This window comes from Allobosea sp. ASV33, assembly GCF_016428755.1.
Lineage (GTDB): Bacteria > Pseudomonadota > Alphaproteobacteria > Rhizobiales > Beijerinckiaceae > Allobosea.
Genome location: NZ_JAELTI010000032.1, coordinates 1 through 49,635 on the forward strand (window position 1 = coordinate 1; position 49,635 = coordinate 49,635).

Below are 49,635 nucleotides of genomic sequence, written 5' to 3' on the forward strand. Positions count from 1 at the left end.
AACCGTCATGCAGCCAGACCTTCACATAGTCACGCGCAGACCGGACGCCGAGGATGGTTTGCGGCTCGACCCCGATGGTCTGCCCCGGCCGGCGCAGATAGATCAGTGGGACGAACGGTCTCGAGGCGCCGGCAAGGGAGCGCCCGTCCTTGAAGGAACCATAGCGCGCCAGCGCAATCAGCTCGGCGCACTGAAAGAGCGCCTTGATGTCGGCGGGCGGCCAGCGCCGGATCGTGGTGGTCGCATCGAATCCGATGCAGGCGCGCAATCGCCCCTCGTGAAAGACCGGCACGCTGAGGACGCTCTTGTCGTTTTGCCTGAGCATCTCGACCTGGAGCGCGCGGGCCGGGCGGGGCAGGTCGGCAACGCGGTTGATCATCACCGCCTGGCCCTTCACCAGAAACTGGTGGAGCCAGGCGATCATCGCCACGGGCGTGTTCTGCAGATCCTCGACGAACGAGCGGACGCCTTGCCGGCTCCACTCGTGCGTGTTGCGGAAACGGAGCAACTCGGCGTCGTACTCGAACATCCAGGCCCGATCCGCCGCCGCGAGCTCGCCGATTTCGGCGAGCGCAGCGCTGATCGCAATGTCGATCGGCTCTCGAAACAGCCACTTGGCCATGTGGTAGGGCCAGCTCGGCGCCGCCCCTTCGCCACATGCCTCCGATGGATTGACTTCATAGACGGCGTTGGCCGTGGGAGCCGGATACTCCATGCTGTGAAGGACCTCTCGCCGTCGACCACCGAGTCTACTCACGGCCTATCCTACAGAAAATCGACGCTCACCGGACGACCGAACCGACATAATCTTCTCCCTAGTGGAAGAAACTCGGCCATCGTTGAAGATGAGGGGGCGGAAATGGATATTCCGCCGGCTGGAGTGGGGTTTCCTTCCTGACCCTCTCGCGGCAACCCGAACGGCCCAAAAAGCAGCCGCTCAGAGCGTCCGCGACGGGTCAGAAGCCGACGTCAGTCATGGCGTCTCACGCAACGACATGCGAAGGGTTCGCCATGTCATACGCTCGATCCGCGCACGCCACCTTCGCCAACATGCTCGGCACGCTCGATCATTTGGTCGGCAAGGCTCAAGACGCTGGGATGGCGGACGACATCCTCGGCCACAAGCTGACCAAGGACATGTTTACGCTGGAGCTGCAATTCCGCGTCGCCCTCAATCAGGTTCTGCTAGCCCTTAATCAGGTCGCCGGAATGTCCCTGTCCCTCGAGGAGACAACCTACCGGTCTCTCAGTGAAGTCCGTGAGCGAATTGAGGCGGTGCGCTCACACCTCGATCAGTCTGATCCAACTGAATGGTCATGCGCTGACGATCGAGTGGACCTAACCTTGCCCAACGGGATTCGTTTCATGATGTCGTCGGAGGACGATATCCGAGACTGGATCATGCCAAACTTCTATTTCCATGTGACGATGGCCTATGCGCTCTTGCGACATGCCGGTCTAACCGTCGGCAAGATGGATTTCCTGCCTCACATGGCGCGCCACCGGCTTGCTGCAGAGCGATGAAGGTCGGCTTCGGGTCGATAGCGACAATCCTCCTCCTGCGACAGCAGCTCAGTTTCCCGCTGCCCAAGCCGCCCGCCGCTGTGCCAGGCGGCCACCAGCCTTTCTTCCGTCCACTGCTCGCGGTACGCGGGCCATAGTTCTTTGAAGCGTTCGTTGGCGTCGTCTAGGCTTTCGACATAGCCATGGAAGTCGGCGCGACAGATTACCGGGGCCGACGAAGAACGGCCATCCGCCTTGCGACGTCGCAAGCTCCCTGTGAATCCGGTCGATAATGTTCGCCGCCTGATCGAGCACGAGATAGTCGTTCTCTTCCTCACCTGGCCATGTCAGCCGCAGCCGGACAGCGCTTTCGTCTGTATCGATCGACATCAATCGGTATGGACCTTCGCTACCTTCATCAGCTTGCGAAGCTGCTCGAAAAGGGCCGGGCCTGTAAGCTGTTGCAACGCGTAGCCCTCAGCGACCAAAGCCCGCTGCAATTCACTCAGCGTCTCAAGTCGCCCGGAACGCGCCAGCTCGAACGCTCGCTCCAATGTTGTTTTCATCATTCGACTTCAAGCACATGAGTCGTCGCATCGCGTTAACAATTGACGGGTCGGTTCGATGAGAAAGAAGCACTCGTCTGGCCTGCTGCCGGTTTCGTGGGCGGTCAGTTAAGCTAACCCGACCTTCTTTTCGAACTCTACCGGGCTGATGTAGCCGATGGTCGAGTGCCTGCGAACGGCATTGTAGAAGCGCTCTATTTAATCGAACACGTCGGCACGAGCATCGTCACGTGTCCGGTAGACCCTGCCTCTGATCCGCTCGGTCTTCGGCGACGAGACCCGAAGGGCCGCGCGAAGCAGCGAATAAGCTCTCCATCGCGGCGTTGTCCCAGACATTGCCAGAGCGGCTCATCGAGCAGGTGACGCTGTTGTCGGCCATGAGCTTCTGGAACTGCTCGCTGGCATACTGGCTGCCCTGGTCCGAATGGTGCAGCAGGGCATCCGGCTTTCCCCGACGCCAGATCGCCATCATCAGCGCATCGGTCACGAGCCCGGCGGTCATCTCGGCCTTCATCGACCAGCCCACCACACGGCGGGAGAAGAGGTCGATGACGGCGGCAACGTACAGCCGACCTTCTGCGGTCCAGATATAGGTGAGCCGAAGGCCCGCGAAGCGAATTCGGCGATCCATCGCTGGTTCGGACGCTCGGCATGGAACTCCCGGCCGAGCATATTCGGCGCGATGGTCGACCGCCGGCCCTCATCCCTGGGCAGGCTTCGCCGGCGCGGCCTGGCACGCAAAGCCTGGGCACGCATCAGCCTCTCGATGCGATGCAGGCCGCAATCGATGCCTTCCGCCAGCACGTCCCGCCAGACACGTCTGGCACCATAGGTCCGATCCGAACCAAGGAAGCTTGCCCGGGCCCTGTTGCCGATTTCCTCGTTGTCGCGTGCTCGACGGCTCGGTGATCGGTTGAGCCAGGCATGGAAGCCCGAGCGCGACACATCCAGCGCTTCGCAAAGCCATGCCACCGGCCAGGTTCCCCGGTGCTTCGCAATGAACGTGAACCTCATGTCACGTCCTTCGCGAATTAGGCCGCGGCCTTTTTTAGAATATCGCGCTCCGCCTTGAGCTTGGCCACCTCGCGCCGCAGCTGCTCGATCTCAAGCTGCTCCGGCTTCATCTGGCCATGGCCGGGAAAGGCCTGCGCAGGGTCGGCCGAAAAGAGCTTCACCCATTTGCGAAGCTGGTTCTCATGGACATCCAGATCCCGAGACGCCTGCGCCACACTCACTCCGCGGTCCTTGATCAGGCGGACCGCCTCGATCTTGAACTCACGCCCAAATTGCCTTCGTCGCATACCCCACATCCGGTTTCATGAAACACCCAATCTCGATGTCCACGAAACCGGCAGCAGGCCAGGGCGCCCGATCCCTGACAGCTCGAGAATTTGGGGCGACTGCACAGCGCCCGCACACAAAATAACTTCGCGTCGTGCCTTGGCGAAGAAGCTCCGGCCGCCTCTGACATGCTCAACGCCGGTTGCCTGTTTAGGCACCTTCCATGGCATCGGCACGCGCCTGCTACGCGACTATGCCGATCAGCTTGGTCTCGATCCTGCTTTCACGATCCATGACCGGAAGGACACGGCAAAGCGAAACGCCGGAAACTCCGTCCTCAACTACTCCGCCTGCAGAAGAGCTCGCGAAAGTTGGTGACGTGATGACGTTCCAGAAAGATCGCGAGCTTGACGGCGGCCTCGGTACGCGAGCGCAGCTCGAGGCGCCGGACGGCCTCGGCCGAGTGCGTTTTGACCGTCGCTTCCGAGATGCCGCAGAACCAGGCGATCTGCTTGTTGAGATAGCCTCGCGCGGCCAGCGACAGCACCGCGAACTGGCTCTCGCTCAAAGTCAGGAGGCGCGTTCGGAACGAGGCCTCGTCCTCGAGGAAGCTGGTCGAGAGGAAACGGCCGTCGCTCGCCTGGATGTGGGATTCCACATCCAGCGGTGCGCGGGGGCGGCAGGGCAGCGGCATCTCGCCCATCCGTGCCTTGGCTCGCATCGTCGTCGCCCTCATGGCTTCGACAGTTCCTGCTCCAGCTCGGGCAGCACCGTAAACAGATCGCCGACGAGGCCGTAATCGGCGATCTGGAAGATCGGGGCTTCCTCGTCCTTGTTGATGGCGACGATGACCTTCGAGTCCTTCATGCCGGCGAGGTGCTGGATCGCGCCGGAGATCCCGACCGCGATGTAGAGCTCGGGGGCGACCACCTTGCCGGTCTGGCCGACCTGCCAGTCGTTCGGGGCATAGCCGGCATCGACCGCGGCGCGCGAGGCGCCCATGGCGGCGCCGAGCCGGTCGGCGACGGGCTCGATCACTTTGGTGAAGTTCTCGGAGGAGGCGAGCGCGCGGCCGCCCGAGATGATGATCTTGGCCGAGGCCAGCTCCGGACGGTCGGACTTGGCGACCTCCTCACCCTTGAACGAGGCGATGCCGGGGTTCTCGGCCGCCGCGACGCTCTCGACCGCGGCCGAACCGCCTTCGCCCGCCGCCTGGAAGGAGGCGGTGCGGATGGTGAGCAGCTTCTTGGCGTCGGTCGACTGCACGGTCTGGATGGCGTTGCCGGCATAGACCGGGCGCTCGAAGGTGTCGGGCGAGACGATGCCGCTGACATCCGAGACCTGCATCACGTCGAGGAGGGCTGCGACGCGCGGCAGCACGTTCTTGCCGGTGGTGGTCGAGGGCGCGACGATGGCGTCGTAACCGTCCGCGAGCTTGACGATCAGCGCCGCCAGCGGCTCGGCCAGCGCATGGCCGTAAGCGGCGTCATCGGCGAGCAGCACCTTCTCGACGCCGGCAAGCTTGGCAGCCGCATCGGCCGCGCCCTTGGCGCCCTCACCGGCGACGAGGATATGCACGGGCCCGCCGAGCTTGGCGGCTGCGCTCAGCGCCTTGGCGGTGGCGTCCTTGATCGAGGCGTTGTCGTGTTCGGCGATCAGCAGCGTGGTCATCAGATCACCCCGGCGGTCTTGAGCTTGGAGACGAGTTCGGCGGCGTTGGCCACCTTGACGCCGGCGGAGCGGCCGGCGGGCTCGACCGTCTTCAGAACCTTGAGGCGCGGGGCGACATCGACGCCCAGCGTCTCGGCCGAGGTCTCGTCGAGCGGCTTCTTCTTCGCCTTCATGATGTTGGGCAGCGAGGCATAGCGCGGCTCGTTCAGGCGCAGGTCGGTGGTGACGATCGCCGGCAGCTTCAGCTGGACCGTCTGCAGGCCGCCATCGACCTCGCGGGTGACGTCGACCGAGCCGTCGCCGACCACGACCTTCGAGGCGAAGGTGCCCTGGCCCCAGCCGAGGAGGGCGGCGAGCATCTGGCCGGTCTGGTTGCAATCGTCGTCGATCGCCTGCTTGCCGAGGATGACGAGGCCGGGGCCTTCCTGCTCGACGACCTTCTTCAGCAGCTTGGCGACGGCGAGCGGCTCGACGATGCCGTCGACCTTCACCAGGATGCCGCGATCGGCGCCCATGGCAAGACCGGTACGGATCGTCTCGGCGGCCTGGGCCGGGCCGATCGAAACCACGACCACCTCGGTCGCCTTGCCGGCTTCCTTCAGGCGCAGCGCCTCTTCGACCGCGATCTCGTCGAACGGGTTCATCGACATCTTCACATTGGCGAGCTCGACGCCCGAACCGTCCGCCTTCACGCGGATCTTCACGTTGTAATCAACCACCCGCTTAACGGGCACCAAGATCTTCATCGCTTCACCTCGGCTGCATGGCTCGACGCTGATCGGGCAACCCGGCTGATACTGCCCAGCGCCAATCGCGTTGTCAAACATTCGTTAGTTAGAATTATTGCACTTGGCCGTGCGCGGCATGTCGAGATCGGATATCTCGGGATCCCGGATGGAGCCTCGTTCGCGGTTCGGGTCTAGAGCATCCAGCCCGCGCGCTCGCCATCGACGATCGCATCGGTGACGAGCCGCGGCGTCCGGCAATCGCCGACGAGATGCAATTCGGCTGAGCTCGCCGCCAATGCGACGGCAAGCGCGCTCGAGGCTTCCTGACCCATGCCGAGGATGACGGTGTCGATGCCGGCCAGCGTCGTCGCTTTCCCGGTATAGCGGTCGCGAAGCGCAATCGTCGTCTCGCCGATCGCTTCAACCAGCAGGTTCGGCAGAACCTGCACGCCCTTCGGCCGCAGGCGGCGGTAGAAATCCGGGACATGGTCCGGATGGAGCGCCGCGCCCGCATGGAGAAAGGGCGTGACGATGGTCACTGCCTTGCCGAGATCGGCCAGATGCTCCGCCGCGTAGGCGGCAGAAAGGTGAGGGTCCTCGTCGATCACCACGACCGAGCGGCCGATGGCCTCCGGCCGTTCGAACACGTCCCAGACGGTGAGGACATGCTTGCCGCCGAGCCCGGCGATCGGCGCCTCGCCCTGGCGCAGGCTGGAGCGCCCGTCGCGGCGCGGGGTCGAGCCGGTCGCGAGGATGATCGCCTCGAACCCGGCGAGCAGGTCCGGAGTCGCCTGCGTGCCAAGGCGGATATCAAGCTGGTACTTGCGTAGCATGTGCTCCTGCCAGCGCGTGATCTCGGCGAAGGCGTAGCGGCTCTTCATCTGCGCCGTCATGCGGTTCTGGCCGCCGAGCTGGTAGTTAGCCTCGAACAGCACGACCTCATGCCCGCGCTCATGGGCGACGCGCGCTGCGGCCATGCCGGCCGGGCCGCCGCCGACCACGGCGACGCGCTTGCGGCGACCGGCCGGCTTCATAGTGCCGATGCCGAGCTGGCGCTCGCGACCAACCGCGACATTGTGGACGCAGCCGATGCCGCGGCCCTGGTCGAGCCCCATCAGGCAGGCCTGGTTGGAATAGGTGCAGTAACGGATGTCCTCGACCGCGCCGCCTTGCGCCTTGTTCGGCCATTCCGGATCGGAGATCAGGGCGCGCGCCATGCCGATCATATCGGCCTGGCCGGACGCCACGATCTCCTCGGCGACCGCCGGCGAGGGGATGCGCGAGACCACGCAGATCGGCAGCTTGGCGGCCGCGCGGATTTGTCCGGCGACATCCGCGAACTGAGCTTCCGGTGCGCCCATGTCGGAAATCCAGCCGGGATAGGCGGCCGAGGTCAGGCCGCTGATGTTGAGATAGTCGACCGCGCCGGTCGCGGCGAGGCGCGTGGCGATCTCGATCGACATCGCGGGGTCGATGCCGTTCGGCAGGTCGTCATAGGCGTTGAGCCTGACGCCAATGACGAAGCCGGTGCCGCGCTCCCGGCGGATGCGGGCGATGCTCTCGGTCAGGAAGCGGCAGCGGTTCTCCAGGCTGCCGCCATAGCGATCGACACGCAGATTGGTGTTGGGCGAGAGGAATTCGTGCAGCAGATAGCCTTGCGAGGCGAAGAGCTCGACGCCGTCGCCGCCGGCCTCCGCGACATTGCGGGCGGCGGCAGCGAAGGTCTCGATATATTCCTCGATATCGGCGATCTCCATCGCACGCGGGATCTCGCGGGTGCGCGGGCAGGGCAGGGCCGAGGGGGCGAAAAGCGGGATATTGTAGCTCTTCACTCCGGGCGAATGGAGCTGGCGACCGCTGGCATTGAGCTGCGAGACGAAGCGCGCGCCATGGGCGTGCACTCCATCGATCAGGCGCCTGTAGGCCGGTACCAGTTCGGGATCGTCGATCCGGTCGAGCGTGCCGAGCGGACTGGTCTCCAGTGCGCCGCCCCAGGTTGCCTGCCGCTTCCAGGACGGCGGGAACAGGAAATTCGACATCACGATCAGGCCGGCGCCGCCCTTGGCGCGCTCGACATGATAATCGATGACGCGCTCGACGGCGGAGCCATAACCGGGCGAGAACACCACCGCATGCGGCGCCATGACGATCCGGTTGCGGAGCGTTATCGGGCCGATCTTCAACGGGCTGAAGAGATGGGGAAACGGCCCGTTCATCGTGCCGTTCCTAGCCGGGGAACTGCCTGAAATCGGGCTGGCGCTTCTCGCGATGCGAGGCGAGGCCCTCGACAACTTCCGGCCCGCCGAAGCCGAGCATCTCCAGCGCCAGCGAGGCGTCGAAGCTCGGCCCCATCATGCGTAGCCAGTTGTTCAGCGCGTATTTGGTCCAGCGGATGGCGCTCGGCGCCCCATCGGCCAGCCGCGCGGCGACCGAGACCGCCTTGTCCTGCAATTCGGCATCCTCGACCGCGAGCGAGATCAGGCCGATCTCCTCGGCCTTCTCTCCGGTCAACGGATCGCAAAGCAGGAGATAGTATTTCGCCTTGGCCATGCCGCAGAGCAGCGGCCAGATGATCGCGGCATGGTCGCCGCCGGCGACGCCGAGGCGGGTATGGCCGTCGACGATCTTGGCCGTCTTCGCGGCGATCGAGACATCGGCGAGGATGCCGGCGACCAGGCCGGCGCCGACAACCGGGCCGTGCATGGCCGAGACCAGCGGTTTCGAGAAGTTGATGATGTTGTAGACGAGGTCCTTGGCCTCGCGCCACATCCGGGCGCGCTCCTCATGGGTCGCGATCATCGCCTCGACCACGTCGAGATCGCCGCCGGCCGAGAAGCCGCGACCGGCGCCGCAGAGGATGACGGAACGGACGCTGGGGTCGGCATCGATCTTCGACCAGACATAGGTCAGTTCGGTGTGGCCGATGGCATCGAGCGCGTTCAGCCGCTCCGGGCGGTTGAGAGTGAGGCGCAGCACGCCCTCGGCCGGGCGGTCGAAGAGAATGCGCTGATAGCCGGAATAGTCGCTCATGATCCGTCGTCCTGTTGGCCCGTGTGGGCTCAGATGCTGCGCTTGGAGGTGATGCCGCCATCGACCGTGACGATCGTGCCCGAGGTGTAGCCGGAGCGCGAGGAGGCAAGGAAGACGAAGAGGTCGGCGACCTCGCGTACGGAAGCGGGGCGGCCGAGCGGGTAGTGCTGGAGATACTCGGTATGGCGCTCGGCGTCGCCGAGGCGGGACTGCGCGCGCGCCTTCAGCACCTTATAGATCCGCTCCGTCGCGACCGGGCCGGGATTGATACCGAGCACGCGGATGCCGTCCTCCAGGCTGCGCCCGCCGATCGCGCGAGTGAAGGCCATCAGGCTCGCATTGCCGGTCGAGCCGGCGACATAGTCGAAGTCGAAATTCTCGCCGCCATTGCCGATATTGTTGAGGATGACGCCGGCGCCGCGCGCTTTCATCACCGGATAGATCGCGCGTGTCAGGTCGATATAGCCGAAAACCTTGAGCTCCCAGCCGGAGCGCCATTTCTCCGCGTCGACCGTCCAGAGATCGCCGCCCGGAATCGCGCCTGCATTGTTGACGAGGACATCGATGTCCGGCACCGCGGCCGCCACGGCTTCGGCCGCGCCGGGCGCCGTCAGGTCGAGGGGCTGGATGCGGATATCGACGCCGTGGCTGTCGGCGAGTTCCTTTTGCAGAGCGGCGAGGCGTTCGCCCGAGCGCGCCACCAGATGCAGGTCGGCGCCTTCCTCGGCGAAAGCATGGGCCAAGCCTTCGCCGATGCCTTGCGAGGCCCCCGTAATGACGACGCGCTTGCCTCTCAGAAACAGATCCATGGCACTCGTTCCATCCCCTCGATCCGATTGCGGCCAGGCGCAGGAGCGAGCGTCGCGGAAGCATCGATCCCATGGGCGGATTGGAACCGCGCTTCCGGGATGATCGGGACGCCGCCTCGCTCTTCTGGGCCGTCTTGGTTTTGGCCGGTCCTGCCTCCGGCTGGGCCATCGGTTCGGGTGGCCTGACGGGACTGTAGGGCAGGTACCCTGCAGCAACAAGACAAACTATCGTTTGGTTGAAAAATGACTCGCTTCGCCGCGCCGGCTGCGCTCAAACTGGGCAAGCCCTCAGCTTGATCCTTGAATCAAGGACGGGTAGTGACTCAAAGGTGGCCAGTCGCCGAAGCGGCGGACTATCGCCATGAACGGACGAATGTTTTGGCCTCCGCAAGCCAGGGACGGACCTGATTCAGGATGAAAGCGCGCAGCTCGAAGAACGCCGCCGGCTCCAGTGTTGCGGATAATGCGAAGCAAAGTCCCATGCGCGGTGAAATCCTCGATGCCGCCGCCGAGATCATCGTCCGCCAGGGCTACGAGGCCTGCACGATGCGCGCCGTCGCGGCGCTTGTCGATATGAAGGCGGGCAGCCTCTACTATCATTTCAAATCCAAGGACGAGATCGTCGAGGAAATCCTCAACCAGGGGATCGAGACCCTCTACGACTTCGTTCAGGAGACGATCCGCAAGCTGCCGCAGGAGGCCCCTTTCGCGGAGCGGGTCGAGGCGGCGGTGCGCGCGCATATTTCCAGCATGGTCGGCAAGGACCGGAAATACATGCACGTCTATGAGCATCTGCCGCCGATCATCAAACGCCGCAGCCGCAAGATGCGCGAGAAATATGCCCATCTCTGGCATGAGCTCTTTGCCGGCGGCGTTGCCGGGGGCGATGTCGATCCCGGCACCGATCTGGGCATCCTCGTACCTTACTTCCTCGGCGGGCTGAACCGCGTTCCGGAATGGATCCGCGCCAGCGGCGCCGGTAGCGATGCGGTCGCCTCGCTGGCCACCGCCACCGTGCTCAAGGGCATCGTCATCCGCCGCTGAGCGGGGAGTTCTCAAGCCGGAGGCGCGACCCGGCGGATCTCGTCGAGTGCCGCTTCGTTGTCGACCGAAGAGAGATCGCCAGCCGGTTGCCCGGAATAGAGGCTGCGGATCACGCGGCGCATCACCTTGGAGCTCTTGGTCTTCGGCAACATCGCGACGACATGGACATGCGACGGCCGAAACGGCCGGCCGAGCCTGATGTCGATATGGGCCGAGACTTCCTTCGGGATATCGGCCCCGGTCTTGTCGGAGGGCACGACGAAGACGACGAGCTTCTGGCCCTTGACGGGATCGTCGACGCCGATCGCCGCCGCTTCATTCACGCCGGGCAGCTCGAGCACGACCTCCTCGACCTCCGCCGGCCCGAGCCGCTTGCCGGCGACCTTGATGGTGTCGTCGGAGCGGCCGCGCAGCATGAAGCCGCCTTCGCGCAAACGGATGGCGAGGTCGCCATGCAGCCACAGGCCCGGCACCGCGCTCCAATACGTTTCGAGATAGCGCGCGTCATCCTGCCAGAACGACTTGGTCATTCCGACGAAGGGCTCGCGCACCGCGAGCTCCCCGACCGTCTCGCTGATGGGGTTGCCCTGCGGGTCGACGACATCGATCGAGACGCCGGGTGACGCCGTGTTGAAGGCGGTCGGCAGGATCGGCTTGACGATGACGCTCGACAAAAGCGCGCCCGAGACCTCGGTGCCGCCGGTATAGTTGATCACCGGCGCGAGATCGCGCCCGAAGTGGCGCTGATACCAGAGGAAATGCTCGGGGTCGATGCCCTCGCCGGCGGTGATCAGCAGGCGCACCGAGGAGAGGTCGCCCTTGGCCGCGAGCGCCTCATGCGCGGCAAGCCCACGGATCAGCGTCGGGGCAGAGCCATATTGCGTGACCTTGTGCCGCTCGACCAGTTGCGACATGCGCGACCAGTCGGGGAAATCTGGCGCGCCATCGTAGCAGACCAACGTCGCGCCCCGCATCAGCGTGGAGCAGATGATCAGCGCGCCGGCGATCCAGCCCATATCGGCCGGCCAGAAGAACACGTCGCCCGGCTTCACGTCGAAATGCACGGCGGAATCGTGGGCGATCTTGAGCGGCAGGCCGCCATGGACATGGACGGCGCCCTTCGGACGGCCGGTCGTGCCCGAGGTATAGATCACCATGAACGGGTCGTTGGCGCCCATCCGCTCGGCGGCGAAGCCCTTCGGCGCATCCTGCTCGACCGCGCTCCAGGCTTCCGACAGGGCGAATTGCGGGGAGTGCTCGATGGCGGCCTTCAGGATCACGCGCTCGACGGTCGGGAGCCGCTTGCAGGCCTCGATCACGACTGCGCTGGTGTCGACCAGCTTGCCGCGGCGATGGAAGCCGGCGGTCGCGATGATGGCGCGCGCCTCGCAGGCGCCCAGCCGCGAGACGATCGCGTCCGAGCCGAACCCGCTGAACAGCGGCACGACGATGGCGCCGAGATGGGCGATCGCCAGGAAGGAGATCGTGGCCTCGACACCGCTTTCCATCAGCAGGCCGACTCGATCGCCGCGCCCGATGCCACGCACCTTGAGGCCGGCCGCGAAGCGCTCGACCCGCTGCCGCAATTCGGCATAGGTCACTTGCTTGACGCTGCCATCCTCGCTTTCGGCGATGACGGCCGGGCGGCTCGCGCCGCCGTCGCGATCGCACCAGGCGAAGACCGAGTCGGTCCAGTTCAGTTCGCCGCCGATGAACCATTGCGGGAACTGCTTGCCGCGCGAGAGGTCGGCATAGCGCTCATAGGGCTTCGACCAGACGATCCGGCAATAGTCGTTGATCACCTTCCAGTAGGCGGCGGGATCCTCGACCGAGACGCGCTGCAGGGCATCGAAATCCGCGACGCCGAGCAGGCGCGCGATCTCCGTGACATTCGCCTCCGCGATCTGCCGCGAGGAAGGCTGCCAGGCTTCGCCGGATGCTGCGTTCATGATCTTGGCCTTCGATGCGAATGTGTTTGGGGTGGCTGTCGATCGCCGTGCCTTGCGGCAGCATGTGACCCTTCAGGCGGCTGGCGGGCTGGCGACCTTGATCCGAAACCTCAGCATCGTCTTCTCCCGCATTTCGCGCCTTCGTCTTGCCGGCGGAATGGTCGGCCGAGGGATGGAAGGCGGCGGCAACAATCGATGCATCAGCTTTAAGCCGACGCATCTAACGTTTGAAAGGTCCGAGCATCCTATGCCTTTGGGTGGCATAGGCAAAACCTATGACGAAGTGCGCAAGCTTGTGTGCAGAGCCGGTTCCGTGATCACTCGCTGGAACGAAACGGCCTTCCGGCCTCTCCCGATCGGCAGAACCCGATTCGTCAGCTCCGGCCAACAGCCGGCTAACCCGATCACCCCAAGCGGACCCATGCGCAGCCTCCTCTTCGTTCCTGCCGATTCCGAACGGAAGATCGCCAAAGCGATGGCGGCGACGGCTGACGGCCTGATCCTCGACCTGGAGGACGCTGTCGCGCCTGACAGCAAGGGCACGGCTCGGCGCCTCGCGGCCGAGACGCTGAGCCGCAGCGAGCGGCCCCATGTCGGTGTCCGCGTCAATGCGATCGATACCCCCTGGTACCTCGCCGATCTCCTGGCCATCGCGCCGGCCAAGCCTGCCTTCATCATGCTGCCGAAATGCGCGGGTGCGGCGGATGTCGCACGGCTGGCGCATCAGCTCGACCTCCTGGAGGCGCAAGCTGGCATCGCAGCCGGCAGCATCGGCATCCTGCCTCTGGTGACCGAAAGCGCTGCTGCGGTCCTGCGCTGCGATTTCGCCGGCGCCTCGCCGCGATTGATCGGCCTGTGCTTCGCGGCGGAGGACCTGTCGACCGATCTCGGCATCGCGCCGCGCTCGCCGGCTGGGCGTTATCGCGCGCCGATGCTGCTCGCGCGGGCGACCGTGCTCATGGCTGCCGCTGCGGCGGGCGTCCCAGCGGTCGATACGCCCTATCCCGTTCCGGCCGATCTCGACGGCTTGCGTCGCGAGAGCGCGGATGCGCTGGCGGACGGCTTTGCCGGCAAGCTCTGCATCCATCCCGGCCAGATCGACATCGTGAACGAGGTGTTCTCGCCCAGCGCCGCCGAGATCGATTGGGCGCACAAGATCGTGACGGCCTTCGAGGCGGCGCATGGCAGCGGCGTCATCTCGCTCGACGGCAAGATGGTGGACCGCCCGCATCTCGAGCGGGCGCATCGGCTGCTGCGCCGGGCCGCGCCGCTTCAAGCGGCAGAGTGAGGGGAGCGGAGGCGGGCATGGCTGACGCAATCGACATCGCGCATCTGCAGAGCTGGGTCGGGCGCAACCAGTCCAACGGCGAGACCGTGACCAGCCTGCAAGCGGCGCAGCTCGCCGCTCTCTTCGACCGGGAGGCGCCGCCGCGCCAGGGCGATATCGTGCCCGGCCTCTGGCATTGGGCCAATGCCTTTCCGCCGCAGCGGCAATCCCTGATCGGGCCGGACGGCCATCCGGTGCGTGGCGGTTTCCTGCCGCCCGTGCCACTGCCGCGGCGGATGTGGGCGGGCGGTGACGTCACGTTCCTGCGCCCGATCCGGGTCGATGCCCTGCTGCGCCGCAATTCGACCATTCGCAGCGTCACGCTGAAAGAGGGCGGCAGCGGTCCGCTGGTCTTCGTCCAGGTTCAGCATGAAATCTCCGATCGCGAGGGGCCGGCGATCTCGGAGCTCCAGAACATCGTCTATCGCGACGATCCGGCGCCCGGCCAGCCGGCGCCAAAGGGCAAGCCGGCTCCGGCGGATGCCGATCACAGCCGGCCCTGGCATCCCGACGAGGTCGCGCTGTTCCGCTATTCGGCAGCGAGTTTCAACGGCCACCGCATCCATTACGACCTACCTTATGCGCGGGAGGTCGAAGGCTATCCGGGGCTGGTGGTGCAGGGGCCTTTCACCGCGACCATGCTGTTCGCCACCGTTGCCGAACAGGTCGAGCAACCTATTGTAAGCTTCTCTTATCGCGGGATGAAGCCGCTTTTTGCCGGTGATGCCCTGACCGTCGCGCTGAAGGCGACGGGCGAAGGGCAATACTCCGTCTGGACTGCGGACAGCACCGGCGAGATCGGCATGCAGGCCGAGGCGAAGGTGGCTCCATGACAGGAGCAGCGACCACTTTCGATCCGGCGCGGCTGCTCGCCTATCCGATCCCGGAGGTGGAACAGTCCTTCACGGCGAAGGACACGATCCTTTACGCGCTGTCGATCGGGCTGGGGCAGGATCCGCTCGACGAACAGCAGCTTCGCTATCTCGATCATCATCGCGCGCTCGCTGCCGTGCCGTCCCAGGCCGTGGTGCTGGGCTATCCCGGCTTCTGGATCGGCAATCCCGCGACCGGTGTCGATCCGCGCTGCGCCCTGCATGGCGAGCAGGAGATCGCGCTGCATCGACCGCTGCCGGTCAGCGGATGGATAGTCGGCAAGACGCGGATCACGAGCCTGATCGACAAGGGGCCGGGCAAGGCCGCGCTGCTCTACACTGAGCGGCGGATCGTCGACGCCGAGAGTGGCGCGCTCATCGCGACGACATCGATGTCGCATTTTCTGCGCGGCTGCGGCGGGTTCGGCGGTCCCGACGGTCCCGTGCCGCCGGTCCACGCGGTCCCGACGGCGGCGCCGGACCTGACGATCGAACTGACCACGCGGCCGGAGCAGGCGCTGCTCTATCGCCTGAACGGCGACGACAACCCGCTGCATGCGGACCCAAAGCGGGCCGCCGAGGCCGGTTTCTCCCGTCCGATCCTGCACGGCCTCTGCACCTTCGGCGTGATCTGCCACGCCGTCCTGCGCGGGCTCCTCGATTACGACGCGGCGCGTCTCAAGCGGATGAAGCTGCGCTTCTCGGCGCCGGTCTATCCCGGGGAGACGATTGCCGTCGATCTCTGGCGCGACGGCAGCTTCCAGGCGCGGGTGCCCGAACGCGATGTGCTCGTCGCCACGAACGGACTGGCCGTGACCGGCTGAACGACAACAAGGCGGCGATCGGGCCTTGGCGCTGGTTGCTGCAGGGAGAAGACGACATGGCCTTGGACGAGGAGCGGCTCGAAAACGTGCGGATGCTGCGCGAGAGCGCTGCCGCCGTCGCCGACAGGAGCGATCTTTCACGGGTTCGGGCTCAGCGCTTCCGGCAGCCCGGCTTCGACCGCGCCGTCTGGCGGCAGATGGGGGAGCTCGGTTGGCTCGGCCTCCGGCTGCCGGAGGAGCGGGGCGGGGCAGGGCTCGGCATGGCCGAGCTGATCGCACTGACGGAGGAGCTGGGCGCCGCGCTCGCGCCGGAGCCGTTCATCTCCGCCTTGATGGCCACCGACATGCTGGACGGAGCACGTCTCGAAGCGGCCCTGACCGGCGAAGCGGTCATTCTCGCGGCCTGGCAGGAGAAGCCCCGTCAGCTCGACGGCGAGGTCGAAACCTCCTTCGTCGACGGACGCGTCAGCGGGCGGAAGCTTCAGGTGCCCATGGCGCTGGGCGCTGACGCCTTCGCGGTGACGACCCCGCAGGGCGTGGCGATCGTCGATGCCGGGGATCCCGGCCTGAGCATCGAGATCACGCCGGCGCAGGACGGTGGCCATTGGGGCACGCTGACCTTCAATGGGGCTCGTGGCGAACCGGGCCGGGCACCGCGCGAGAGCTGGCTGGATGAAGCGGTTCTCGCGACGGCGGCTACGCTGCTCGGCATCATCGATGCCACGCTGGAGCGCACCGTCGACTATCTCAACGTTCGCCAGCAGTTCGGCGTGAAGATCGGCACATTCCAGGCCTTGCAGCACCGTGCCGTCGACCTGAAGCAGCAGGCGCTCCTGACCCGCGCCAGCATCGAGGATGCTGCCGCGATCATGGACGAGGGGCAAGGCCCGGCCGCGAAGGCCGCTTCCTCCCGTGCCAAGGCCCGCGCCAGCGACGCGGCGCTGATCGTGACCCGGCAGGCGATCCAGCTTCATGGGGGCATCGGCTATACCGACGAGCACGATATCGGGCTCTTCCTGCGCAAGGCCATGGTGCTTGCGCCTTCGCTCGGCGATTCCGCCCTTCACCGCCGCCGCTTCGCGCAGTTCCAGACGCAAGCCGATGCCAAGGAAGGGTTGCCCGCATGAGCGCCTCCCGCTACACCCTCGACGACTACAATGCGCTCGGCGATGATGACTTTCGCGCGCTCGTCCGCGACTTCCTGAAGGAATGTCATCCGCCGGAGCTGCGCAATCCGGTTAAGCGCCTGCACTGGGATGAGGCGAAGCCCTGGTACATGGAATTGTCCCGCCATGGCTGGCTCGCGCCGAACTGGCCGAAGCAATATGGCGGGATGGGGCTCTCGGCCTCCAAGCAATTGATCTATGTCGAGGAGTTCGAGAATTTCGGCGCGGCCCGCACGCCCGATCACGGCATGATGCTGTTCGGCCCCTTGCTGATCCGCTACGGCAGCGAGGAGCAGAAGGCTCATTTCCTGCCGAAGATCCTCTCCGGCGAGCATATCTGGTGCCAGGGCTATAGCGAGCCCAATGCCGGCTCCGATCTCGCGAGCCTGCGCACGCAAGCCGTGCTCGACGGCGACGAATGGGTGATCAACGGCCAGAAGACCTGGACCACGCTCGGCGGCGATGCCGACTGGATCTTCATGCTGGTGCGCACCGACCCGGCCGCCAAGAAGCAGGAGGGCATCAGCTTCCTGCTCGTGCCGATGAAGAGCAAGGGCGTCTCGGTCAAGCCGATCGTCAATCTCGACCTGCAGGATGAGTTCAGCGAGGTCTTCTTCGACGATGTCCGCGTGCCCAAGGCGAACCTTGTCGGTGAGCTCAACAAGGGCTGGAGCATGGCCAAGGCGCTGCTCGGCTTCGAGCGCATCTTCCTGGGCTCGCCGCGCCAGTCGGCCCATGCCTTCGCGCGGCTGAAGGGGCTCGCGCAGCATTACGGCGTCTGGGACGATCCGATTGTGCGCGATCGCTACAATCAGCTCTGGCTCGATCTGGAGGATCACAAGGCCCTCTACGAGCGCTTTGCTGATATCCTGCGTCGTGGCGAGACGCTTGGCGCCGACGTCTCGCTGCTCAAGCTGAACCAGAGCGAGCTCTATCAGCGCATTTCCGAGTTCATGCTCCAGATCGCCGGCGAGGATGGCGGGAGGCTCGAACCGGTCGACGGCAATGCCGACCTGCATGCGCCGGGCATCTTCCTCACCGCACGGGCCGCCACGATCTATGGCGGCGCCTCCGAGGTCCAGCGCAACATCATCGCCAAGAACGTCCTGCGACTGCCCTGAAGCGGCCGCGGAGCAAGGGAGAACGAACATGCTTCTGGACGGAAAGGTTTCAATCGTCACGGGCGCCGGCGGCGGCATCGGTCGCGCAGTCGCTCTGGCGATGGCCCGCGAGGGCGCGGCGGTGGTCGTCAACGATGTCGGCGCCTCGCTCGGCGGCGATGGCCAGTCCGCCTCGCCGGCGCAGGAGACTGTCGCGCTCATCGAGCGGGAAGGCGGGCGCGCCGTCGCCAATGCCGACAGCGTGGCGGAATGGGAGGGCGCGCGCCGGATCGTGCAATGCGCGCAGGACAGTTTCGGGCGGCTCGACGCCGTCGTGAACAATGCCGGCATCGTGCGCGACGGCATCTTCCACAAGATGGAGCCGGAGCAGTGGCTTGCCGTCATCAATGTCAATCTGAACGGCGTGTTCTATGTCAGCCGCGCGGCGGCGGACGCTTTTCGGGCGCAGCAATCCGGCGCCTTCGTCCACATGACCAGCACCTCCGGCCTGATCGGCAATTTCGGCCAGGCGAACTATGCCGCAGCCAAGCTGGGCGTCGCGGCGCTGTCGAAATCGATTGCGCTCGACATGCAGCGCTTCGGCGTGCGCTCCAACTGCCTCGCCCCCTTCGCCTGGAGCAGGATGACCGACTCGATCCCGGTCGACAGTCCCGAGCAGAAAGCCCGCGTGGAGCGGCTGATGAAGATGACGCCGGACAAGAACGCGCCGCTCGCGGTCTTCCTCGCCTCGGATGCGGCGCGGGAGGTCAACGGGCAGGTCTTCGCCGTCAGGCATAACGAGATCTTCCTGATGGGCCAGAGCCGGCCTCTGCGCTCGGTCCAGCGCAGCGAGGGCTGGACGCCGGAGACGGTCGCCGAGCATGCGGAACCTGCCTTGCGCGCGTCCTTCGTGCCGCTCGATCGCAGCGCCGACATCTTCACCTGGGACCCGGTGTAAGCGACGGTTCAGATCGAACCCGCCCGCGCCAAAGAACGAGTCGAAGCCATGACGACAGATCATCATCACACGGACGCCCATGCCGATATCCGCGACGCGGTCGCCAGGCTCTGCGCGGATTATCCGGGCGAGTACTGGCGCAAGCTCGATCGCGAGATGGCCTATCCGACTGAGTTCGTCACGGCGCTGACGGAAAGCGGCTTTCTCTCGGCGCTGATCCCGGAGGAGTATGGCGGTGCCGGCCTGCCGCTCTCGGCGGCGGCGGTGATCATGGAGGAAATCCAGCGGCAGGGCTGCAACGGCGCCGCCTGCCATGCGCAGATGTATGTGATGGGGACGGTGCTGCGCCACGGCACCGAGGACCAGAAGCAGCGCTACCTCCCCAAGATCGCCTCGGGCGAACTCAGGCTTCAGGCCTTCGGCGTCACCGAGCCAACCAGTGGCACTGACACCACGGCTTTGCGCACCACTGCGCGGCGGGAGGGCGACCACTACATCGTCAACGGCCAGAAGATCTGGACGAGCCGCGCCGCCCAATCCGACCTGATGCTGCTGCTCGCCCGCACCACGCCGCGCGATCAGGTCGCCAAGCGCACGGACGGGCTCTCGGTCTTCATCCTCGATATGCGCGAGGCGCTGAAGGACGGGCTGACCATCCGGCCAATTCGCACGATGATGAATCATGCGACCACCGAGGTCTTCTTCGACAATGTGAAGGTCCCGGCCGCCAATCTCGTCGGCGAAGAGGGCAAGGGCTTCCGCTACATCCTCTCGGGCATGAATGCCGAGCGCATCCTGATCGCATCCGAATGCGTCGGCGACGCCAAATGGTTCATCGACAAGGCCTCCAACTACGCCAGGGAGCGCCATGTCTTCGGCCGGCCGATCGGCCAGAACCAGGGCATCCAGTTCCCGATCGCCAAGGCCTACGCGAATATGCGCGCTGCCGAACTGATGGTGCGCGAGGCGATCCGCCTCTACGAGGCCGGCGCCAATCCGGGCGCGGAAGCGAACATGGCCAAGATGCTGGCGGCTGACGCGTCCTTCGAGGCGGCCAATGCCTGTATCCAGACCCATGGCGGCTTCGGCTTCGCCGAGGAATACGATGTCGAGCGCAAGTTCCGGGAAACGCGGCTCTATCAGGTCGCGCCGATCTCGACGAACCTGATCCTTTCCTATCTCGCCGAGCACGTCCTCGGCATGCCGCGCTCGTACTGAGCTTCGGACCACCCAATCAGCCCGCTATCGCCGGAGAGCCACCATGCGCCGCGCCGCCATCGTCAGTCCAGTCCGCACACCGGTCGGCGCCTTCGGCGGCGCGCTCAGGCCGGTCTCCGTCGAGAAGCTCGGCTCGATCGTGGTGACCGAGGTTCTCAAGCGCACGGGGCTCGACCCGGCGCTGATCGAGGACGTCGTCTTCGCCCAGTCCTATGCCAATAGCGAGACGCCCTGCGTCGGCCGCTGGATCGCGCTGGAGGCTGGTTTGCCGGTCCATGTGCCCGGCATGCAGCTCGACAGGCGCTGCGGCGGCGGGCTGCAGGCGATTACGACGGCGGCGATGATGGTGCAGAGCGGTGCCTGCGACGTTGTTCTCGCCGGCGGCGTCGAGAGCATGAGCAATATCGAGTACTACACCACCGGCGCGCGCTGGGGTGGCCGCTCCGGCTCGATGATGCTCTACGACCGGCTCGATCGCGGTCGCGAGCGTTCGCAGCCGGTGGAGCGTTTCGGTTACATCTCGGGCATGGTCGAGACGGCCGAGAACCTCGCCCGCGACTATGAGATTACGCGCGAGGCGGCGGATTCCTATGCCGCGCAGAGCCAGCAGCGCGCCTCCGCAGCCTGGGCGGAAGGCCGCTTTTCCGAGGAGGTCGTGCCGGTCGGCGTGCCGCAGAAGAAGGGCGATCCGCTCGTCGTCGCGAAGGACGAAGGCCTGCGGCCGGATACCACGGCGGAAATCCTGGCCAAGCTCAGGCCGGTCATCGCCGGCGGCACCGTGACGGCCGGCAATGCCGCGCAGCAGAACGATGCCGCCGCCGCCTGCCTGATCGTTGCCGAGGACAAGCTCGCCGAGCTCGGCCTGACGCCGCTCGGTTTCCTCGTGGGCTGGTCGGCGGCCGGATGCGAGCCGGGGATCATGGGCATCGGCCCGGTGCCGGCGACCGGGCGTGTCCTGAAGAAGACGGGGCTGAAGCTCGACGAGATGGACCTGATCGAGGTCAACGAAGCTTTCGCCGCGCAGGTCCTCTCGGTGCTGAAGGCCTGGAACCTGGAGGATCAGAGCCGCGTCAACGTCAACGGCTCCGGCATTTCGCTCGGCCACCCGATCGGCGCGACCGGCGTGCGCATCATGACGACGCTGCTGCACGAGATGAAGCGCCGCGGCGCCCGCTACGGCCTGGAAACGATGTGCATCGGCGGCGGGCAGGGCATGGCCGCGATCTTCGAGGGCGCTTGAGCGTGGCGATCGAGACGACGGTCGAGGCGCTCGACCTCCCGGCACTGATCCGCCCCGGCAGCATGGTCTGCTGGGGCCAGGCCTCGGCCGAGCCGCTCACCCTGACGCGGGCGCTGATGGCGCGTCGTGCGGAGATCGGGCGCTTCGACGTCTTCGTCGGCATGGGCTGGAGCGAGACTGCCGATCCCGCTTTCGCCGATCAGGTCCGGTTCTATTCCTATTGCGCCACCGGCTCGAATCGTCGCCTTGCCGCCGCCGGCTGCCTCGACATCATCCCCTCGCACTACTCGTCATTGCCGCGCCTGCTGGCGCCGCGCGTCGACGTGCTCCTGCTTCAGCTCGCGCCACCCGATGCGGAAGGGCGCTACAGCATGGCGGCGGCCTGCGAATATCTGCGCCCTCTGGTCGACAGCGCCCGGCTGGTGATCGCCGAAGTCAACGACCAGGCGCCGGCCACGCCGAGTCTACATGGGCTGACCGCGGCCGATATCGACATCATCGTGCACAGCTCGCGCCCCTTGGCGACGATGCCTTCGCCCGCGCCGGGTGCGGCGGAGAAAGCGATCGGACAGGTCATTGCCGGGCTGGTCGAGGACGGCGCGGTGCTCCAGGTCGGGCTCGGCTCATTGCCGGAAAGCGTCTTGCTGGCCTTGAGCGGCCATCGCGATCTCGGCGTCCATTCCGGCCTGATGACCGACGGCATGGCGGAGCTGATCGAGCGGGGCGTCATCACCAACGCGCGAAAGCCGGTCGATGCCGGCGTCAGCGTGACCGGACTGCTCGCAGGCAGCAGGCGCCTGACCGATCTGGCCCACCGCAACCCGGCTTTCGCCCTGCACGAGACCGCCTATACGCATGATCTCAACGTGTTGGCACGGCTCGACCGGTTCACGACCATCAACGCCGCCGTGGAGGTCGACTTGACCGGCCAGATCAACGCGGAGGAGGTCGCCGGCCGCTATGTCGGCGCGGTCGGCGGCGCGCCCGATTTCCTGCGCGGCGCGCATCTGGCGGCGCGGGGGCGGCCGATCATCGCTTTGCCGGCGACGGCGAAGGGGCGTGACGGCCCGGTCAGCCGCATCGTCGCGACGCTCGGTGGGCCGGTCAGTACCTCGCGCGGGGATGCCGGGATCATCGTCACCGAATATGGCAGCGCCGATCTGCGCGGTCTGTCGCTGCCAGAGCGGCGCGCCAGGATGATCGCGATCGCCGCACCGGAGTTCCACGAGGAGCTGGAGCGGGCAGGGCACGCCGCTCCGACGTAACGAAGCGCTCCCGAAGCCTCGGATCGCCTGCCGCCGTCACCGCTCGCCGGAAGGCGTCTCCGCTTCCGCGCCCGGCATGAAGCGGCGCGGATCGAAGCCGCAGGCCGGCTCGATGGACGGATCGCGATCGCTCCGGAGGGCGTCGAGCATCGGCTCCAGATGGCGATAGGCCTCGACCAGATCGTCCAGATGCTCAGGCGAAAGATCGAGGCCGGCCCGTTTCGCCAGAAACGCGACCTCCTCGCGGGTTGCGGCGTTTCTGCTTGCCTCGCTCATGGTGAAACCTCCTGAAAACTAGGGCGGCGCAAATGCCAGCCCGTGGCGCGTTCATAGGTGTGCCCAATGCGGAGAACCGAGGCCTCGTCGAAGGGGCGCCCGGCAATCTGCAGCGAGATCGGGAGGCCCGAGGACGAGAAGCCGCATGGGATGACGAGCGCAGGCAGGCCGGTCACGCTGAAGGGCATCGTCATCGGGTGCTTTTGGCCGGGCGAGCCGGCTGCGGGATCGGCGCGGTCGGCCAGCGTCGCCCAGCCTGGGGTCAGCAAGGCATCGAACCGGTCGAAATGCGCCATGGTCCGCTTCGCCAGCTCGCTCCGCTGCCTCTGCGCCCGGACATAGTCCTGCGCCGACAGGAGGGCTCCGGTCATGATGCGCGTGCGCGGGAGCTTCCCGAAATCGCCGGGGCGCGCCTTGATCTCTCGTTCGTGGATCGCAAACATCTCCGCATGCGAGATAGCGACTTTGGTAGCGACGAAATCCTCCAGCGGATCGAGCGCTATCTCCTCGATCTCGGCGCCGAGCGAAGCCAGGCGTTCGGCAGCCTCGTCCACCGCTTTCACGATTTCCGGATCGGCGACATCGGCATACCAGTGCCGGACGAGGCCGAGGCGCAGCCCGCGAATGTCCTCCGACAAGGCAGCGGCGTAGCGTGGCACGGGCTCGTCGATCGATCCGATGCTCTCGGGATCATGGCCGGCGACGACCTCCAGCATCAGCGCGCAATCCTCGACAGTACGCGCCAGCGGGCCGGCCGTATCGAAGGTGTAGCCGTGCGGATAAACTCCGCTGCGGCTGACCCGGCCATAGGTCGGCTTGAGGCCGGCGAGCCCGCAGGAGGCCGACGGGAAGCGGATCGAGCCGCCGCTATCGGTGCCGAGCGAGCAGGGGACGAGGCCGGCCGCGACCGCCGCGCCACAGCCGCTCGACGAGCCGCCCGGAAGATGGTCCCGGTTCCAGGGATTGCGCGTCATCGGCCAGGGCAGATCCAAGGATGGACCGGTGACGGCGAATTCCCAGCAGGCGGTCTTCCCGATGAGGATGCCCCCGGCCGCATTCACGCGTTCGATCACCGCTGCGCTCGTGGCCGGAACACGCTCGGCATGGACGCGCGAGTTCGATGTCGTCCGGATACCTGCGGTATCGATATTGTCCTTGGCGGAGAACGGAATGCCGTGGAGCGGGCCACGGTCAATTCCGGAGGCGATCTCCTCGTCGGCGATCCGGGCGCGGGAGAGCGCATGCTCTTCCGCAATGGTGAGGAAGCTGAAGATTCCGGGATCCCGTTCCCGGATCCGCGCGATACAGGCTTGCGTTAAGGCCTCGGCCGATACCTCGCCCGCTCTCAAGGCGCGGCCGATTCCGGCGATGCCGCGGTCCAGCACCGGCGCCTCCGTGGCGGGTGGCTTGGCGCGGTCATGTTGGGCGGTGATCATCATCGATCCCTCTCTGCAGCTCAGTCAAAGGGCAGGCGTAGAACAATCGATTGTTTGAATAACAAGCCGTAGCGGATGCTGTCGCAGTTTCCATTTCCGGCTATGGCGCTTCACGCAAGCGAGGCGACGAGATCGTGGCGCTGGATCAGTTCGCTCAGGATGGTGCCGAGCAGTTTCTCAACCGCGAGACTTGCCGCGCTGACCTCTCGGCCGGGCTTGCGCACGACATAGGCGGTTCGCTGCATCTTGGGATTTGCGATCGGTACCAGCTTGAGCTCGCCGCGCACGACCTCCTCCATCACCGCAGCATGCGACAGGATCGTATGGGCGCTGGCGCGCGAGACGATCGAGACGATGTGGCGCAGTGCGTCGATTTCGAGGGCAACGTCGAGCTGGACGTTCTGGGCCTTGGCATAGCGCTCGATCAGCTCGCGCAGGCCATGGAGCCGGCTTGGCAGGACGAGCGGAATCTGGGCGAGAGAGGCGAACTCGACCGGGGCGAGGAGAGGGCCGTCCGAGGGCGGCGATGCCGCCCAGTTGTCGGGCGCGGTGACGAGGAAGAGCTCTTCCTTGAGCAGGGGCTTCACGTCGAGATGGGCACAGTTGAGACCCTGATAGACGATGCCTATGTCGATGTGCTCTTCCTCCACCCAGTTGAGCACATAGCCCGACATCGACTCCGCGATGCGCAGCTTCACGTCGGGCAATTCCTGCCGGACGGTTTCGGCCAAGGGCACGCTGAGCAGCAGGGCGATCGACGGCGGGAAGCCGATTACGACGGAGCCCTTGGCCTCGCCGCCGAGCTGGGCGACATCGGTCAGCGCCTGATCGACGCTCTCAATGATGGCCTGGCCGCGATTGGCGAAGAGGCGTCCGGCATCCGTGAGCTGGATGCCGCGATTGCCGCGGATCAGGAGCTGCACCATCAGCGCGTCTTCAAGGCGGGCCAGCATCTCGGAGAGCGAAGGTTGCGACAGAGCCAGCCGCGCCGCGGCGGCCGAGATCGAGCCGGTTTCGGCGACCGTCACGAAATAGCGGATCTGGCGAAGGTCCACCGATGATTTCGGCTTGCGCATGTGTTCGCTGTCCAATGCCTGTGCCGTGGCCGACTATGCCGGGCGCGGTCGATGGCTCCTGGGGAGGCGCGCGGCGCCCCTCAGAGCTTTGCGTCTTCGTAGTACTGCACTTCGAGAAGGACGCAGCCGCCCTCCGAGCGGATCGGGCCGTGCGGCGTGCCCGGTGGGCGGAAGACATAGGCCTGTTCGGCGAAGGCCCCGAAGCCTTCCGCCTCGCGGACGCCGCGGATATCGCCACTGATCAGCATCGCCTCCTCAAAGTAATCGTGGACCAGCGCCTGCTGCGTCTCGACGCCGGGGCCGAAGCGGACGAGCCGGGTCCGGCGGCCGGTCTTCCGCGCCTCGTCGAACGTGCTCGACAGGGTCAGAACCTCCAGCCCGGGAAAGCCGGGCAGGGCCTCCCAGACCAGCGCTGCGATCGGGGTGAGCGTGTCGACGGCAGGTTTCGCCATGGTTCTTCCCTCCCTCTCCGGCAGAGACGCAGCGAGGCCAAAGCTCGCCGCATCGGCTCTCGTCACTTCTTGACCAGGGGGCAGTCGCTTTCGCTGAGCGGGCGGAAGGCCTTCTCTCCCGGGATGACCACGACCTGCTTCAGGAGATCCCACGGACCCTTCGACTCCGCCGGCGTCTTGACCTGGACGAGATAGGTGTCGTGCACCATGCGGCCGTCCTCGCGCAGCTTGCCGTTCCTGGCGAACATGTCGTTGACCGGCAGTTCGCGCATCTTGGCCATGACGGCGGAGGATTCGTCGGTGCCGGCGGCCTGGACCGCCTTGAGGTAATGCGTCACCGCCGAGTAGACGCCGGCCTGGCTGTCGTTCGGCGCCGCACCGTGACGCTTCAGGAAGCGCTCGGACCAGGCCTTGGCTTCCGGGCTCTGGTCCGGGAAGAAGCCGGTCGCGAAGACGGTGCCCTGAGCCAGTTCGAGGCCGATCGCCTTTATGTCGGTGAGGAAGGCGACGATGGCGACGAGCTTCTGCCCGCCCGCATCGATGCCGAATTCATGCGCCTGCTTCACCGCCGTGATCAGGTCGGAGCCGGCATTGCCGAGCGCAATGTACTTGGCGCCCGAGCCTTGCGCCTTGAGCAGGAAGGCGGACATGTCCGGGCTGTTCAGCGGGTGCTTGACCGTGCCGACGACCTGGGCGCCCAGCGGGATGATGAAGCGCTCGGTCGCCTTCTGCAGGGACTCGCCGGCGATGTTGTCCATCACCATGAAGAACCATTTGTCGCCGGGCTGCCTGGTGAGCGCCAGCGCGAGCGTCTTGCCGGCGGAATAGCTGTCATAGACCCAATGGACGCCGGTCGGGGAGCATTGCGCACCGGTGGCGAGCTCGGGCGCGCCGGTGGCGATCATCGTGATCTTCTTCTTCTCCTTCGCCAGCCCCTGGACGGCCAGCGCCACGGCGGAGTTGGGGAGATCGACGATCATGTCGACGCCGTCCGTGTCGAACCAGCCGCGCGCGATCGCCGAGGCGACATCAGGTTTCTGCTGGTGATCGGCCGAGATCATGGCGATCGGCTTGCCCAGCACCTGGCCGCCGAAATCCTCAATCGCCATCTGGGCGGCCGTGACCGAGCCCTTGCCGGAAACGTCGGAATAGGTGCCGGCCATGTCGGTCAGCACGCCGATCTTGACTGCGCCGTCCGACGATTGCGCCAGAGCCGACGAAGCGAGGGCTATGGCGGCCGTCGTCACCAGAAGCATCTTCCTGATCATGGTTCCCTCCCCAGGGCATCCTGTCCGGCGGATTATGCGGTGCCGGTCCGGCGGAGCCCCGATCCGCGTTTCCATGGGGCAATTCGTTCGGCGTCGTTTCAGCCGGCGAGCGAGCGGGCGCGGGCCGGTTCTTCCGCCAGGCTGATCACGCCATCATCGCGCAACGCGTCGACCTCCATGTTGCTGAAGCCGGCGCCGCGCAGAACCTCGCGGGCGCCCTGGCCGAGTGCCGGGGCGGCGTTGCTCGCAGGCAGGTCGCCCGCCATCCGGAACGGCAGGAGAAAGGGTAGCTGCTGGGCAAGGCCGGCTCCGCTTTCCCAATCGAGGAAGCCGTTCTCCCGGTTCTGCGGCTCGGCGAGCGCCTCGGCCGGCGACAGGATGGGGCTGCACGGAATGCGGGCGGAGCGCAGGGTCGCCAGGCATTCGGCGCTGCTGCGCCCGCGGCACCAGTCCTTCATGAAGGCGCTGAGCACCGCGCCATGCTCGCCGCGGCCGATATCGTCGGCGAAGCGGGGATCATCAAGCAGATGCGGAGCGCCGACGATCAGCGTCCAGCGCTCGAACATCTGCTGGCCGATCACCTGCACGATGATCCAGCCGTCGCTGGTCGCGAAGATGTCGGAGGGACCGGCGATCGGGCTACGATTGCCGATCGGCGTCCGGCTACGCTGCCCGGATGCCTCTTCGATCAGGATCGGGTTCATCATGGTCAGTGCGGTGCTGAGCAGCGAGGTCTGCACCTCCTGCCCGCGGCCCGTGCGGCTGTGCTCGTGGATCGCGGCCAGCGTCGCGAAGGCCGAAGCCAGCGCGGTACCGTAGTCGACATAGGAGACGGCGGCGCGGAAGGGCTGGTCCTCCCAGCCGCTGAGATGGATCGCGCCGCTCATCGCCTGGCCGGTGCCGTCGAAGCCGATGCTGTCGCGCTGCGGGCCGCCTTCACCATAGGCGGTGATGTTGGTGAGGATGATGTCGTGCTTGAGCCGGCGCAGCGCCTCGTAGTCGAGCCCGACCTTGGCCAGCGTCTTCGGCACCATGTTGGCGATGACGACATCGGCGTTGCGGACGAGCCGATGCGTGACCTCGGTCGCGCGGGGATGGCGCAGGTCGATCGGCAGCGAGCGCTTGTTCCGGTTGACGTGGAGGTACATCGCGCCCGCCTCGGGGCTGACCGGCATGACGAAGCGGTCGTCATTGCCCTCCGGCGGCTCGACCCGGATCACCTCGGCGCCAAGCGCGCCGAGCAGCGAGGCGCAATAGGGCGCCGCGATATAGCGCCCGAAATCGAGAACGCGAATGCCGGCAAGGGTGCCTTCCGTCATGTCAGTCACTTTCATCTGTCTAACGTATGTTAGATCACAACCGTCCGGCGACGTCCAGATGCGATGGAAGGTGCTCCTGTGACGGTGTTTTCGTCGAGGGGCACGCTTTGCATTGAGTAGCGGAGAGCCGTGCCCGGGGTGCTCGCCATGGCCGCGGCAGGGCACGGAAAGGCGATTGCTATTTGAACTAACGTTAGATTATTATCAGTCATAGAGAGAGATCCGAGGGGCGTCCTTTTTTGTCTGACCCCGAAACGGTTCCGGGATTCGTTTCATCGGTGCTGGCGAATGGCTTCGGCCGGCACCTGGAAACGCAAAAGGGAGGGATGATGCGCGTGGCCAGGACCATCGAACTCAGGGAGCCGCTGCGGCTCTATATCGACGGTGCCTGGGTCGAGCCCTCGACCTCCGCGACGATCGACGTCCTGAACTGCGCGACCGAAGAGGTCGTCGCAACGGTAGCGCAGGCTTCGTCGGTGGATATGCGGCGAGCGGTTGCGGCGGCGCGCAAGGCCTTCGACGAGGGCCCCTGGACGCGCATGACTCCGTTGGAACGAGCGGGTTACCTCGAAGCGTTCGCTGATCGACTGCAGGCCCGGAACGACGAGTTCGCCCGTGGCTGGTCGATCGAGACGGGAATCGTCTACAAGATCGCGCAGCCGCGCATCGGCCTCTTCCTCGCCGGGGCTTTTCGGCAATATGCCGCCATGGCGTCGACCTATGGGTTCAGCGAGGAGCATCGTTCGCTGACCGGCCACAAGGCCCAGAAGGTTCGCGAGCCCGTCGGCGTCGTCGCCGTCATCATCCCCTGGAACGGGCCAGCCGCGCTTTTGGCCTACAAGGTTGCCCCCGCGCTGCTCGCAGGCTGCACCGTCGTCGTCAAGCCGCCGCTGGAAGCGCCGACCTCCGCCCATCTCTTCGCCGAGATCGCCGATGAGATCGGCTTGCCGCCCGGCGTCTTCAACGTGATTCCGGCGGACCGGGACGTTTCGGACGAGATGGTCCGCAATTCCGATGTCGACAAGATCACCTTCACGGGCTCGACGGTGGTGGGCCAGCGGATCGCCTCGGCGGCCGGAGAGCGGATCGCCCGCGTCACGCTGGAGCTCGGCGGCAAATCGCCGGCGCTGGTGCTCGACGACTATGATGTCGAGACCGCGGCGAAGACGATCGGAGCCGGCTATTTCAGCTACATGACGGGCCAGGTCTGCCACAGCCTGACGCGGATCATCGTTCCGCGCGCCAAGCATGACCGCATGGTCGAGGCGCTGGCGGACATCGCAGAGGGCATCGTGATCGGCGATCCCTTCGACTCGGAGACGCAATCGGGGCCGCTTGCCAATGCGCGCCAGCGCGGCGCGGTCGAGCACTATGTCGCCAAGGGGCTGGACGAGGGCGCGCAGCTTGCGACGGGCGGAAAGCGCCCCGCGGCGCAGGAACGCGGCTTCTTCTTCGAGCCCACGGTCTTCGGGCGCGTCGACAATGGCGCGACGATCGCGCGCGAAGAGATATTCGGACCGGTCCTGAGCGTCATTCCCGCCAACGACGAAGCGGATGCGATCCGCATGGCCAACGATACGCCCTTCGGCCTCAACGCCGTCGTCTTCACGAACGACAAGGAGAGGGCGATGCGCGTGGCCCGGCAGGTCCGGGCCGGCTCGGTCGGGCACAACGCGTCGCGCACGGATTTTTCCATCGGTTTCGGCGGTTTCAAACAGTCTGGGATCGGCCGCGAGGGCGGGGTCGAGGGGCTGGAGGCCTTCATGGAGTCGAAGACGATCGTCATGGACGAGATGGTCTGACGACGGATCGCAGCCACGGACACCGAACAAGAAGCATAACGCGTTCGAACATCAGGGAGGATGACATGTCCAGGACGGGAGCATTGCTGGGTCTGGCCGCCGCGCTGACCATGCTGTCGGGAGCCGGCCCGGCTTCGGCCCAGACCAAGGTCAAGCTGAAGCTGGTGCACGGCTATCCGGAAACCCATTTCCTCTGGCAGCAGGGCGGCAAGGTCTTCGTCGACGCCGTGACGGAGGCGACGAGAGGGCAGGTCGAGTTCGAGGTCTATCCGGCCAACCAGCTCGGCAAGGAGCAGTTCAGCGCGCTGTCCACCAATCTCGCGGAAGTCGGGCTCATCACGCCGGCCAATGCGGGCGGCAAGTTGTCGCTGACCTCCGTGACGGAGCTTCCGGGCCTTTATCAATCATCCTGCGAGGCGACCGGCAAGTTCTGGGCGCTGGCCAAGGAGGGCGGGCTCCTGAACGAGAGCGAGTACAAGCCGAACCGGCTGCATGTGATCTATGTCGCGACCGTTCCGCCCTACAGCCTGATGACGATCTCCAAGGAAACGGCGACGCTGGATGCGCTGAAGGGTCTGAAGATCCGCGTCGCCGGCAGCGCGATGAACAAGACGGTCACGGCCCTGGGCGGTACGCCGGTGCAGGTCGCAGGCGCCGAGATGTACGACGCGCTCAGCCGCGGCACCGTCGACGGCACGATCTATTCCCGCATGGCGCTCAATGCCTACAAACTCGAGCCGCTTCTGAAGTACTCTGTCGACGGCATCCGGCTCGGTTCGGGCAGCGTGGTCATGGCCGTTTCGGAAAGAGCCTGGAAAGCGCTGCCCGACGATCTCAAGAAGGCCGTGGCGGCTGCCGGCCTCAAGGCCCAGAGACACCTCTGCGAGTATCAGGACGCGCAGGAAGCCAAGGCCAGCAGGGACCTCGTCGAAAAGAACGGCTGGAAGATGGTCACTCTTCCGCCGGAGCAGGTGAAGCTCTGGGGAGCGCGGGTGGCGGAGGCCAACAAGGCCTGGGCCGTCGAGCTCGACGGGTCGGGGCGCAAGGGCACGCAGCTTCTGGACGCGTTCACCAAGGCCAACCCGGAGTTCTGAGCATCCCGACGGACCCTGCCGCTCTGGTGAGCAGAGGGGCTGTCCGTCGGCTCTTTGCCGCCGCCATCAAGCCTGGATCTGCCGGCCGGGAATGGCCGGAAAGCCAAGACAATCGGGAGGATTACATGCAGAAACTCATTCGCCGCAGCCTTGCGGCATCCGCCATCTCGCTGGCTGCCCTGACGGCCGCGAGCGCGCAGGAGGCCATCACCCTCAAGCTCGCTCACCCGCTGCCGAATACGCACTACGCCTATGAGAACGGGATCAAGAAGTTCACCGATGCGGTGACCGCCAAGAGCGGCGGCAAGGTCAAGTTCGAGGTCTATCCGGCCAGCCAACTCGGCAAGGACAATTACTCGGTCGTCAATTCCGGCATCGCCAATATCGCGATGATCGTGACCTCCTATGCGCCGGACAAGTTCCCGCTGACCTCGGTGACGGAGCTTCCAACCCTCTTTTCGACGTCCTGCGAGGCGATGGCCAAGTACTGGTCGCTGTCGAAGCCCGGCGGCATCCTGGAGGCGCGGGAATACAAGCCCCTGGGCTTGAAGGTGCTGATGGTGAGCACGCTCCCGCAATACAGCTTCACCACGACCACGAAGCCGGTCAAGGCGCTGGCGGACGTGGCGGGCTTGAAGATCTTCGCCAATGGCGCGGCCATGGACAAGACGGTCCGGGCATTGGGAGGGGTTCCGGTCCGCCTGACTGCGTCGGAGCTGTTCGACGCCGCGAGCCGCGGGACGGTGGACGGCGCGGTGTTCCCCTATTCGAGCCTCGCCGCCTACAAGCTCGAAGGCTACATCAAGCATTCTGCCGAAGGGGCACGACTCGGCTCCGCCAGTTGGATGCTCGCCATGTCGGAAAAGGGCTGGCGCGCCCTGCCGGAGGACGTGAAACAGGCCATCGGAGATGCCGGCCTCGAAGTGCAGAACTCGCTTTGCAAGTACATGGACGACGACGACGGCGCCACGCGCCGACGGCTCGAGTCCGAGAAGGGGCTGAGCGTGACCAAGCTGTCTCCCGACGAGATCAAGCTCTGGCACGAGAAGCTCGCTCCCGTCGCCACCGACTGGGCGAAGGAAATGGACAGCAAGGGCAAGCCCGGCACCGCTGTCATCGAGGCGCTGCGCGCGGCAGGGTCGAGCCAGTAAGGCCGATACCGGTGAAGCCGTCTTATGCCGCTGCAATAGCAGCGGCATAACCATAGATGCTGGAACCCCCGCGGGCGGGCTCGCGGTCCGCGAGGAGCCCATGAACGCACCCTTCCTACCGCCCGAAGCCCTGTTCGAACCGCTCGATCTGATCGATCCGACTTTGGCAGATCGTGCTTTCCTGCCCGGTGCGAGCCTGGCTGCCGCGGAACTCGTCGCTGCGCGGGTCACCGCGCAGCCGCTGGAGGAGCCCGTGCGCAACGCTGGAGTCGGCGCGCTGCTGGGCGCATTCGCGGCGGGGGCGCTGACGCCGGTCGAGGCGCTCGCCGCATTGACCCGTGCCGTCGAGACCGATCCGTCCGGTTCGGAGGCGGTGGTGACGGCGATCCCGGATGCGCAGCGCCATGCCGCGGAATCGACCCGCCGCTGGCGGGCAGGGGAAGCGCGCCCGCTCGAAGGCGTGCCCTTCGCCGTCAAGGATATCATCGATGTCGAAGGCGCTTCGGTGACGTGCGGCTCGCATTTTACCGGTGCGCGCCGGGCGCCGGCCGATGCCGCGGTCGTGGCCAGCCTGCGCGCGGCGGGGGCGATTCCGTTCGTGATGGCGGCGACGAGCGAGTTTGCCGCGGGCTTGCCGAACAATCCCCGCTTCGGCCCGGTGACCAACCCCTGGGACCGGTCGCGCTGGAGCGGCGGCTCCTCGACTGGCTCGGGGGCGGGGCTGGCGGCCCGGCTCTTTCCGCTGGCGCTCGGCACCGACACCGCCGGCTCGATCCGGGTGCCATCCTGCTGGTGCGGCACGACGGGGCTGAAGCCGAGCCGGGAACTGGTTTCGCGGGCGGGCGTATCGTCGCTCTCGTGGACGCTCGACCATGTCGGCCCGATGACACGGTCGGCTGCCGATATCGCGCGGGTCCTGCCCTTCATGACGGCGTCTCCCGATCCGGCGCTGGCGGCGGATTGCGCCGCGCTCGTCGACCGGCCGCCCGGCCTGGCGGGCTTGCGGGTCGGCGTGCCCGTCGACTGGTTCACGGAACGCGTCGACGCAGCCGTGCTGCGCAACTGGCAGGCAGCCCTCAAGGTGCTGGAGAGCCTGGGCTGCACGATCGTGGCGCTCCCGCCGCTGCGGATCGCGAGCCTTCAGGAGCTCGGCTGGGCCATCCTCCTCACCGAGCTCGCCGCCAATCATGGAGACCGCCTCGCTCATGGCGAGTTGCTGGATGCCGGCGTTCGCGCCCGGCTGACCGCAGGCGTGGAGATCCGGGCCGCGGATTACACGCAGGCGCTGCGCGCCCGTAGGCAGGCGCAGGAGATATTCTTATCGGCGATGGTCGATATCGACCTGATCGTGACGCCCGGCGTCGGCAGCGAGGCCGGCGTCATCGAGAGCCTGACGGTGACGATCGACGGCGTCTCCAAGACCTTCCAGGAGATCGCCTCACGCAACACCATGATGTTCGACCTGACCGGCTTCCCAGCGCTGATGCTGCCCTCGGGACTCGGCGCCTGCGGGCTCCCGACCGGTATCCAGGTCGTCGCACGGCCGAGGGCGGATGCGCTTTGCCTTCGCGTCGGCATCGGCTTCCAGGCTGCCACCGATCATCATCTCGCCCGGCCGCCCTATCTGGCCGCAGGATAGCGCCGTCGCTCATGGAAAAGCGGGCCGAACTGGCGTTCGGCCCGCTGCTTCGCAGCGCGCTGGCCGTGGCGCTATTGCGAACCGCCAGCCCCCTTGAAGGCCTTCAGCATCGCCGTGCCGGCCTTGCCCATCTTGTCGCGCTCTTCGGCCCATTCGGCGGCAACGGTTCCGACCTTCCCCTCCCAGAGTGCGGCTTGCTCGGGGGAGAGGGACGTCGTCTTGAAGCCGTCCTCGGCGACGATCTTCTGGCGGATACGTTCACCTTCCACATCCTGGTATTCGCAGAGATGCTTCTGCGCCGGTAGCGCGGCCTCGTTCATGGCGGCTTTGGCGTTCTCGGGCAGGGCCTTCCAGGCCCGCTCGCTCATGGCGAACATGATGCTGCCGGACCCGAGGCGGACGCCCTCCACCGCATGACGCAGGATCTTCTCGAGCTTGAACTGCAGGATGCCGCTATAGGGGTAGAGCGCGGCGTCGACGGTGCCGCGGGTCAGCGCATCGTAGAGCTCGGGAGAGGAGGTGCGCACGGAAACGCCGCCGAGTGCCCGGACCGTCTTGTCCATCGCTCCCGCATTCGCCCTGATCTTCAATCCGGCGAGGTCGTCGAGAGAGGTGACCGGCTTGCCCGTGGTCATGATCCGATAGGGATCGAGCACCGAGGTCCAGAGCACATGGATGCCCTGGGGCTTGTATTCCGCCTCGTTCAAGGGGCCGTCGGCGCGGGCGATGCTCCAGAACTTGCCGGTGCCTTCGCAGGCGGTGGCATAGAGTCCCGGAAGATCGACGACCGAGGACATCGGGAAGCTGTTCGGCGCATAGGTCGGGACGAGGATGACCATGTCCGCCACGCCCGACTTGAGCAGCGCGACATAGTCCTTGCCGAGCTGCCCGGCGGGATAGACCTCGAACTGCACCTGCCCCTTGGTGGCAGCGGTGATGGCCTCGGCATAGGGCTTGCCACCCTGCTCCCAAAGATAGTGCGAGGCCGGGAAGAGATGCGCGAATTTCAGGGTGATCTTGTCCTGCGCGAGCGCAGGAAACGTGGAAGCGAGCGCGAGAAGGCTCGCAAGAGCGGTGGATTGCCAGGCTTTTCTCATTATGTTTCCTCCCGGGATTGGAACGGCCCCCGGTGCCGTCGTTGATTTCAGGCGGTAGGTCCCCTCACGAGCGCCGTTACGGTGAGTGAGATCGGTGCCAGCAGCATGAGCGCGATCAGCCAGGTCATCGCGGCGACGCCGAAGCCGGACGCGACGAAGCCGAGCGAGAGCGGCACCATCATCTGGAAGAAGTTGGTGACCGACATGCACAGGCCGACGGCCTCGTTCAGCCGATGCTGCGGGGCGGCGTCGTAGATCAGGTTGAGCGAGATCGGTACGCCGATCCCGAGTGGCAGCCCGAGCAGCGCCGCAAGCGGCAGGAGGGCAGGGAGGCCGTGCGCCATCGGAAATGCCGCGTAGATCGTCGCCCCCGCGAAGAGTGCGAAGGTCAGCGCGACGGGGGCGCGGACTGTCCTGCCGACGAGGCCGACGGAAAGGCGCGAGACGACGGTTCCCAGCGCGAAGGCGCCCAGCACGAGACCGGCCCGCGAGGCGGAGAGGCCGATCTCGACCGCGTGCAGGGACACGATCAGCGGAAATATGGTCTGCGAGGCGCTGAAGACGCTGCTGACGAGGATCCAGCGGCGCAGCTTCGGGATGCGGAACAGTTCGAGACCACCGCCCGACGATACGTCCGCCTGCCGCCTGTTCGACTCGTTGCGATAATTGTGAATCGGCAAGCCGGCGACGGCTGCGACGGTCAGCACGCCCAGGCCGCTGATCGTCACCAGGGCGGTCGCGCTGCCGTAATGGTCGAAGGCGAGGCTCGCGATCATCGGGCAGAGGAACTGGAACAGCGAGTAGCTGGTGACGAGGAAGCCGAGATTGCGCGCCCGCTCGAAGGGCTCGCTCTGCCCGGTGACGGCGCGGGCCGTGGCGACATGGGCGAAGACCGCGCCGGCGCCGAGCAGCCCTGCGATCGGCACCAGCACGAAGCGGTTCGGTACGAGCACGAAGAACAGGCAGGACGCCGCGATCAGGCTGGAGGCGAACAGCATCGGGACGAGGGTTCCCGCGCGATCGACCCAGCGGCCGAAGCGGACGCTGAACAGCATCGGGACAGCGGTGAACAGACCGGACATCACGCCGACCAGCGCGCCGCTCGCCCCGACGCCCAGCGCGACGAGAGGCAGGATCAGCCGGCCGGCGGCGAGCGCGCCGTTATCGAGACTCGCGATCAGAATGGTCAGCCAGAGCTTGACGGACATGCCATCCTCGGCAGGAGGAAATGCGGGTCGTTCGTTCAATGGCGATTGAGGAGGCGAGCGAGCGCCACAGCGTCGTAGCCGTCATCCCAGATCGCGGTGGCGAGTTCCTCGCCGGTCGGAAAGGAGCCCGCAGATGCAAGGCCGGCGCCCTTGGCGATGATCTGCTCTTTGCTCATGGGCTTGCGGGCCGTGCCGACGCTGTCGACCACCATCGCGGAACGCGTCCTGCCGTCGGCGAGGCCGAGCTGGACGGAGCTCGCGAACTGGCGCGGGTAGAAGCGGCGCTCCAGTTCGGGATCGACCTCGAAACGGACCTTGGCGACGATCTCCTGGATCTTCGGATCGTTCAGGAAGGCTTCGCCATAGGCGTCGTAGCGCGTCGGGCCGTAGGCGAGGGTGGCGGCCACGACATAGGGGCAGCTGTACTGGGCCGTCATCGTGGATTCGGCCTTGGTCAAATGCTGGTCGGCGACGAGCTGCGGACCGCCGATCAGGATGTCGGTGATCTGGTTGGCCGGGATGGTGAAGCCGTCCGTCGCCTCGCGCAGCGCATCGATGGTCGAATGGAACAGGCGGCAGCAGGAGTAAGGTTTCAGGCTGATGAGGTGGATCTGGAGCTTCTCGGCGGGGGCGACCTCCTGCAACGGCCCGCCGAACATCCCGGCCACGCCATAGGTGCCTTCGAGCGATTTCAGCGGCGCCGTCACATCGGGCAGCGCAGCGAAATCCGCGGCCAGCACGCCGTTGCGGGCGCCGAACCCGGCATGGACGCGCTTGACCTCGCCGCCGGTCGGCTCGACCGAGAACTGCATCGAGCCGCAGGCCTGCGAGAGGGCATGGCCCCAGGCCAGCTGGAGCAATGCGGGCGTGACCGTCTCGTTCCGGCGATAGGCGCGCAGGCTGATGCAGGCCGTCGCCGCGCCGAAGGAGCCGAAGACGGAGGTCGGGTGGAAGCCGCGATGCACCGTCTGCAAGCCGCCGGCCGCCATGCCGACGAGCGCCATGGCTTCGTAGCCGGCCGCGACGGCGCGGAACAGTTCGGCCTGGCTGGCGCCGGTCTCGGCGGCGACGGCGAGCGCCGCCGGCATGACGACGCAGCCGGGATGGCTCGTGGTCACGTCATGGGTGTCGTCGAGCTCGTAGCTATGGCCCGCCGTGCCGTGGACCAGCGCCGCGATCGAAGGCTCCGTCGTCCAGTCGGCGCCGAGCACCATGCTCGGGCCGGTTCCGGCATAGCGGCGCGACCATTCCGAGATCTGGCGCGCCGCGGGACGCGTGATGCCCCAGAGCGAGACGATGAAGGTGTCGAGAAAGAGCCGGCGCAGGACCTCGACGTCGTCCGCCTGCAATGGGGCATTCGCGACGGTGGCGACATGCTCCGCGATCCGCTTGGTCAGGTCCTGGCTCTGGATCGGCGTATGGGCGGTCATGCGTTTCGGTCCTCGATTGTCGGCGTGTGGATGCGCCGCGCGAATGGGCGCGGCGGCCTCCGAAGGTTCGGCTTATTGGCCGTGATAAGCGTTCAGGATCGCCTGGCCGTCCTTGCCGGCCGCCTTGATCTCCTGGACCCAGGAGGTGACGACGTCCGCGACCTGCTTCTCCCAGCGCGCAGTCTCCTCGGGCGAAAGCTTCACGACCGTGTGGCCGTTCTGCGCGACGATCTTGCTGCGCACCTCGGCGGTCTTGTTCTCCTCCCATTCGCACATGCGCTTCTGGGCATTGGCCGCGGCCGTCTCGAAGATCTGCTTGATGTCGGCGGGGAGGGCTTCCCAACGGTTCTTGCGCATGCCGAGCACGACGGCGCCGCCGCCGAGCCGTGGGCCCTGTACCGAGAACTTGAGTTGTTTCTCGAGATCGTAATCGGGCATCGCTGTGTAGGAGTTGAGGCCGCCATCGATCGTCCCGCGCGACAGCGCATCGTAGAACTCCGTCGTCGGCACCTGCACCGGAACGGCGCCGAGCGCGGCGATGGCCTTCTTCATCGAATTGCCGTTGGCCCTGAGCTTGAGGCCCTGCAGCGCCTCGAGCTTCTCGGTCGGCTTCGTCGTGGTGGTGATCACATAGGGCGGCAGCGCATTGACCATAAGCAACCGCACGCCTGCTGGGGCATATTCCGCCTCGTGCAGGATGCCGCCGGGCTTGGCGATCCGCCAGAGCTTCTCGGTGCCCTCGCAGGACTCGTGATAGAGGCCCGGCAATTCGCTGACCGACGAGAGCGGGAACTTGTTGGGGGTGTAGGAGGGAACAAGCAGCGCGATATCGGCAAGGCCCGATTGCAGCGCCGCCATCGTATCCTTGCCGAGCTGGCCGGCCGGATAGACCTCGAACTTGACGCGGCCGTTCGAGGCCTTCTCGATTTCGTCGAGCATCACCTGCGGCCCCTGCTTCCAGATGTAGAGGTCGCTCGGGAAGAGATGCGATGCCTTCAGGACGATCTTGTCCTGCGCGAAGGCGGGCTGGGCGAAGGCGGGAAGGCCGATGCCGAGTGCAAGAAGCAGAGGGACCGACGCGAGCCAGCCGCGCGGGAGGCGGCAGCGGCGGGGAGCGAGATTGCGCGGAGCGCGTCGAGCCCATGAAGCCATCGTCCTATCCTCCCTTGCCGTGGCGGAGCTTCAGCCCGCTTCGCGATTGGTCATGCATCGCCGCGTTGCGGGATAAAGTTCTGCATGGCGAAATGGCCGCCGCAACGATTCCGCGCCGTCCATAGGCGGCACCTATCGCTCCTATCGGTTTTGGCTTCGGCTGGCGGGTGGTCTCAGCCCGTCACGAAGCGGCGCGGCTCGCGGCCTGCACGCGGCGTATCGAGCGGGCGGTCGAGCAGTTGGTCGATGAGCGCGGCGGCGGCCGAACTGGGCCTGCGGCCATGCGCGGTGGCGATCGAGATGACCCGGTTCGCCCAGCTTTCCGCCAGCTCGATGGTCGCGACCCGCTCGAACTCCTTGCCGACGAGGCATTCCGGCTGGACGGTCACGCCGAGCCCGGCCTCGACGAGGCTGATCGCGACCTCGGCGCTGCGCACGCTGAATTTCGGCTCGTAGTCGTAGCCGATGCGCTTCGCTGCCGTTTCGAAGGCGCCGAGCATCGCCCTGACCGGAACGAGATTCTCCGGCACGAGGTCGGCGAAGGTCACGCTCTGGCGTCCTTCGAGATGGTGGCCTTTAGGAACGACCGCGACGAGCCGGTCGTTGCGATAGGTGGCGACGTCGGCCCCTTCCAGCTCGAGCCCGGGTGCGGCGGCGAAGACACCGATATCGGCCTCGCCCTGGACGACGGCCGGCACGATCTCGGCATTTTCCAGCTCGCGGACCACCAGCTCGACGCCGGGGAATTCGCGGCGGAATTCGCCGATCTCATGGGCCAGGAAGGGCGCGATGATGGAACGTGCCGAGGCGATGGTGATCTCGCCGCGCACGCCCTCGTCGAAGCCGGTGATCTCGGCGCGCATGTCCTCGATCTGGCCGAAGATGGAGCGCAGATAGCGCGCCAGCACCGCACCGGCCGGGCTCGGCACGACGCCCTTTGGCGTGCGTTCGAACAGCGGAACGCCGGCAATCTCCTCCAGGTCCTGGATGCGCTTCGTCGCCGTGGAAGCCGCGATGTTCTCGCGGATGGCGGCGCGTCCGATCTGCTGCTCCTCCACCGCCGAAAGAAACAGCTTGAGCGAGAAGAGATCGACCTGACGAATGAAGCGGAGGCGATTGAAGGTCACGGAGTTCTCGCGGACATCGGCGGGACGACGCGCAGGATTTCCCGCGACGGCTCCCGCATCAAGGCGAGCATGTAGAGCCCTGCGCATGCGATTTGTCCATGTCCGCCCGGCGGCTCGCCGCGAGCCGCCGCGGCATTGCCTTTCGGGCTTCAGGCGATGACGCCTGCGCTGCGGAGCGCGTCGATCGTGTCCGCGGACAAGCCCCAGTCGGCCAGCACCTCGTCCGTATGCTCGCCGGGATTCGCGGGCGGGCGCTGGATCGCGCCGGCGGTGCGGCTGAAGCGGGGAGCCGGGGCGGGCTGCACGACCCCGTCGATCTCGACGAAAGTGCCGCGCGCCTTGAGATGCGGATCCTCCGGCGCCTCGGCCAAGGAGAGGATCGGTGCGATGCAGACCTCCTTGCCTTCGGCCAGCGCGACCCACTCGTCGCGGGTCCGGGTCCTGAAGGCGGCGGCGAAGCGCTCGCGGATGACCGGCCAGCCCGATTTGTCATGCTGGTCGGGCAGGGCTGCTTCGTCGAGACAGAGCAACTTCACGGCATTGCGGTAGAAGCGCGTCTCGTTGGCGCCAATGCCGATATGTTTGCCGTCGCGCGTCTCGTAGACATTGTAGAAGGGGGCGCCGGAATCGAGCCGGTTTGCGCCCCGCTCGTCGGTCCAGTAGCCGGCGGCGGTCAGGCCGTAGATCAGCGTCATCAGCGAGGCCGCGCCGTCGACCATCGCGGCATCGACCACCTGGCCCTGGCCGGAGCGGCGGCTTTCGAGGATGGCGCTGACGACGCCGAGCGCGAGATAAAGCGAGCCGCCGCCGAAATCGCCAATGAGGTTGAGAGGGATCGCCGGCGCCTCGTCCTTGCGGCCGATGGCGTGGAGCGCGCCCGTGAGGGCGATGTAGTTGATATCGTGGCCGGGCTCGCTGGCGCGCGGGCCGTCCTGGCCCCAGCCGGTCATGCGGCCATAGACCACGCGGGGATTGGCGGCGAGGCACTCGGCAGGACCGAGGCCCAGCCGCTCCGCCGTTCCCGGGCGGAAGCCTTCGAGAACCGCGTCGGCCCTGGCCACGAGCTGCAGGATCGCGGCCGCAGCTTCCGGCTTCTTGAGGTCGATGCCGGCGCTGCGGCGCCCGCGATTGAGCAGGTTGAACTTTGGCTCGATGGGTGCGCCGCCGTCGAAGCCGGGCGGGCGGTCGATGCGCACGATATCCGCGCCGAGATCGGAGAGCAGCATCGCGCAGAAGGGGACAGGCCCGATGCCGCCAAGCTCGACGATGCGGATGCCGGCCAACGGCCCCTTCGCTTCGTTCACCGCTAACCTCCCTGAAATCTCGCATGAGAATCTAGGAGGCCCGGCCGAGGCCGGGCAATTGGCATAATTCGAAGCGGGACTTCGGCCGGGGCGAAGCCGGCCATCCGATTTCCCACGATCGCCGATTTGCGGCGTCTTCTTCGAAATTGTCGAAGCGACGCTTCAGGAAATGCAACTTGGATCGCTCTCGGCCCTAACCTAGGCTCCTCTTCATAAGCACAGCCGAGCGGGGTTCAGCGTCTTCGGAGTGCATTTCAGGAGGAAATCGATGGCTCTCGTGAATTTCCTGGATGAATCCAGGCAGATGTGGCTCGGCATCGTCAACAAGTTCATGGATGACGAGATCGGCGTCGAGTATATCCGCAAATGCGACATGAATCGCGACTATCCCTACGAGGCCTATGACAAGATCGCCAAGCAAGGCTGGCTCGGTCTGCTCTTCAAGGAAGAGGAGGGCGGCTCCGGCGGCGACATCTTCGATTACACGCTGATGGCCGAGGGCCTCGGCAAATACGGCTTCGATTTCGCCGCCGCCATCCTGGTCCCGACCTTCACCGCGATGAATATCGGCAAGTTCGGCACGCCCGAGCAGAAGGCGAAGTACATCCAGCCCTTCATCGACGGCAAGATCCGTTTCTCGGTTTCGATTTCCGAGCCCGGCGCCGGCTCCGACGCCTCGAACACCGCGACCCGCGCGAAGCAGGATGCGAATGGCGACTGGATCATCACCGGCCAGAAACTCTGGTGCAGCGGCGCGGCGGCGCGGGACACCGTCATCGCGATGCTGGTCCGTACCGATCCCGACGACAAGCATGGCGGCCTGTCCATCCTCCTGATCCCGAACGACACGCCCGGCATGGTCATCAACAAGCTGCCGACGCTGTCTCGCCACGCCACGGGCACCACCGAGATCTTCCTCGACAATGTCCGCGTGCCGGCCGATGCGCTGCTCGGCAAGGTCGGGCAGGGCTGGAAGATCATCGTCGAGCATCTGGAGCTCGAGCGCTGCTCTGTCGCCGGCGCCTATGTCGGCAATGCCCAGACGGCGGTCAGCAAGGCCGTGCAATACGCGCATGAGCGTATCCAGTTTGGCCGCCCGATCTGGGATTTCCAGGTACTGCGTCACATGCTGGCCGATTGCCAGACGCAGGTCGATGCGGCTCGTCTCCTGGTCTATCGGGCCGCGCAGATGGCGGCGGACGGCATTCCGTGTTCGCGCGAAGTCTCGATGGCCAAGCTCTACGGCTCTGAGACTCTGAAGCACTGCTCGCTGACCGGCATGCAGGTGCTCGGCGGCCACGCCAACCTGCCCGAGGCCGATATGGAGCGCTATCTGCGCGAGAGCGTGCAGTCGACCATCGGCGGCGGCACCTCGCAGATCCAGAAGACGATCATCGCCAAGTCGATGCGGCTCTGAACCGCCGGCCTTCGGGACATGACGGCGCCCGCATCGCGACGGGCACCGCTTTCGACATCCAGGGAAAGGACACGCCGCCATGGGCGCGAACAATCAGGTCAACATCCCGCTCGACGAGCTTGAAATCGGCCATGTTTTCCGCTCGCCGGGGCGCACGATCACCGAGACCGACGTCGTCAATTTCTGCATGCTGACAGGCAACTGGATCGAGATCCATTCCAATACCGAGTATGCGGCCAAGACGCGCTGGGGCAAGCGCATCGTCCAGGGGCAGCTCACCTTCTCGCTGATCTCCGGGCTGCTGCAATTCGGCCCGACGATCCAGGCGAATTACGGCGTCGACAAGCTGCGCTTCCTGCATCCGGTGCTGATCGGCGACACGGTCTATGCCACCGGCGAGGTGATCGCGAAGAAGGAGAAGGACGAGAAGTTCGGCGTCGGCACCCTCCTGATCAAGGCTTATAACCAGAACGGCGACGTGCTCCAGCGCAGCGAATGGAGCCTGCTGATGCTGCGCAAGCGCGCCGATCTCGACGCCCTGCTCGAAGCGTCCGTTCCCGTGTTCAAGGACTGAGGCGATGTCGCCGCAACCCGTCGCCGCGATCATCGGCATGGGGGATGCCTATGCCTCCCTCAAGGACCGCAAGGATCCCATGCAGCTTGCCGTGGAGGCGACCTATGGCGCGCTCGCGGATGCCGGGGTCGGAAAGCATCAGATCGACGCGGTCTTCACCGGCCGCTCGCCTTGGGCCGACAAACGCTCGCAGTGGAGCAACATCTTCATCTCGCATATGCAGATGCCGGTGACGCTTAACAGCGAATTGACGATGCACGGCGCGGGCCTGACCGCGACGATCGCCATCGCCAGCCAGATGATCGCCGCAGGCCGGGCCGAATACGTCCTTTGCCTGCAGAGCGACGCGACCGAGCTCTTCGTCGATGCCGTCGCCATGGGGGCGGAGGCCGATGCCGATCCGCAGTTCGAGATTCCCTACGGGCCGACGATTCCGTCGCTCTATGCGCAGGCGGCCTGCCGCTATTTCCACGAATACGGCATCACGGAAGAAGACCTCGCCGATGTCGCGATCGCGAACCAGCGCTGGGCGATGCAGCATCCGCATGCGGCGAAGGCGCGCTTCGGCGAGATCGACCGCGCCAAGGTCATGGCCTCGCCCTATGTCGCGACGCCGCTCCGGCGCTGGATGTGCTCGACCTGGGGCGGCGGCACCGGCGGGGCGCTCGTCGTCACCTCGGTCGAGAATGCCAGGCGCGCCGCCAAGCCTGTCTATGTGATGGGCTACGGCTCGGCTTCGACCCATGAATATCTCAGCGACCGCATGAACCTGCGCTCCTGCCGCTTTCCGGGGTTGGGCGCGCTGCCGAACCTCACTCATACCGCGACGGCGGAAGCTTCGCGGCAGGCCTTCGCCATGGCGGGCCTGGGGCATCGCGACATCGATATGGCCCAGATTTCGGTGAATTTCGCCCATATGGCGCCGATCGTGATGGAAGACCTCGGCTTCGCGGCGAAGGGCAAGGGCATCGAGATCTATCGGGAGGGGCGTACCGGCATCGACGGCGACCTGCCGACCGACACCAATGGCGGCTGGCTCTCCTTTGGCCAACCCGGCATCTCCTGCAACATGGATTCGTTCGTCGAGGCGATCCGCCAGTTGCGCGGCGAGGCACTTGGCCTCGCGCCGTCGAAGCGGCCGCGCACAGCGCTGGTGCAGGGCGCGGGCGGCATGCTGGCCGCCGGTGCCGTCACCATCCTCTCCACCCAAAGCTGAACCGCCGGGAGCCTATGATGGAGATCCACTACATCGATAGCTGGCCGCAGCCCTACAGCCAGATGGACGCTGCGCCCTATTGGGCGGCACTGCAGGAGGAAGGACTGACCTTCCAGCGCTGCACGGACTGCCGCGAGACGGTGTGGCCGGCGAAATCCCATTGCCCGAATTGCGGCAAGCGCGCGCTGGTCTGGGAGGGCTCGAAGGGCAAAGGCAAGGTCTATTCCTTCAGCACGATCATGCGCGGGCCGACCCCGGCCTGGCAGGCGATCGTGCCCTACACGGTCGGCTTCGTGGAGATGGAGGAGGGCTACATCCTGTTCACGCAGTTCGATTGCGCGCCGGATGCGATCAAGATCGGGGACGCGGTCTCGGTGCGCTATATCAAGCGTGGCGAGCAGACATTGCCGATCTTCGGCCCTGCCAGCTAGGACGGGTCGATCAAGAGCAGAAGCGTCGCGCAGCCTCTCGAAGGCGAAAAAGACGACGCGATGCCTGGGAGGATAATCACATGGCGGGACCGCTTACCGGCGTCCGAATTCTGGATCTCACGTCCAACTTCATGGGGCCTTATGCGTCCCTGCTGCTGGCCGACATGGGCGCGGATATCTGCAAGGTCGAGTCGCGGCAGGGCGATACGACGCGCGGGGTCGGGCCGGCCCGCAACAAGGGCATGAGCGTCATCTTCCTGCATCTCAACCGCAACAAGCGCAGCCTGGTGCTGGACCTGAAGACGGCCTCCGGACTTGCTGCGCTGAAGCGGATGGCAGCGCAGGCCGATGTGCTGTTGCACAGCCTCCGGCCGAAATCGATGCAGAAGCTCGGCCTCGCCTATGAGGAGATGCGGGAGATCAATCCCCGCATCATCTATTGCGGCGCCTTCGGCTTCGGACAGCGCGGTCCCTATGCCGATCGGCCCGCCTATGACGACCTGATCCAGGCCGGCTCCGGCATGGCGATGGTGCAGGCGCGCAAATCGGGCCCGCCGGCCTATGTCGCGACCGCGATCGCGGACCGGGTCGTCGGCATGGCGCTGAGCAATGCGGTCTCGATGGCGCTCTACCGTCGCGAGAAGACCGGCCGCGGCCAGAGCGTCGAGGTGCCGATGCTCGAGACCTTCTCGCATCTGGTCATGGGCGATCATCTCTACGGCCTGACCTTCGAGCCGCCGATCGGCGACTGGGGCTATGCCCGGATGATGAATGCCGATCGGCGCCCGTACCGGACGCTGGATGGCTATGTCGCCGTCAACGTCTACACCGACACGCATTGGCAGCGCTTCTTCCGGCTCTCAGGCCATGCCGAGATGGCGCAGGATGCGCGCTATGCCGACATCTATGCTCGCACCCAGCACATCGCCGAGCTCTACGCCTTCCTGGCGCAAGTCTTCGAGACACGGTCCACGGCCGAATGGCTCGCGTTGCTGGAGGAGGCGGATATTCCGGTCATCCGGATGAACACGCCGGAGACGCTGCTGACCGACCCGCATATGCAGGCTGTCGGCTTCTTCGGCACGGAGCACCACCCCAGCGAAGGCACGATCCGAACCATCGGCATCCCGCAGGACTGGAGCGAGAGCACGCCGGAATTGCGCCTGCCGGCGCCGCGCCTTGGCGAGCACAGTGCCGAATTGCTGGCGGAATACGGCTTCTCGCCGGACGAGGTCGAGGCGCTGCTGCGGGACGGCGGCGCCTATGCCGCTGCGAACCAGGGATCATCCTCATGAGCGATCTCCGGAACAAGGTAGCGATCGTCACAGGCGGCACAGGCGGCATCGGCCGGGGAGTGGCACTGCAACTCGCCGCGCGCGGGGCGCAGGTCGTCATCAATGGCCGCAGCGAGAGCAAGGCCGAGGCCGTCATCGCGGAAATCCGGCGGCAGGGCGGCGAGGCGCATTTCGCCGCCGGTGATGTGCGTTCGAAGAGCGATATGGAGGCCGTAGCCGCCGAGGCGGCCCGCCATTTCGGCGGGGTCGACATCGTCGTCCCCAATGCCGGCGGCAATGACGACGAGGCCCGGCAGCCTGAGGTGCGAGGCCCCTTCGCCGAGATCGACCTTGCGCGGGTCACGGACTTTATCGGGCAGGCCGTGGCCGCCAAGCTCCTGGTGGTGCAGGCCGCCATACCGCACATGCGGGCGAGAGGCGGCGGCAGCGTGGTCTTCGTCACCTCCGAGGGCGGCCGCTCGCCGACGCCCGGCCAAACCGCGATCGCGACCTTCTCGGGCGGGCTGGTCATGGCCAGCAAGGTGCTCTCGAAGGAACTCGCCCGCGAGAAGATCCGCGTGAACTGCGTCTGCGTCACCGTGGTGCGTGACACGCCGTCCTGGGATGCGGCCTTCGTCAACGAGGGTGGCGTCTCGGAGCGGCACCGCAAGCAATATGAGAAGATCGTCGCCGGCAGCCCGCTCGGCGTCGCCGGCCCGCTCGATATCGGCGGGGTCGTCGCCTTCCTCGCCTCCGACGACGCGGCCTATCTGACGGGCGCCACGGTCAGCCCGACCGGCGGCCTGACGATCCATTGAGGGGAGGCGCGACCATGGCCGGACCGCTCGCGGGCCTGAAGATCATAGACCTGACCTCGAACTTCATGGGGCCCTACGCCTCGTTGCTGCTTGCCGACATGGGCGCCGATGTCTGCAAGGTCGAGCCGCCGGAAGGCGACACGATCCGCTGGGTCGGCGTCGCCCGCAACAAGGGCATGAGCGCACTCTTCCTGCATCTCAACCGCAACAAGCGCAGCATCGTGCTCGACCTGAAGACGGCACATGGCCAGGCGGCGATCAAGCGCATGCTCGCATCCGCCGACGTGCTGCTCTACAGCCTGCGACCGGCGGCAATGGCGCGGCTGCAACTGGACTACGAGCAAGTCCACGCGATCAATCCGCGCCTGATCTATTGCGGGGCCTTCGGCTTCGGGCAGGGCGGTCCCTATGCGGCGCGGCCGGCCTATGACAACCTGATCCAGGCGGCGGTCGGCCTGCCGATGGCGCAGGCGCGCAAGACGAACGGCCCGCCGACCTATGTCGCGACGGCCATCGTCGACCGCAGCGTCGGAATCGCAACCAGCAATGCGATCCTCGCTGCGTTGTATCACCGCTCGCAGACCGGTCTCGGTCAGTCGGTCTCGGTGCCGATGTTCGAGAGCTTCGCCCATCTCGTGATGGGCGATCACATGTATGGACAGACTTTCGTGCCGCCGTTGGGCGACTGGGGTTATGCCCGGATGACCGACCCCGAGCGTCAGCCTTATGCAACGGCGGACGGCTATCTCAGCGCCGAGATCGTCACCGACCGGCAATGGCAGCGCGTCTTCGAAGCGATCGGCCGGCCTGAACTCGCCAGCGATCCGCGTTATGCCGATCTGCACAGCCGCGGCCAGCGCATGGGCGAGCTCTACGACATCCTGCGGGGCGTTTTCGTGACTCGTCCAACGGCGGATTGGGTCGAGCTTCTGGTTGCGGCCGACATCTCGGTCATGCCGATGAACACGCCCGAGACGCTGCTTTCCGACCCGCATATGCAGGCCGTCGGCTTCTTCAGCGAGGAGGAGCATCCGAGCGAGGGGCGGGTGCGCAGCATCGGCCTCCCGCATGAATGGAGCGAGACGCCAGTGGCGCAGCGCTATCCGACGCCCCGGCTCGGCGAGCATACGCTCGAACTCCTCGGCGAGTACGGGTTTTCCGAGGACGAGACACGCGAGCTCATCGCTTCAGGCGGCGCCCATGCCGCCCGACCGAAGAAGACCTGACGAGGAGAACGCCGGATGGCACCCCATCTTCCCGAGACCGAACTGCCTCTGGCCGGCGTGGTCGTCGTCGAACTTGGCGACAGCGCCTCGGCGCCGTTCGGCGGCCAGGTCCTCGCCGGGCTCGGCGCCGAGGTCTGGAAGGTCGAACGGCCGGGCTCAGGCGATTCCTCGCGCGGCTGGGGGCCGAGCAAATGGAAGGGAACCGGCGCGCCCTATCACGCGCTCAACCGCGGCAAGCGCTCGATCTGCCTCGACATCAAGGACCCGGCCCAGCTCTCGACATTGCATGACCTGATCGAGCGCCATGCCGACGTCTTCCTGCACAATCTGCGTCCTGGCTCGGCCGGTCAGTACGGCCTCGATCCGCAGAGCCTGCGGGCGCGCAAGCCGCAGTTGATCGTCAGCGAGGTCGGCGCCTTCGGCCATATCGGGCCGTTGAACAGGCACCCCGGTTACGACCCGCTGATGCAGGCCTTCGCCGGCATCATGAGCGTCACCGGCGAGGAGGGGCAGGCGCCGGTGCGCGCCGGCGTCTCGATCGTCGATTTCGGCACCGGCATGTGGGCGGTTATCGGCACGCTCGCCGCCTTGTTCCGGCGCGAACGCAGGAAGATCGGCGCGACGGTCAACAGCTCGCTGTTCGAGACCGCCATCGCCTGGATGACCGTGAACATCTCCAACTACACCACCGAGGGCGATGTCGGCGGCCGCTTCGGCTCGGGCGTCGCCATCATCGTTCCGCACCGGGCCTATACCGCGGCAGACGGGCATCTCGTCGTCAGCGCCGCGAACGACCGGCTTTTCGCGAAGCTCTGCGAGGCGTTGGAGCGGCCGGAATGGGCACGCGACGAGAAATTCGCGACCAATGCCGGAAGGCTGCGCAACCGGGTCGAGATCGACGGGTTGATCGAGCGACGCCTGGCTACGCAGACTCGCGCGGTCTGGCAGAAGCGGCTGGAGGCTTTCGGAATTCCATCAGCGCCGGTGCAGACCGCCGCCGAGCTCTGCGCGCATGAACAGACGCGGGCGCTCGGCATTTTGGACAAACCGAGCGAAGGGGAGGCTCTGCTGGTGGGGCTGCCGCTTTCCTTCGATGGTGTCCGCCCGGCCCCGCTCGCATCAGCGCCGGATATCGGCCAGGACAACCACCGTCTCGGCCGGCTGCTGGGCGATCGATAGGAGGCTACCATGGAAGAAGATGACGGCATCGTCCGCGAGCCACTGCATCATCGTCATATCGATTTCCGCGGTTGCGCGCGCAGCGACGGGCTGTTCGAAGTCAGCGCACATCTCGTCG

44 protein-coding genes and 2 pseudogenes are annotated in these 49,635 nt (G+C 66.2%); 23 read left to right on the plus strand and 23 right to left on the minus strand.

All coding sequences use genetic code 11. The features are described from left to right. Positions 1-715: GAF domain-containing protein (locus JHD80_RS11825; RefSeq protein WP_199087300.1), on the minus strand; the 715-nt coding region annotated here is incomplete at its 3' end. A gap of 296 nt (positions 716-1,011) precedes the next feature. Between JHD80_RS11825 and JHD80_RS11830 the strand changes: the two genes are divergently transcribed. Continuing rightward, the gene (locus JHD80_RS11830; RefSeq protein ID WP_199087303.1) at positions 1,012-1,524 is read left to right on the plus strand and encodes a DUF1993 family protein; all 513 of its coding nucleotides are present in this window, start codon (positions 1,012-1,014) and stop codon (positions 1,522-1,524) included. Between the two features lie 368 nt (positions 1,525-1,892). Here the strand turns inward: JHD80_RS11830 and JHD80_RS11835 are convergent, their stop codons facing one another. From JHD80_RS11835 to JHD80_RS11875, 9 genes and pseudogenes are all read right to left on the minus strand, one after another. Further along, positions 1,893-2,069 (minus strand): hypothetical protein, encoded by a 177-nt coding sequence (locus JHD80_RS11835; RefSeq protein ID WP_248311513.1) that lies wholly within the window; start codon positions 2,067-2,069, stop codon positions 1,893-1,895. Positions 2,070-2,177: 108 nt separating this feature from the next. Continuing rightward, positions 2,178-3,370, minus strand: a pseudogene (locus tag JHD80_RS11840) (IS3 family transposase). 51 nt (positions 3,371-3,421) lie between these two features. After that, positions 3,422-3,562, minus strand: a pseudogene (locus tag JHD80_RS28680) (GMC family oxidoreductase N-terminal domain-containing protein); the annotation flags it as partial. 125 nt (positions 3,563-3,687) lie between these two features. Beyond that, positions 3,688-4,086, minus strand: a complete 399-nt coding sequence (locus JHD80_RS11850; protein ID WP_199087309.1) for a helix-turn-helix domain-containing protein — start codon at positions 4,084-4,086, stop codon at positions 3,688-3,690. Further along, on the minus strand, positions 4,083-5,021 hold the full coding sequence (locus JHD80_RS11855; RefSeq protein ID WP_199087311.1) for an electron transfer flavoprotein subunit alpha/FixB family protein: 939 nt from the start codon (positions 5,019-5,021) through the stop codon (positions 4,083-4,085). The genes JHD80_RS11850 and JHD80_RS11855 overlap by 4 nt, the downstream gene beginning before the upstream one ends. Beyond that, complete coding sequence (locus JHD80_RS11860; RefSeq protein WP_199087313.1) at positions 5,021-5,767, minus strand: electron transfer flavoprotein subunit beta/FixA family protein; 747 nt, start codon at positions 5,765-5,767, stop codon at positions 5,021-5,023. The genes JHD80_RS11855 and JHD80_RS11860 overlap by 1 nt, the downstream gene beginning before the upstream one ends. 173 nt (positions 5,768-5,940) lie before the next feature. Then, on the minus strand, positions 5,941-7,965 hold the full coding sequence (locus JHD80_RS11865; protein ID WP_199087315.1) for an oxidoreductase: 2,025 nt from the start codon (positions 7,963-7,965) through the stop codon (positions 5,941-5,943). Positions 7,966-7,975: 10 nt separating this feature from the next. After that, entirely contained in the window at positions 7,976-8,779 is an 804-nt protein-coding gene (locus tag JHD80_RS11870; protein ID WP_210339873.1) for an enoyl-CoA hydratase/isomerase family protein, read from the minus strand. Positions 8,780-8,808: 29 nt separating this feature from the next. Beyond that, the gene (locus tag JHD80_RS11875) at positions 8,809-9,588 is read right to left on the minus strand and encodes an SDR family oxidoreductase (RefSeq protein WP_199087317.1); all 780 of its coding nucleotides are present in this window, start codon (positions 9,586-9,588) and stop codon (positions 8,809-8,811) included. A 480-nt stretch (positions 9,589-10,068) separates the two neighbouring features. Between JHD80_RS11875 and JHD80_RS11880 the strand changes: the two genes are divergently transcribed. Then, positions 10,069-10,632: a TetR/AcrR family transcriptional regulator gene (locus JHD80_RS11880; RefSeq protein WP_199087319.1), complete on the plus strand. Its 564-nt coding sequence runs from the start codon at positions 10,069-10,071 to the stop codon at positions 10,630-10,632. A gap of 11 nt (positions 10,633-10,643) precedes the next feature. Here the strand turns inward: JHD80_RS11880 and JHD80_RS11885 are convergent, their stop codons facing one another. Next, positions 10,644-12,581: an AMP-binding protein gene (locus tag JHD80_RS11885; protein ID WP_199087321.1), complete on the minus strand. Its 1,938-nt coding sequence runs from the start codon at positions 12,579-12,581 to the stop codon at positions 10,644-10,646. A gap of 421 nt (positions 12,582-13,002) precedes the next feature. Between JHD80_RS11885 and JHD80_RS11890 the strand changes: the two genes are divergently transcribed. The 9 genes from JHD80_RS11890 to JHD80_RS11930 are packed head-to-tail and all read left to right on the plus strand — an operon-like array spanning position 13,003 to position 22,551. Continuing rightward, positions 13,003-13,869 (plus strand): HpcH/HpaI aldolase/citrate lyase family protein, encoded by an 867-nt coding sequence (locus JHD80_RS11890; RefSeq protein ID WP_199087322.1) that lies wholly within the window; start codon positions 13,003-13,005, stop codon positions 13,867-13,869. 17 nt (positions 13,870-13,886) lie between these two features. After that, entirely contained in the window at positions 13,887-14,741 is an 855-nt protein-coding gene (locus JHD80_RS11895; RefSeq protein ID WP_199087324.1) for an HTD2 family dehydratase, read from the plus strand. Beyond that, entirely contained in the window at positions 14,738-15,604 is an 867-nt protein-coding gene (locus JHD80_RS11900; RefSeq protein ID WP_199087326.1) for a MaoC/PaaZ C-terminal domain-containing protein, read from the plus strand. Before JHD80_RS11895 ends, JHD80_RS11900 begins: the two co-directional genes overlap by 4 nt. A gap of 56 nt (positions 15,605-15,660) precedes the next feature. After that, positions 15,661-16,731 (plus strand): acyl-CoA dehydrogenase family protein, encoded by a 1,071-nt coding sequence (locus JHD80_RS11905; protein ID WP_199087328.1) that lies wholly within the window; start codon positions 15,661-15,663, stop codon positions 16,729-16,731. Further along, positions 16,728-17,891: an acyl-CoA dehydrogenase family protein gene (locus JHD80_RS11910; protein ID WP_199087330.1), complete on the plus strand. Its 1,164-nt coding sequence runs from the start codon at positions 16,728-16,730 to the stop codon at positions 17,889-17,891. The genes JHD80_RS11905 and JHD80_RS11910 overlap by 4 nt, the downstream gene beginning before the upstream one ends. Before the next feature lie 28 nt (positions 17,892-17,919). Next, positions 17,920-18,828, plus strand: coding sequence for an SDR family NAD(P)-dependent oxidoreductase (locus tag JHD80_RS11915; RefSeq protein WP_199087332.1), 909 nt, complete (start codon positions 17,920-17,922; stop codon positions 18,826-18,828). 48 nt (positions 18,829-18,876) lie between these two features. After that, a complete protein-coding gene (locus JHD80_RS11920) occupies positions 18,877-20,046 on the plus strand; it encodes an acyl-CoA dehydrogenase family protein (protein ID WP_199087334.1) in 1,170 nt (389 codons plus the stop codon). 43 nt (positions 20,047-20,089) lie between these two features. Beyond that, positions 20,090-21,286, plus strand: coding sequence for an acetyl-CoA C-acetyltransferase (locus JHD80_RS11925; RefSeq protein WP_199087341.1), 1,197 nt, complete (start codon positions 20,090-20,092; stop codon positions 21,284-21,286). Positions 21,287-21,288: 2 nt separating this feature from the next. After that, positions 21,289-22,551: an acetyl-CoA hydrolase/transferase family protein gene (locus JHD80_RS11930; protein ID WP_349237255.1), complete on the plus strand. Its 1,263-nt coding sequence runs from the start codon at positions 21,289-21,291 to the stop codon at positions 22,549-22,551. Between the two features lie 36 nt (positions 22,552-22,587). On the opposite strand, the gene JHD80_RS11935 is transcribed toward JHD80_RS11930, so the two are convergent. The 6 genes from JHD80_RS11935 to JHD80_RS11960 all read right to left on the minus strand — a co-directional run bounded on the left by JHD80_RS11935 (position 22,588) and on the right by JHD80_RS11960 (position 28,378). Then, on the minus strand, positions 22,588-22,827 hold the full coding sequence (locus JHD80_RS11935; RefSeq protein ID WP_199087343.1) for a hypothetical protein: 240 nt from the start codon (positions 22,825-22,827) through the stop codon (positions 22,588-22,590). Next, on the minus strand, positions 22,824-24,266 hold the full coding sequence (locus JHD80_RS11940; RefSeq protein WP_199087351.1) for an amidase: 1,443 nt from the start codon (positions 24,264-24,266) through the stop codon (positions 22,824-22,826). The genes JHD80_RS11935 and JHD80_RS11940 overlap by 4 nt, the downstream gene beginning before the upstream one ends. A gap of 107 nt (positions 24,267-24,373) precedes the next feature. Beyond that, positions 24,374-25,318, minus strand: a complete 945-nt coding sequence (locus tag JHD80_RS11945) for a LysR substrate-binding domain-containing protein (protein WP_199087353.1) — start codon at positions 25,316-25,318, stop codon at positions 24,374-24,376. 101 nt (positions 25,319-25,419) lie between these two features. Next, positions 25,420-25,791 carry a cupin domain-containing protein gene (locus JHD80_RS11950; RefSeq protein WP_199087355.1) on the minus strand — a complete coding sequence of 124 codons (372 nt, stop codon included), beginning with the start codon at positions 25,789-25,791 and terminating at the stop codon, positions 25,420-25,422. Positions 25,792-25,853: 62 nt separating this feature from the next. Further along, positions 25,854-27,059, minus strand: coding sequence for an ABC transporter substrate-binding protein (locus JHD80_RS11955; RefSeq protein WP_199087357.1), 1,206 nt, complete (start codon positions 27,057-27,059; stop codon positions 25,854-25,856). A 98-nt stretch (positions 27,060-27,157) separates the two neighbouring features. Next, complete coding sequence (locus JHD80_RS11960) at positions 27,158-28,378, minus strand: CaiB/BaiF CoA transferase family protein (protein ID WP_199087359.1); 1,221 nt, start codon at positions 28,376-28,378, stop codon at positions 27,158-27,160. A gap of 329 nt (positions 28,379-28,707) precedes the next feature. On the opposite strand from JHD80_RS11960, the gene JHD80_RS11965 reads away from it, so the two are divergent. The 4 genes from JHD80_RS11965 (at position 28,708) to JHD80_RS11980 (ending at position 34,064) form a co-directional block, all read left to right on the plus strand. Beyond that, positions 28,708-30,180 carry an aldehyde dehydrogenase gene (locus JHD80_RS11965; RefSeq protein WP_465246519.1) on the plus strand — a complete coding sequence of 491 codons (1,473 nt, stop codon included), beginning with the start codon at positions 28,708-28,710 and terminating at the stop codon, positions 30,178-30,180. Between the two features lie 65 nt (positions 30,181-30,245). Next, positions 30,246-31,274: a TRAP transporter substrate-binding protein DctP gene (gene dctP / locus JHD80_RS11970; RefSeq protein WP_199087363.1), complete on the plus strand. Its 1,029-nt coding sequence runs from the start codon at positions 30,246-30,248 to the stop codon at positions 31,272-31,274. A gap of 125 nt (positions 31,275-31,399) precedes the next feature. Further along, positions 31,400-32,425, plus strand: a complete 1,026-nt coding sequence (locus JHD80_RS11975) for a TRAP transporter substrate-binding protein (RefSeq protein WP_199087365.1) — start codon at positions 31,400-31,402, stop codon at positions 32,423-32,425. Between the two features lie 100 nt (positions 32,426-32,525). Continuing rightward, on the plus strand, positions 32,526-34,064 hold the full coding sequence (locus JHD80_RS11980; RefSeq protein ID WP_199087367.1) for an amidase: 1,539 nt from the start codon (positions 32,526-32,528) through the stop codon (positions 34,062-34,064). A 71-nt stretch (positions 34,065-34,135) separates the two neighbouring features. On the opposite strand, the gene JHD80_RS11985 is transcribed toward JHD80_RS11980, so the two are convergent. The 6 genes from JHD80_RS11985 to JHD80_RS12010 all read right to left on the minus strand — a co-directional run bounded on the left by JHD80_RS11985 (position 34,136) and on the right by JHD80_RS12010 (position 41,382). Continuing rightward, positions 34,136-35,161 carry a TRAP transporter substrate-binding protein gene (locus JHD80_RS11985; RefSeq protein WP_199087369.1) on the minus strand — a complete coding sequence of 342 codons (1,026 nt, stop codon included), beginning with the start codon at positions 35,159-35,161 and terminating at the stop codon, positions 34,136-34,138. A gap of 47 nt (positions 35,162-35,208) precedes the next feature. Further along, on the minus strand, positions 35,209-36,369 hold the full coding sequence (locus tag JHD80_RS11990; RefSeq protein ID WP_199087371.1) for an MFS transporter: 1,161 nt from the start codon (positions 36,367-36,369) through the stop codon (positions 35,209-35,211). A gap of 35 nt (positions 36,370-36,404) precedes the next feature. Then, on the minus strand, positions 36,405-37,799 hold the full coding sequence (locus JHD80_RS11995) for an MmgE/PrpD family protein (RefSeq protein ID WP_199087373.1): 1,395 nt from the start codon (positions 37,797-37,799) through the stop codon (positions 36,405-36,407). 72 nt (positions 37,800-37,871) lie between these two features. Next, positions 37,872-38,951, minus strand: a complete 1,080-nt coding sequence (locus JHD80_RS12000) for a TRAP transporter substrate-binding protein (RefSeq protein ID WP_199087375.1) — start codon at positions 38,949-38,951, stop codon at positions 37,872-37,874. 173 nt (positions 38,952-39,124) lie between these two features. After that, entirely contained in the window at positions 39,125-40,078 is a 954-nt protein-coding gene (locus JHD80_RS12005) for a LysR substrate-binding domain-containing protein (protein WP_199087377.1), read from the minus strand. 149 nt (positions 40,079-40,227) lie between these two features. Beyond that, the gene (locus tag JHD80_RS12010; protein WP_199087379.1) at positions 40,228-41,382 is read right to left on the minus strand and encodes a CoA transferase; all 1,155 of its coding nucleotides are present in this window, start codon (positions 41,380-41,382) and stop codon (positions 40,228-40,230) included. Positions 41,383-41,650: 268 nt separating this feature from the next. Here JHD80_RS12010 and JHD80_RS12015 point away from each other — a divergent pair, with 268 nt between their 5' ends. The 8 genes from JHD80_RS12015 to JHD80_RS12050 all read left to right on the plus strand — a co-directional run bounded on the left by JHD80_RS12015 (position 41,651) and on the right by JHD80_RS12050 (position 49,517). Beyond that, positions 41,651-42,799 carry an acyl-CoA dehydrogenase family protein gene (locus tag JHD80_RS12015; protein WP_199087381.1) on the plus strand — a complete coding sequence of 383 codons (1,149 nt, stop codon included), beginning with the start codon at positions 41,651-41,653 and terminating at the stop codon, positions 42,797-42,799. A 79-nt stretch (positions 42,800-42,878) separates the two neighbouring features. Further along, positions 42,879-43,373 (plus strand): MaoC family dehydratase, encoded by a 495-nt coding sequence (locus JHD80_RS12020; protein WP_199087383.1) that lies wholly within the window; start codon positions 42,879-42,881, stop codon positions 43,371-43,373. A 4-nt stretch (positions 43,374-43,377) separates the two neighbouring features. Further along, positions 43,378-44,589: a thiolase family protein gene (locus tag JHD80_RS12025; RefSeq protein WP_199087385.1), complete on the plus strand. Its 1,212-nt coding sequence runs from the start codon at positions 43,378-43,380 to the stop codon at positions 44,587-44,589. Between the two features lie 17 nt (positions 44,590-44,606). Then, a complete protein-coding gene (locus JHD80_RS12030) occupies positions 44,607-45,020 on the plus strand; it encodes a Zn-ribbon domain-containing OB-fold protein (protein WP_199087393.1) in 414 nt (137 codons plus the stop codon). A gap of 80 nt (positions 45,021-45,100) precedes the next feature. Next, entirely contained in the window at positions 45,101-46,315 is a 1,215-nt protein-coding gene (locus JHD80_RS12035) for a CaiB/BaiF CoA transferase family protein (RefSeq protein WP_199087395.1), read from the plus strand. Further along, entirely contained in the window at positions 46,312-47,112 is an 801-nt protein-coding gene (locus JHD80_RS12040) for an SDR family NAD(P)-dependent oxidoreductase (RefSeq protein ID WP_199087397.1), read from the plus strand. Before JHD80_RS12035 ends, JHD80_RS12040 begins: the two co-directional genes overlap by 4 nt. 14 nt (positions 47,113-47,126) lie before the next feature. After that, positions 47,127-48,338 carry a CaiB/BaiF CoA transferase family protein gene (locus JHD80_RS12045; protein ID WP_199087399.1) on the plus strand — a complete coding sequence of 404 codons (1,212 nt, stop codon included), beginning with the start codon at positions 47,127-47,129 and terminating at the stop codon, positions 48,336-48,338. 15 nt (positions 48,339-48,353) lie between these two features. After that, positions 48,354-49,517: a CaiB/BaiF CoA transferase family protein gene (locus tag JHD80_RS12050; protein ID WP_199087402.1), complete on the plus strand. Its 1,164-nt coding sequence runs from the start codon at positions 48,354-48,356 to the stop codon at positions 49,515-49,517. Positions 49,518-49,635 lie beyond the last annotated feature (118 nt).

Coding starts and splice junctions, on each gene's coding strand:
- JHD80_RS11890 (WP_199087322.1), top strand. CDS start 13,003: ATGCGCAGCCTCCTCTTCGTTCCTGCCGATTCCGAACGGAAGATCGCC.
- JHD80_RS11965 (WP_465246519.1), top strand. CDS start 28,708: ATGCGCGTGGCCAGGACCATCGAACTCAGGGAGCCGCTGCGGCTCTAT.
- dctP (WP_199087363.1), top strand. CDS start 30,246: ATGTCCAGGACGGGAGCATTGCTGGGTCTGGCCGCCGCGCTGACCATG.
- JHD80_RS12045 (WP_199087399.1), top strand. CDS start 47,127: ATGGCCGGACCGCTCGCGGGCCTGAAGATCATAGACCTGACCTCGAAC.
- JHD80_RS11880 (WP_199087319.1), top strand. CDS start 10,069: ATGCGCGGTGAAATCCTCGATGCCGCCGCCGAGATCATCGTCCGCCAG.
- JHD80_RS11910 (WP_199087330.1), top strand. CDS start 16,728: ATGAGCGCCTCCCGCTACACCCTCGACGACTACAATGCGCTCGGCGAT.
- JHD80_RS11985 (WP_199087369.1), bottom strand. CDS start 35,161: ATGAGAAAAGCCTGGCAATCCACCGCTCTTGCGAGCCTTCTCGCGCTC.
- JHD80_RS11995 (WP_199087373.1), bottom strand. CDS start 37,799: ATGACCGCCCATACGCCGATCCAGAGCCAGGACCTGACCAAGCGGATC.
- JHD80_RS12040 (WP_199087397.1), top strand. CDS start 46,312: ATGAGCGATCTCCGGAACAAGGTAGCGATCGTCACAGGCGGCACAGGC.
- JHD80_RS11935 (WP_199087343.1), bottom strand. CDS start 22,827: ATGAGCGAGGCAAGCAGAAACGCCGCAACCCGCGAGGAGGTCGCGTTT.
- JHD80_RS11915 (WP_199087332.1), top strand. CDS start 17,920: ATGCTTCTGGACGGAAAGGTTTCAATCGTCACGGGCGCCGGCGGCGGC.
- JHD80_RS11955 (WP_199087357.1), bottom strand. CDS start 27,059: ATGATCAGGAAGATGCTTCTGGTGACGACGGCCGCCATAGCCCTCGCT.
- JHD80_RS11895 (WP_199087324.1), top strand. CDS start 13,887: ATGGCTGACGCAATCGACATCGCGCATCTGCAGAGCTGGGTCGGGCGC.
- JHD80_RS11950 (WP_199087355.1), bottom strand. CDS start 25,791: ATGGCGAAACCTGCCGTCGACACGCTCACCCCGATCGCAGCGCTGGTC.
- JHD80_RS11865 (WP_199087315.1), bottom strand. CDS start 7,965: ATGAACGGGCCGTTTCCCCATCTCTTCAGCCCGTTGAAGATCGGCCCG.
- JHD80_RS11900 (WP_199087326.1), top strand. CDS start 14,738: ATGACAGGAGCAGCGACCACTTTCGATCCGGCGCGGCTGCTCGCCTAT.
- JHD80_RS11980 (WP_199087367.1), top strand. CDS start 32,526: ATGAACGCACCCTTCCTACCGCCCGAAGCCCTGTTCGAACCGCTCGAT.
- JHD80_RS11990 (WP_199087371.1), bottom strand. CDS start 36,369: ATGTCCGTCAAGCTCTGGCTGACCATTCTGATCGCGAGTCTCGATAAC.
- JHD80_RS11870 (WP_210339873.1), bottom strand. CDS start 8,779: ATGAGCGACTATTCCGGCTATCAGCGCATTCTCTTCGACCGCCCGGCC.
- JHD80_RS11925 (WP_199087341.1), top strand. CDS start 20,090: ATGCGCCGCGCCGCCATCGTCAGTCCAGTCCGCACACCGGTCGGCGCC.
- JHD80_RS12050 (WP_199087402.1), top strand. CDS start 48,354: ATGGCACCCCATCTTCCCGAGACCGAACTGCCTCTGGCCGGCGTGGTC.
- JHD80_RS12000 (WP_199087375.1), bottom strand. CDS start 38,951: ATGGCTTCATGGGCTCGACGCGCTCCGCGCAATCTCGCTCCCCGCCGC.
- JHD80_RS12020 (WP_199087383.1), top strand. CDS start 42,879: ATGGGCGCGAACAATCAGGTCAACATCCCGCTCGACGAGCTTGAAATC.
- JHD80_RS11940 (WP_199087351.1), bottom strand. CDS start 24,266: ATGATGATCACCGCCCAACATGACCGCGCCAAGCCACCCGCCACGGAG.
- JHD80_RS11835 (WP_248311513.1), bottom strand. CDS start 2,069: ATGAAAACAACATTGGAGCGAGCGTTCGAGCTGGCGCGTTCCGGGCGA.
- JHD80_RS11975 (WP_199087365.1), top strand. CDS start 31,400: ATGCAGAAACTCATTCGCCGCAGCCTTGCGGCATCCGCCATCTCGCTG.
- JHD80_RS11920 (WP_199087334.1), top strand. CDS start 18,877: ATGACGACAGATCATCATCACACGGACGCCCATGCCGATATCCGCGAC.
- JHD80_RS11905 (WP_199087328.1), top strand. CDS start 15,661: ATGGCCTTGGACGAGGAGCGGCTCGAAAACGTGCGGATGCTGCGCGAG.
- JHD80_RS11960 (WP_199087359.1), bottom strand. CDS start 28,378: ATGACGGAAGGCACCCTTGCCGGCATTCGCGTTCTCGATTTCGGGCGC.
- JHD80_RS11860 (WP_199087313.1), bottom strand. CDS start 5,767: ATGAAGATCTTGGTGCCCGTTAAGCGGGTGGTTGATTACAACGTGAAG.
- JHD80_RS11855 (WP_199087311.1), bottom strand. CDS start 5,021: ATGACCACGCTGCTGATCGCCGAACACGACAACGCCTCGATCAAGGAC.
- JHD80_RS12035 (WP_199087395.1), top strand. CDS start 45,101: ATGGCGGGACCGCTTACCGGCGTCCGAATTCTGGATCTCACGTCCAAC.
- JHD80_RS12015 (WP_199087381.1), top strand. CDS start 41,651: ATGGCTCTCGTGAATTTCCTGGATGAATCCAGGCAGATGTGGCTCGGC.
- JHD80_RS11875 (WP_199087317.1), bottom strand. CDS start 9,588: ATGGATCTGTTTCTGAGAGGCAAGCGCGTCGTCATTACGGGGGCCTCG.
- JHD80_RS11885 (WP_199087321.1), bottom strand. CDS start 12,581: ATGAACGCAGCATCCGGCGAAGCCTGGCAGCCTTCCTCGCGGCAGATC.
- JHD80_RS12025 (WP_199087385.1), top strand. CDS start 43,378: ATGTCGCCGCAACCCGTCGCCGCGATCATCGGCATGGGGGATGCCTAT.
- JHD80_RS11850 (WP_199087309.1), bottom strand. CDS start 4,086: ATGAGGGCGACGACGATGCGAGCCAAGGCACGGATGGGCGAGATGCCG.
- JHD80_RS11830 (WP_199087303.1), top strand. CDS start 1,012: ATGTCATACGCTCGATCCGCGCACGCCACCTTCGCCAACATGCTCGGC.
- JHD80_RS12030 (WP_199087393.1), top strand. CDS start 44,607: ATGGAGATCCACTACATCGATAGCTGGCCGCAGCCCTACAGCCAGATG.